The sequence below is a fragment of the Pseudoalteromonas sp. SWXJZ94C genome (assembly GCF_015864385.1).
In the GTDB taxonomy this organism is placed as follows: Bacteria; Pseudomonadota; Gammaproteobacteria; order Enterobacterales; family Alteromonadaceae; genus Pseudoalteromonas.
This window is the reverse complement of the sequence record NZ_JADYXF010000033.1, coordinates 1-57671: the sequence shown is the minus strand read 5'-3', so window position 1 is coordinate 57671 and position 57671 is coordinate 1. Positions and strand designations below refer to the sequence as shown.

Here is a 57671-nt window from a genome sequence, read left to right as displayed (position 1 = left end):
TTTTCCGCCTCGTTTAGCAAAGCGTTTTTTAGGTGAGGTTTTTGGTAGCTTAGCAAATGCATCACTATCGCAGTTTGCTGCTAGTTGTACAAAACCATTTAGGTCGGCAAGTAAAGGTTGTAAAAATTGCTGGTAACTCATTGCTTGCTGCGCAATATCACCTAGGCTCGATTCCCACTTTGCGGTTAAATCAGGACTCGCTAAACCTTGCGGTAATACGCTAATGAGTGCAAGCCCCGTTTCGGTTGCTCTAATTGACTTACCTTCACGCTTTAAAAAAAGTCGCTTAAATAGTAATTCAATTATACCTGCACGCGTTGCCTCAGTGCCTAAACCATCTGTGTCTTTTAATATTTTTTTTATTTGTGGATCTTTAACATAACGGCTAATGCCCGTCATCGCAGCAAGTAGTGTAGCATCAGTAAAATAAGCTGGGGGTGATGTATGCTTTTCGACTACTTCGCCTTTATCGCAAAAAAGAGACATACCTTTTGTTAAGGGAGGTAGCGTAGCTTCGTCTTTTAATTCAGACTTACCCATTAACACCTTAAAGCCCAAACTTACATCTTGCTTTGCATTTGCTTTAAATAAACCGCCAGCAATAGTTACCTCAGCTTTAGTTTCGTTATAAATATAGTCGGGATAAAACTGAATTAGGTAATGACGGCTTATTAATTGATATACCTTTGCTTCATCGCCGCTCAAACTCGCTGATTTTAACTGTTTCGCTGTTGGTACAATTGCATGATGCGCAGCTACTTTTGAATCGTTAAAACATTTGCTACGCTTTTTAGTATCAGCCCCGTTTACTAATTCAGAGCTTTGCCCACTATTAGCACTTATTGCTTTAAAAATAGCAGATGCATCTTGATGGTGATCTTTAGGTAAATAGCGGTTGTCTGAACGCGGATACGTTATTAATTTATGACGCTCGTAAAGTATTTGGCAAATATCTAACACCTTTTGAGCAGGCATACCAAATGCTTTAGCTGCATCTATTTGTAGTGCAGATAAGTTATATGGCAATGGTGCACTCTGCTTTTTTTGTTTTTGCTCAAGTGCCGTAAGCTCAGCACTTTGCTTTGTAATGCGTGAAGCAACATTTTCTGCTAATGCACTATTAAGTATCCGACCTTCTTCATCTTGATGTGGCTCACATGCTTTACTTGGCACCCATTTAGCTGTGAATGGTTGATTATCAGGAGTAAGTAAATGTGCCAGTACATCGTAAAAAGGCTTAGATACAAAGTTCGTAATTTCGTTATCTCTATTAACTACAAGACCTAAAATAGGGGTCTGTACTCGCCCTACCGAAAGTACATTACCAAACCCAGCTTTTTGCCCAGCTAGGGTATATGCACGCGTTAAATTTATACCAAATAACCAATCAGCACGAGAGCGCGCTAAAGCAGATACACTTAACGGAATAAAATCTCGATTAGAGCGCATAGCACTCAATGATTTTTTTACTGCCGATAGGTTTAAATCGCTAATGAGTAAACGTTGCGTACTCTGCTTTTTAGTCTGACTTATTTTAGCTTCTTCTATTACTTGATCGACAAGCAGCTGGCCTTCACGGTCTGGATCGCCAGCATGAACAAGTTGCGAAGCTTGTTTAATTAATTTTTTTAAAACAGTGAGCTGTTTACGTGTTTTAGTTTTGGCTTTTAACTTCCACTGTTCTGGTATTATGGGTAAGTGTTCAAACTGCCATTTTTTAAAACGCTCATCATAGTCATCGGGCTCGGCTTGCTCTAACAAGTGCCCAATACACCAAGAGACACAATCACCATTAGCGACTTCTATATAACCATCATGCTTTTTATGTGGTTTTGGTAGCGCATCAGCAATAGCGCGTCCAAGTGAAGGTTTTTCTGCAATGTAGAGTTTCATAGCTTGCTCACCACTGTTCATATAAACAGTAGTTTAGCACAGCTATTTTAAAGGAGGGACTTTTTTATAATTATTACTAGTTACTGCATTATTATTTTTAATTACTATATAAATTAGCGGAAGATAACACACCACTACGGTGGCCGTATTAATTAAAGGTAAAAGCGTTTTATACATTAGCGTGCTATAAGATAAATCCCAAAGGTGGCGATCAACAACGCGAAAAAGTTGTAAAATTGGTGCCATTATAACAACCAACTGACCTAACACACATTGCCATAAATAAACTTTGTCTTTTATCCCAAGGTAGGCAATTAAAGCCATCCAAGCAATGTCATTAAACGCCCAGACAAGATATCTATATATATAAATATCTTTATCAAACTCTCTTAAAGAATCGTATATAAGTGCACCAAATAAGAAAAATGCACCTGTGACACATACAAACCATAATGCTAAAAAATCTTTACGCAAATAGAAAATAAAAATAGCTGGGATTAAAAATAAAACCCAGCTAAGTTCAAGAAGTCCAATTACCTTATCAACCCATAAAGGCATTATTATTCTTTCGTCTTATCGTCATCTCCGCCAGTTCCGTTGCCTGGCATATCGCTATACTTATATTTTTTCTTCATGGGTATTCCATTACATTTGTTAATATTTATTATTTTATGTTAAAAAAACCGCTTTGCCAAGGTGTACTATCTTACATCAATTGGGGCTGACTCTTTTGCTTTACCTTGCAAAATAGAAATCTCGACACGACGATTTCTTCGACGATCTTCATCTGTATCATTTGGTACAAGTGGTCTTGTTTCAGCTCGACCAACAACCATCATGCGAGTTTTATCAAAGCCTTTCACTTTTTGTAGTTCACTTGCAACGGCTACTGCACGTTTTGATGATAAGTCCCAATTATTAATATATAGCTCGTTAGATACCTGAAAATCATCAGTATGCCCAGATACAGTTATTTCACCGGGTACATCTTTTAATAAAACGCCAATATCTTGAATAATTGGTTTAAACTTGGGTTGTAAAAACGCACTTCCTGAAGGAAACGAACCGTTTTCTCTAATACGGATAATTATTTGCTGCCCTAGCGATTCAAGTTCTATAGCACCATCAATAATTTGCTTTTCAAGCTGTTGTGCTATTTTTTTAACAAGCTCATTTGTTTGCTCTTGATCAGCAGATGCCGTTGCTTGTTCAGATGATTGCTCTTGAGATGTACTACGAGATTCACCACCACGTTTGTCACCACGCTGTTCTTGTCTTCCTCCGGCAGAGCTTTCATCACCGGCTTGAAATTCTAGCATTTGCTGAGTCATTTCTACTGTTTGCTGTTGAATAGTTTCTATTGGGGTGGGTTCTGGTTTCCCTGGTGTAAATTCCATTGCAATAACAGAGGTACCTTTAGGGATGTCTTTTACTTCTATTTTATTTTGTACACCAAAAGCAAACTTCATTGAGCCTGCTATTTGTTTAAATTTAAGTACATCCATCTCAGAAAACGCAAGCAAGAGTACAAAAAAGCACATTAGTAGCGACATCAAATCAGCAAACGTCCCCATCCACGCAGGTAGCCCTGGAGGTGGACATTTACACTCTTGCTCAGACATGGTTACTCCTCGGTATCTACTTTACGTTTTGATTCAGCTAGGTAGTTTTTCAAAATACCTTCAATTACTTTTGGATTTTGACCATCTTGAATACCTAGCACTGCATCTAAAATCAAACGCTGATTCATTGCCTCTTCATCTTTACGAAGCTCTAATTTAACTTGAATAGGGATAGCAACTACGTTTGCTAAAAATGCACCATATAAAGTTGTTAATAATGCTACTGCCATTGAAGGCCCTATTGATTTTGGATCGTCCATGTTTGATAACATAGCAACCAAACCTATCAAGGTACCAATCATTCCCATTGCAGGTGCAATATCGGCCATCGCTTTAAATAAGCCGGCACCCATTTCGTGACGGGTGGAAGTTAAAGTAATATCTTTTTGTAAAGTAGCTCTCACTACATCGGCATCGTGACCATCAACTAACATGTCGACACCTTTTCGCATAAACTGATTTGGTATTTCAGCTTCTTCAAGGGCTAAAAAACCGCCTTTTCGTGCAGAATCTGCAAGCTCAATTGCTTTATCAATTAGCTCTTCAGGTGATTCTATTTTAAACATGAAAGCTTTAGCGGCTACTTTACCTATCCCAAAAAACTGTCCCATGGTGTAATTTGATAAAACTATGAATATAGATCCACCAAATACAATTACCACCGAAGGGGTATTGTAAAACATAGCCATTTCGCCACTACTACTCATAAACATCGACATGACAATTAAGCCAATTGCGCCAAGGATCCCTATAATGGTTGCTAAATCCACATTTCCTCCAAAGGTTTCATGCTGTAAGGCCTTATCATAAACTTTTATTATTAACTACTTATCGGCAACATATTGAATTGCTTAAGCCATTTGTGTAAAGAAACATAAAAAGAGCATTAAAGTATTAGTTTAATTAAAGGTACATTATTAATTACTTTAACTACAGCAATAGACCGCTATTAAGTCTTTATTAATGCACATAAAGGTAACATTTAATGCTAATAGACGAAAAAAACATATCATCCTTTGACCTAGTTTAGCATTCCCCCTAAAATTGGCTTCTAAATTTATCATGTAAGCTGAAATAATATGGCGACTAAAAAACCTGAAAACTTAAGTTTCGAACAAGCACTAGAAGAATTATCAACAATTGTTAGTGACATGGAACAAGGTGATTTATCGCTTGATCAGTCGTTAAAGCAATTTGAACGCGGAATTGCTTTGGCTAATGCTTCATCAGGTAAATTACAGCAAGCAGAACAAAAAGTATCAATTTTAATGGGAAGCGGCGAAAAGTCAGCACTTGCAAACTTTGACAACGATGTGGAATAAACGGTGAGCATTAAAGAACAAATAGAACATGCTCAAACTGATGTAGCTAATACGCTCAATCTTTATTTTGAACAACCGCTCGATAGTGAAAAAAAAATAAAAGAAGCTACACATTATAGCTTGTTCAATGGTGGGAAAAGACTGCGTCCATTTTTGGTTTACGCTACAGGTAAAATGCTCGGTGCAGAGAAAAGTGATTTAGATGTACTTGCCGCAGCAATTGAATGTATTCATAGCTACTCTTTAGTACATGATGATTTACCAGCTATGGATGATGATGATTTACGCCGAGGTAGACCAACATGTCATATAGTTTATGGCGAAGCTGAAGCTATTTTAGCTGGAGATGCGCTGCAAACATTAGCGTTTGAGCTAATCTCAAATCATAATTTTAAATGTAGCTCAAAAACACAAGTAAAAATGATAGCAAAACTTGCACATGCCTCTGGTTTAGAGGGTATGGTTGCCGGTCAAGGTTTAGATATTGCTGCAACCGACAAAGTGATTACAGTACAGCAACTTGAGCGTATTCATAAACTAAAAACGGGTGCATTAATTAATTGTGCAATTACCTTAGGTGCAATGTGTTCTCCAAATGTTAGCGAACAAACTTTAGATAACTTATCTGTTTTTGGGTATGCTATAGGGCTGGCCTTTCAAGTCCACGACGATATTTTGGATGTTGAGGGCGATACTGTTACTTTAGGTAAGCCGCAAGGGTCAGATATTGCAGCCAATAAAGCGACATACCCCGCTTTATTGGGTATGCTTGGCGCTAAAGAAAAGGCGCAAAATTTAATACAACAAGCCCATGAAGCGTTAGCAAATATTGATGCTGACACAACACTTCTGGCGTCACTAGCAAATTACTTAATTGAGCGTGATCATTAAGCACCGCTTAAAAAGTATTGCACTTAGCACTGACATAATTACTGAACATTAATTGAATTTATACCGTATTTGTATAAGTTAATTGATGTTAGCGAAGGATATATAAAAAACCATGACACTTGATAGTAGCAAGTATCCATTACTTAATTTGGTTGACGAACCAGCCCAGTTACGCGATATAGCGCAAGATAAACTCCCAGAGTTTAGCAATGAGTTACGTGACTATTTACTCAACTCAGTATCGCAAAGTAGCGGTCATTTAGCGTCTGGTTTAGGTACGGTTGAACTTACCGTTGCCCTACATTATGTGTATAACACGCCCGATGACAGGTTAGTATGGGATGTGGGTCATCAAGCTTACCCGCATAAAATACTGACTGGTCGACGCGATTTAATGCACACGATTCGTCAAAAAGATGGCTTACACCCATTTCCATTTCGTGAAGAAAGTAAATACGACACGTTTAGCGTAGGTCATTCAAGTACGTCTATTTCAGCAGCGCTGGGAATGTCTATTGCCGCGCAAAAAGAGGGTAAAGGACGAAAAACCGTTGCAATTATAGGCGACGGTGCCATTACTGCTGGTATGGCATTTGAGGCAATGAACCACTCTGGTGATGTAAAATCAGACATGCTTATTATTTTAAATGATAACGAAATGTCGATTTCTGAAAATGTGGGTGCATTAACAAATCATTTTGCACGTATTTTATCAGGTAGCTTTTATACTAACATTCGTGAAGGCAGTAAAAAGCTACTCTCTGGTGTACCTCCTGTAAAACAACTTGCTAGTAAAATGGAAGAACATATAAAAGGAATGATGATTCCAGGGACATTTTTTGAAGAACTTGGTCTAAATTATATTGGCCCTATTGATGGTCACGATGTAAACATGTTGGTAGATACATTGCGCAATATGCGTAATTTAAAAGGACCACAGTTACTACATATAAAAACCCAAAAAGGTAAAGGATACAAACCCGCAGAAGCCGATCCTATTGGTTATCATGGCGTGCCAAAGTTTGATCCAAATATTTCGAGTCTTCCTAAATCAAAACCAAGTGCAGCTACCTTCTCTAAGGTATTTGGCGATTGGTTATGTGATATGGCTGAACAAGATAATAAATTAATGGCGATAACACCTGCGATGCGTGAAGGTTCTGGCATGGTGCGCTTTTCTAAAGAGTTTCCAGAGCAATATTTTGATGTGGCAATAGCAGAGCAGCATGCTGTTACTTTAGCCGCAGGTTTTGCCTGTGAAGGTTTAAAGCCTGTTGTAGCTATTTACTCAAGCTTTTTACAACGCGCATACGATCAACTAATTCATGATGTAGCACTACAAAACTTACCTGTATTATTTGCAATTGACCGTGCAGGTATTGTTGGGGCCGATGGTGAGACTCATCAAGGTGCTTATGATTTAAGTTTTATGCGCTGTATTCCAAACATGGTAATTATGGCACCAAGCGACACAAATGAATGCCGTCATATGCTTTATACTGGTTATCAAGCAAATTGCCCTGTTGCAGTACGCTACCCTCGAGGAAGTGCTGGTACAGAAGATATTCAAGCTAATATGCAATTACTCGAAATTGGTAAAGCGAATGTAATAAAGCAAGGTAGTAAAATTGCAATTTTATCATTTGGTACTTTACTTGAAAATGCCCAACTTGCAGCAAATGAGTTAGATGCAACTCTTGTTAATATGCGTTTTATTAAACCACTTGATACTGCACTTTTAAACGAATTAGCGACTAGTCATGATGTAATAGTTACACTTGAAGATAATGCAATTGCTGGCGGTGCAGGCTCTGCGGTTAACGAATACTTAGCAACGCAAAAAGCCAGTATTAATATACTTAATTTAGGTATTCCTGATGAGTTTATTAAGCACGGCACACAAGATGAAATGCATGATGAAATGGGATTAGGCGAACAAGGCATACTGCTTGCTATTCAACGTTTTTTAAAATAACCCTTCCTCTAAAATATTCATTAAAATAAAAGGAGCTTTATAGCTCCTTTTTTAATTCCTTTTTTTTGCATCCAATTTTTAATTTCAATCGTTATTAGATTGAGGTTAACGCATGAACACAAAGAAATACTAATTTTTACATTGGTATCAGGCTTAGCTATTTATTTTTAAGTCATCAACTTTACTGTTCATTTTAAATGGAATATTAAAAGGTAAAAATAATGAATAAAACTAATCAAAATATTACTGATCAAACAAACAAAAAACTTAGCTTTTCGGCTCTAACGCTCGCAGTGCTTATCGGCATTACAGGATGTAGCAGTGACGATGGTGAAATCACTAATACAGACTCTGATGACACAAATGGAACCCCTAATTTTTCAGAGGCTCAATTTGTGCTTGCAAATAATGGTTCTGATAATGCTGGTACAGCCGATCTAATTGACCAAAATTCAGTAAAATTAAAAACCTTTAACACAACAGCTAACGAAGGCGTTGCTTTCGATGCATTAGGTAACTTAATACAAGCAAGTGATATTTCAAGCGGTAGTATAAAAACAGTTTGCCAACTTGCTAACCGCGTAGATGAAGATAGCTTTAATAGTAACCGAGACCGTGAAATAACAGGTTCATCCACTACATTAGCAAACCCAAAAGGGATTGCGGTTTCTGACAAACTTGGTCTTATTTTTATTGCCGACTTTGGTGCTATGCAGGTCACTGTTTTCGGTGCAACTTCAGCGGGAAATTCAGCCCCTCTTGCCAATACAATAACAAATGCAGCTCCTTGGGATGTTGATTACGATGAGGTAAACGATAGACTTTACGTTGCACTAACTAACGGCGATGTTGCGGTATACGACAACTATGTTAATGGTGGCTTTGTGGCCATGCCAAATAGAACAATTACACCTAGCGATAATAACGGTGCGCAAGTTTCAGTAAATATTCACGGTATTGTTTTTGACTCAAATACTAACAAGCTTATTTTATCTGATGTAGGCAGTGCAACAGATGCTACTGATGGCTCTTTGTTTGTAATAGACAATGCTTCATCGGCTGATGGAGCAGTAAGCGTTGCACGCTCTATTGCAGGTCCAACAACTATGTTAGGAAACCCAGTAGACATTAGTTTAGAGGGTACTGATTTAAGAGTGGCCGAAAAATCGAATGATGCAATCCTCATTTTCAGTAATATTTTTGCAGGTGAAAGCGGCGATATTACTCCCGACTTAGTGACCTCCACTATAAAGCCTGAATCGATTACTAAAGTAGGTATGCAAAATGAAATGGCTGATATTTCAGATAGCGATACCCTAAACATGTCACTACTGGGTGTTGCTGTAAGTAGTAACCCAGCAACTAATAGCGAAACAACGGGTCAAATTAGCCGCTTAAGCCCAGAACTAACAACAACACTAGGCAGCTACAATGCGAGCCAAACAATTGAGAGTGTTACGTTTGATAAAGCAGGTAATAGCTATACAACATTTGATAACAGCACAACATCTACCGGCGGGATTATTATTTCAAATAAGGTAGCAATAAATAGAGATGGGCAAACATATAGCGCTAGCCAAGATAGTATTATTAGCGGTGCAAATACAGGTCTTATATCACCTAAAGGACTTGATGTTGCATCTGATAGTGGCATGGTTTTAGTTGCTGAAAACAATGCAGACACGCCTAGCATCTCAATATTCTCTACCTGTACTACTGGTGATGCAAACCCATTAATGACGCTTACTTTTGCAAACAATGCCCGCCCTTGGGATGTAGATTATGATGCAACAACTGATCGTGCCTTTGTTGCTTTAACAAACGGAACTGTGGCTGTATTTGATGAAGTTAAAAGTAAACTAATGGCTGGTACGACTAATATTGCCATAGAAGACAGATTAATCACTCCTGCAAATACAGGTACCGCAGTAGAGGCTCCAAGTAATATACACGGCATTGACTACGATTCAGTAAGTGGGTCACTAATACTCTCAGATGTTGGCAGCGCCACTGTTGCAGACGACGGTAAAATATACGTGCTAAACAATGTAGCGACAGCATCTGGGTTAGTGAATATAAGCACGACTATTAGCGGTCCAAATACACTTTTAGGTAACCCTGTTGATATTATGTATAGCGGAACAGATTTATACGTAGCTGAAAAGTCGAATAATGTGGTTATGCGTTTTAATAATATATTAAGCAGTGCAGGCGGCAATATTAGTGCCGATGAAAGCGCTGCATTTGCAGCACCAGAGTCGGTTGCAATTTTACCAGATTGGCTTAATAAATAAAGTTAGCCTTACCACGCCTGACCAATAAAATTGGTTGGGCATTATCGCATCCATACCTTAATATCAGCTAAGCCATTGCTTTGTAAAATACCTAATTGTTGGTCAACATTAGAATTTTGTTCAAACTCAAATGCATCTAATTGATCGTCAAAAGTAATATTTGCAACACCATCACCACCACGTTTTTTAACTTGATGTAGCGCTATATCAGCTAAGTTAATAGATGTTTCCCAGCTTATAACTTGCCCACCAAGTAATGGTAACGGATAAAAAGACCAACCAATAGAAGTGGTTATATTGGTGCTTTTTCCATTTGGTAATTGGAACGAATATTCAGCAACAGCTTTGCATAACTCAGATGAATAACTATCAATTTTGTTACACTTAAAGTCTCGTAGTAATAATAAAAATTCATCACCACTCCAGCGTGCTACATAATCAGACCCTTGTGTACGAGAGTTAAGTAAGGCGGCCATTTGCTGTAAACAACTATCTCCAGCTATAGGACCGAATGCATCATTAATTCGACTAAAGTTATCTAAATTGATAATTAATAAAACAAGTGATTTGCCCTGAGCTTGTAATGATTGCGAGTTACGTTGAAAATGTTCAATATCTTTTGGAAGTTGATCAAACAAAAATCGACGGCTACGCAGCCCTGTAAGTTCATCTGAGTGACTTACTAGCTTAAGCTGTGAGTTAACTTGATTAAGCTTATCATTTGCTTGGCGTAGTTCTAATGTACGATCAGTGATCAGCCCTTCAAGCACTTCTTGCTTTCTGCGCTCTTGTGCTCTAAACACCCAAAATACTAAGTAAAAGAGTAAAATAAAGCCGCTAGTAATTAGTAATCTAAAATAAATAGTCTCATCAAAACGCTCAGGTACAATAAAGCCATATTCAGCTTCTTGTGCTCGGCTCCAATCCTCACCTTGTCGTTTAGCTTCCAGCTGAAACAAAAACGAGCCTGCAGGTAAGTTAGTATAAATAGCTTCTCTGCGTGTATTTGCATAACGCCAATCACTATCCAAACCACTTAGTTTATATCTAAACTCAATACTACTTGGCGCGTAGTAATCTATAGCGGTATAAGTTAACGTTACGTCGCGTTCATCTGTATTTAATGACGGCTTTTTACCAAGTGCTGCAGTGGTTAAATTACGTAATGGAGTGGTAATTGTTTCTACTTTTGGTTTTAATGCACCAACACCAAATAATTCTACGTTTTTAGGTATTTCAACAACACCTTGTAAACTTGGATACCAAATTGAATTACCCGTGTTAGCTACTGCATCATGTCCAAGCCCGCTACAACATTGATTTGCTTTACCGTCGAGTTGACGGTCGAATGAAGAAATAACTTCCTCTACTTTTAAGCTTTTTATCTCTGTTTTAAACTGCTCTACGGGCATTCTATAAACACCTTTCATGGTGCTTACCCATACATGTTTTAAATTTTCATCGTACTCTAAACTGAAAATAGATCCGTACGGTAAACCATTAGCCGCATCTAGTTGGCGCCACTGCCCCTGCGTGCTTCGATAAAACAAACCGTCGTTAAGAGAGCCAATTAAAATACCAACGCCATCTATATGCAAAACACTCGTTACGTAAGCGCTTTCTAAGGTAGTTTGATCGCCAATTTTTTCTATTCCACGATCAGTAAAATAATAAGCGCCTTTGCTAGTACCAATAACCCCAAAATTTGTTTTATCTAATACGTAGGTAATAAATTTACTGCCTAAAAACGCATTATATGCAAATGGCGTCAATCCGGAATAACTTAATCGGTATAACCCTCGACCAGTCCCTATCCAAAAACCGCCCTTACTTGAGCGACTAATTGCAAACACTGGATTATCACGAAGTGCTCTGCCCGGTACCGTATAAAGTGTATTTTTTTCAAAAACAAACAAACCTCTGCCAGTCGCTATATATAGCCTACCGCCATCAAATTCTAGGTCATGCACTGACGCTCGTCCGTACTTAGTACTTGGAATTAAATTAATAAAACTTTTATTTAAATCAAAGTAACCAATGCCACTTTTATTTGCGACCCATAACTTACCATCTGGCGCTTGGGTAATTGCCATAACTGCTTCTGTCATTTCAGATAACGCAGAGTGCCTTTCTACACGCCCTTCATGAGCAAGCCATAAGCCTTCACTAAAACTGGCTAGCCATACGTTATTTTGGTCATCACGAAAAATGTCAGCAAACCAAATGCTTTGATCAAGCTGACTTGGCTCTACCCATTCCCACTCGCCCGACTTACCTCTGAACAGTAAACGTCCGTAAGTTGATACCCAAAGACCACCATCGCTATCACTCATAAACTTGTATACAGCAGAGTTGTTTGTATTTGGTAAAGGGAAAGGTCTTAATTCATCATCTAGATCGAGAAAGTAAGCACCTAGTTCAGATGCTAAATACAAGTTACCGTTTAAAAAAGATAAATCATGAACAATCGTTTGCGCTAAGCGCTCCGGTAACGAAATTTTTGCGGTGAGTTCTAAACGTAATTTAGAAAAATCAGAAGAGCTTTTTGTTAACCTTAGTAAATGACGATCGTTAACTAACCAAATACCTTCAGGGGAAAGCGCCATTTGGGTAACCGAGCCCACAATTTGAGTAATAACGGTCGCATTAACAATTGGAAGAGGAGCACTAGCTTTAGTTTGTAAATCAACTTGGCTTCTATCAACGTAATAAAGCCCATTAGCTGCAATCCAAATGCTCCCTTTTGCATCTTGCAGTATATCTCTAACTGGTCCTTTAATATTAAATTCTTGTGCGGCAAATGTAGTGGGATTAATAACAACGAGCCCACTTTTAGTGCCAATCCATAGCAATCCGTTCGAATCGACTAAAAGTTTATTAATACCATTACTTGGCAGAAAAGGACTATTTTGAGTATTGTAGTTAGTAAACGTGTTGCCATCAAAGCGACTTAAGCCAAACTGAGTGCCAAGCCACATATAGCCTTGTTTATCTTGTACAACACTTTTAAGTGATTGCGATGGTAAACCATCTTTTATATTCCATTGTTTAACTACATAATCAGTAATTGAGGCCCAACTTGGCGTCGCGCACAACATCAGTACACAAACCAGTAAAAATCGCATCATAGTACTGCCACCTAGTTAAACAATTCAAATATAAAAATTAAAAGGGTATATAACCCGCTTTTATTAACGCCTGCAAACAAATAAGCGAAAATACACCTGCAAGTATATCGTCTGCCATAATACCAAAACCACCCTTTACATGCTTATCTAGCATACGGATTGGACCAGGTTTTGCTATATCAAAAAATCGAAACAACAAAAAGCCTACTAACAAGCTCTGCCAACTAAGCGCGGCACCGATCATGGTAATGTAATACCCAGCAACTTCGTCCCACACAATAGCGGGATGGTCATGTACACCTAAGTCATCTGCAGTTTTACCACATACCCATATACCAAATATACTGATAACGACAGCAAATACAATTTGAAGCCATAATGGATAGTACATGGTCATAAAAATAAATGGTAAAGCAGCAAAAGTGCCAAATGTACCAGGCGCTTTAGGCGCAAGACCTGTACCAAAACCTAAACCAAAAAATTGGTGAGGGCGCTTTAAATTAAATAATCGGTTATTACTCAAACCGACTCCTTGGCAAAATGCTCAAAGCCTTGTTGCTCAAAATCAAAGTTTTCACCATTATATAAAAGCTCAATATTTCCATCACCACTTTTAACTTGCCCAATAAGGGTAGCATCTACACCATACTGACGCAGCTTTAAATCTAACATCCCTTTACTACTATCCGGGACTGTAAATAATAATTCATAGTCATCACCGTAACTAAGAATAAATGGTAACTGCTGCTTAAAATCAAGACTAGATTTCATCGCATCCGATGTAGGAATATCTTCTATATTTATAACCGCACTCGCTTGAGACATATCAAGAATATGACCCAAATCAGCAAGTAACCCATCTGACACATCTATCGCTGAAGATGCAAGCCCGCGCAATACCTGACCAGCAGCAACACGAGGTGTTGGATAATCAAAACGCTTGTTTACATACTTTAAGTGCTCAGGCTCTATTTTTAAACCTTGTTTACGCGACTCAATTGCTAGTCCCGCATCTCCTAATGGACCTGTAACATAAATCCAATCACCTACTTTAGCACCGCTTCTACATAAAGCTTTACCTTCAGGTACGGTTCCTTTAGCGCAAATAGTAATAGTTAACGGACCTTGGGTCGTATCTCCACCAATTATTTGGACATTAAAGTATTCAGCAATTTCGTGCATACCTTCAGTAAATTCTTCTATCCACTGTGGGTCTATACTTGGCAATGTTAGTGCAACTGAAACCCATGTTGGTTCAGCACCCATTGCTGCTAAGTCACTTAAATTTACAGCAAGTGCTCTATGACCTAATGCTCGAGGAGAAATATCATCAAAAAAGTGCACGCCAGAAACAAGTGTATCTGTTGTGATTGCAAGTTGGCAGTTCTGTGGAACGGTGACTAAAGCGCAATCATCCCCTATACCTAGGTTAACATCACGACGAGTTATACCGCGACCTTTAAAGTAACGGTTTATTAATTCAAATTCCTTCATACACAAAAAAGCCGACCTATGCCGGCTCTCCTTTTTAACGGTTGTTAAAACCAATCAATCTGAAAATTTCAGAAGTGATTAATATTACTTGCGTAAATGCTTAACAGCTTTATCAAGTACACCGTTTACAAATTTATGGCTATCTTCAGCACCAAAAATTTTGGCAAGTTCAATACCTTCGTTGATAGCAACTTTATAAGGTACATCTTCACGGAATTTAAGTTCGTAGCTGCTTAAACGTAAAATTGCTCGCTCAACCATATCTAAATCGTTAAATGGACGTGTTAAATGTGGCGATACAGCTTCGTCTAATTGCTTATAATTTACAGCAACACCCGTCGCTAAATCTTTAAAGTATTCAACGTCAATTTTAGTAACGTCTGTTTCGATCAACATTTGTTGCTCGATATCGGCAATCAGATTGCCACTTATTTGCCAAGAATATACGGCTTGGAGTGCTAAAGTACGTGCTTTACGTCTTGCTGCTGGTTTCACAAAAATTCCTTAAACTTAAATTTTATCTAACACATTAACCATTTCAAGCGCACCTAAAGCAGCTTCGCCGCCTTTGTTACCCATTTTGGTACCAGCACGCTCAATTGCTTGTTCAATGCTTTCTGTGGTTAATACGCCAAATGCAACCGGGATATCATACTCAAGTGATACTTGCGCAAGACCCTTGTTTGATTCGCCAGCAACTAGGTCAAAGTGTGGTGTACCACCTCTGATCACTACGCCTAATGCGATGATTGCATCATACTCTTTTTTTGCCGCAACGCGTTTAGCTGCTAAAGGTAACTCTACCGCACCAGGTACATAAATAACGGTAATATCGTCATCTGAAACACCACCAGTACGCTTTAATTCATCAACAGCGCCTGCTAATAGACTGCTACCAATAAAGTCATTAAAACGAGAAATAACAATGGCAAATTTTTTGCCTGGAGCGTACTTATTACCTTCAATAATTTTCATTCGATAACCTTAAAAATAAGTTTGAGCGGTTGCGATTGCGCAAAAATTGCTGCGCATCATACCATAAAAATAAAATAATAGACTAGTTAAAAGCAGAGCGCTTATTGCGGCTCAACGTAATCAACAACTTCTAAATGAAAGCCCGAAAGCGCATGGTACTTTTTAGGGCGACTCATTAATCGCATTTGTTTAATTCCAAGATCTGCAAGTATTTGCGAACCAACACCAACCGTACGAGAGGTACCTTTGAATTTACGTGGCGTAACATCTTCGCCAGCATCTGCGGCTGCAAATGCTTTTACAGTAGCTTCTAATTCTTCAGTGCTTTCTTGCTTACCTAAAATAACTAAAGCACCTTCATTTTTAGCAATATAAGCCATTGCCTCAGAAAGCCCCCAACTACGGTCAGCACTTCTGTCTGAAAGCAAAATATCGTTAAAAGTACTCTGCAAATGTACGCGTACATTGGTCGGTTCTTGCTCTTTAACTTCGCCTTTAAGCAGTACGTAATGTAATTGGCCGTCAATTGTGTCTTTGTAAGTAACTAAATCAAATTCACCATGAACAGTAGGCAACTTACATTTTGCAACTTGCTCAATAGTTGTTTCGTTGAGATTTCGGTATTCGATTAAATCAGCGATGGTACCAATTTTAATATCGTGCTGTTTTGCAAAAACTTCTAAATCAGGACGGCGTGCCATAGTGCCATCGGCATTAAGTATTTCAACAATAACAGATGATGCTTCAAGCCCAGCTAAACGAGCCAAATCACAGCCGGCTTCAGTATGCCCAGCGCGAGTTAATACTCCGCCTGGTTGCGCCATGATAGGAAAAATATGACCAGGCTGAACAATATCACTTGGTATTGCACCTTTAGCTATAGCAGCTTGCACTGTACGCGCTCTATCTGCGGCAGAAATACCGGTTGTAACACCTTTAGATGCTTCAATCGACATTGTAAAATTAGTTGAAAAAGCAGCACCATTATTTTTAACCATTAGCGGTAAATCAAGTTGCTCACAACGCTCTTGCGTCATGGTTAAACAAATTAAACCACGACCATGAGTAGCCATAAAGTTAATCGCTTGTGCACTAATATGCTCAGCTGCAATAATTAAATCGCCTTCATTTTCTCTATCTTCATCGTCCATTAAAATAACCATTTTACCGGCTTTAATATCATCGATGATTTCTTGTGCGCTGTGTAAATTCATAAATTTGCTCGTGTAAGTTATCAGTTTCGTTATTTAATAAAACCCGCTTTAGCGAGTAAGCTCATCGAAATATCAGAGCCAGTAGGTTGCTCTGCACCTTTTATAAGGCGCTCTAAATAACGTGCAATTTGATCGACTTCTAAATTAACCTGAGTACCTACTTTAAAATGAGCAATCGTAGTTTGCTCACTAGTGTGTGGGACAATTGTTAATTTGAATTTATTACCTTCTACAGCATTTACTGTCAGGCTTATACCATCAATACATACCGAACCTTTGTACGGAATGTATTTCATTAAATTTTCGTCGGTTGTAAGCCAATATTCTGTAGCTCGCGCATTAGGAGTAATAGCTGTAATAGTTGCTATGCCATCAACATGACCAGATACAAGATGACCGCCCAAACGCGAAACCGGTTGCATGGCTTTTTCAAGATTAACCGTTTGCCCTAAAGCGTAGTGAGAAAAACCCGTTAAACCAATCGTCTCATTTGATAAATCAGCACTAAAGCCATCTATGTGTTTATCAACAACCGTTAAGCAAACACCATTGGTTGCAATACTGTCGCCTAGCTTTACGTCTTTCATATCAAGGTCAGTACTTTGAATACGAATGGCTAAGTCGCCTTGTTTTTTTTGTAATAAAGCAATTTTACCTGTGGCTTCTATTATTCCAGTAAACATAGCACTACTCTTTTTTATTAAGTGGTTTTAATGAGTTTTTTTACCGCTGTAATACGCAAATCATCGCCAATACGCGCACACTCATTAAATGTTAAATCGATTGTATTTTGCATACTCATCAATTCAGGAAAATTTACTAAACCTTTTGCATCATGACCCATGAGTTTAGGCGCTAAATAAAAAACAAACTCATCTATTAAATCAAGCTCTGTCATTTTACCAGCAAGTGTTGCGCCAGCCTCAAGCCACACATTATTAAACTGTAGCTGACCAAGTTTTTGTAAAACAGCCAACAAGTCAACCTTACCGTTACTTTCACTCACTTGTATATGCTTTACAAAGTGCGGCCACTGTAGTGATTTATCAAGCTTAGTTGTAAATATTATTACATCGCTTTGAATTTTAAATAAAGCTAGGTTAGGCGTTAAACGGTTACGAGAGTCAATTATAACACGCACGGGCTGGCGAAGCGGTAAATCAGTGGGAAGTGCATTCGGTAATTCGCTTAATCGTACATTGAGTTTAGCATCGTCTACTAATACGGTATCAGCTCCGGTTAAAATAGCGCAGCTTTGCGCTCGATATAATTGTACGTCTTGGCGAGCAGCGGGACCGGTTATCCATTTACTTTGCCCATTTTTAAGCGCTGTTTTACCGTCAATACTTGCTGCCATTTTGCAGGTCACATAAGGTAAACCTTGCTCCATTCGCTTAAAAAAGCCAACGTTAAGTGCGCGAGCTTGTGATTCTAGTAACCCGTGAGCAACCTCAATACCAGCATCAGCTAATATTTTAAGACCCTTGCCTGCAACTTGTGGGTTTGTATCAACCATAGCGGCAATTACTTTTACCACGCCCGCCTTTTTTAAACCTTCAGCGCACGGCGGCGTACGCCCATAATGACTACAAGGCTCAAGCGTTACATAGGCAGTTGCGCCTTTTGCATTATTGCCAGCTATTGCCAGTGCATTTACTTCAGCATGACCTTGGCCAGCTAATTGATGAAAACCCTCACCAATTATTTGATTGTTTTTAACTAATACACAGCCAACATTAGGATTAGGCGTTGTAGTAAATCGACCTTTTTTGGCAAGCTCTATGGCGCGTGCCATATACATTTCGTCATGTTCGGTAAAAGTAGTTTGGCTTTGCATTGTTACTCCCCTAAGCGGGCAATTTCTTCGCCAAATTCACGTATGTCTTCAAACGAGCGATAAACAGAGGCAAATCTTACGTACGCTACTTTATCAAGCTTTTTGAGCGCTTCCATAATGCATTCACCAACCAAATGGCTTGAAATTTCTCGCTCACCCGTTGCGCGTAGTTGCGATTTTATTATATTCACTACTTCGTCTACTTGCTCGGTGCTCACTGGGCGTTTTTCGAGCGCACGGTTTAATCCATTTAAAAGTTTATCTTCGTTAAATGGTTCGCGGCTGCCGTCTTGTTTAATAACACGAGGCATAACCAATTCAGCGCCTTCAAATGTAGTAAAGCGCTCGTGGCAGTCGTTACACTCACGACGCCTGCGAACTTGATGGCCTCCGCCAACAAGGCGTGAGTCAATAACTTTAGTATCTTTTGCGGTACAAAATGGACAATGCATAACTCGGTACTTCCGTTTTAAAACAAAAAAGACCGCTAAATAGCGGTCTTTTATCTTAGCAAAAAAATAGGGCCTGTTGACCTTTCAGGATTAAATTTGTTCTATCTAGGGGCGATTTAATCGCGGCGCGAGGTTTGTAACCTAGTGGGCTAAGTAAAAACCGAGCAACAAAGAGTAAATCGCCCCTAGGACGAACCCGAGGGCAGTGCATGTTTGTCATTTATGCTGCGTTATCGCCTATTTGTGTGGAGTAACCACACTACATAGACTCTGCCTTGCCTAAAAACCAAACATACTACTGCAAATTAAACCTCGAAAGATAAACAGACCCTAGCTTATGTGATCTAAATTACTGCTGCTTATGTAATTAAGCGTAAACAGGTAATTTTGCACAAATTGCTTTTACTTTTTCTTTAACTTGCGCCTGTACAGATTCATCTGAGATGTTATCTAGTACGTCACAAATCCAGCCAGCAAGCTCTTTTGATTCTACTTCTGTAAAACCACGACGAGTTATTGCAGGTGAACCAATACGCAAACCAGATGTAACAAACGGTGAGCGAGGATCGTTAGGCACTGAGTTTTTATTAACGGTGATGTTAGCGTTGCCTAGGGCAGCGTCTGCATCTTTACCGGTGATATCTTTATCGATTAAATCAAGTAAAAATAAGTGGTTTTCAGTTTTATCAGATACGATTTTGTAGCCACGTTCTTGCATAACTGCAACCATTGCTTTTGCGTTTTTAACAACTTGTGTTTGGTATACTTTAAACTCTGGTTGAAGCGCTTCTTTAAATGCCACTGCCTTTGCTGCAATAACATGACATAAAGGACCACCTTGACCACCAGGGAACACAGCACTGTTAAGCTTTTTATAAATAGCTTCGTCGCCACATGCAGAAATAATTAAACCACCACGAGGACCAGCAAGTGTTTTATGCGTAGTTGTAGTAACAACATGAGCATGAGGTACTGGGCTTGGGTAAACGCCTGCCGCAATTAAACCAGCAACGTGAGCCATATCAACAAACAGGTAAGCACCGATTTTGTCAGCAATTTCACGGAACTTAGCCCAATCAACAATACCTGAGTACGCTGAAAAACCACCAATGATCATTTTTGGTTTATGCTCAAGTGCTAATGCTTCAACTTGTGCGTAATCAATTTCACCCGTTGCTTCATCTAGTCCGTATTGGATTGCATTGTAAAGCTTGCCAGAGAAACTTACGTGAGAACCGTGAGTTAAATGACCGCCATGAGCTAAGCTCATACCTAGTACAGTATCGCCAGCATCTAATAATGCTAGAAAAACAGCAGCATTTGCTTGCGAACCAGCGTGTGGTTGTACGTTAGCGTAGTCAGAACCAAATAATTCGTTAGCACGGTCAATTGCTAATTGCTCAACAACATCTACATGCTCACAACCGCCATAGTAACGCTTACCTGGGTAACCTTCTGCGTATTTGTTAGTAAGCTGTGAGCCCTGTGCTTCTAGTACACGTGGGCTACAGTAGTTTTCAGATGCAATTAGTTCAATGTGCTCTTCTTGGCGAGCAGTTTCTTTAGTGATTGCGTCAAATAACTCTGGATCAAAATCCGAAATATTCATGCTACGTTCTAACATTGGGGTCTCCTAGGGCAACGTGTATGGTGTTTTTTAGAGGCTTTATTGTACGCTTTAAACGACTCTTTGCCTACGCTCTTAAGTTGAGGATATTTAAACAGGGATTGAAACTATTTCACAGCTCTTTTAAGATGATATTTTTTAATAAATACATAATTATTTTAAATGCATTTTATTTTCTACATTTAATTAACTAATGAAAGCCTTTCTTTTTTATAATTAAAACTCATAAAAAAAGCGGCCTAAACCGCTTAACTTTCTATCTTGTATTAACCTAACTTAGCGAGCATTTCAGTGCGTAACGCGTCGTAATCGGCGTTTATATCACTTGCTAAGCATGGTTTTGCTAATGCATCGCTAAGTGGTTTTGGCATATCTAACTCAATGTTTAAAATACCTTCTACGCTCTCTTTAAACTTAGCAGGATGAGCTGTCGCTAAAAAGATACCAGCGGCACCAGGTGCTCGGTTTTCAACAAGACCTTGGTAAGCAATCGCGGTATGAGGTTCTGCCACATAGCCAGTTTGTTGAATTTTTTTCATCACTGCTTGCGTGTCTTGCTCGTTTACGCTGGTTGAATAAAAATTATCGTAGCTAAACCAGTTATTATCTAACATTGTTTGCACACGCGGCCAGTTGTTTGGCTTACTCACATCCATTGCATTTGAAAGCGATTCAAGCGTTGCGTTTGGCGTCCAGTTTTTATCAAGCATAAAGCGCGGCACAGTATCGTTTTGGTTTGTTGTTGCACTTAATTTGCCAACAGGTAAACCAATAACAGCACCAATCATTGCGGCGCACACATTACCAAAATTACCACTAGGTACTGATATATGTGCCGTTGCGCGCTTTTCTTTTGGTAGCTGTGCAATTGCCTCAAAGTAATAACAAACCTGAGCAACTAAACGGCTAATATTAATTGAGTTAGCTGAGTTAAGCCCAAGTGTTGATTTAACTTCTTCATCTAAAAAGGCATTTTTAACAAGCTCTTGGCAATCATCAAAGCTGCCCTCAACTGCATAACAATGAATATTATTACCTAGCGTAGTAAATAGCTTTTGCTGAGCAAGTGAAATCTTGCCTTTAGGATATAAAATTACTACGTCGATATTTGGTTTATTGTAAAAAGCATGCGCTACAGCTGCACCAGTATCGCCTGATGTTGCTGTTAAAATAGTTACTTTTTCATCTTTATTAAATTGCGTTAAACACTCAGCCATAAAGCGACCGCCAAAGTCTTTAAACGCAAGTGTAGGACCATGAAACAGCTCTAAACAATATGTGTTCTCTTCAACTTCCACCAGCTTAACTGGAAAGTTAAACGCGTTTTTAACCATTTGTGCCACGGTGTCACTTGGTAGCTCATTACCAATTAGGTGGGATAATATTTTGCCACTGCGCGTAACGAAGTCCATATCAAGCAATGCATCAACATCTGTTAATGGGGCTAGTGACTCTGGAAAAAACACACCTTGGTTACGACCCAAACCTGTTTTTACGGCTTCAACGAACGACACTTTTTGTGAGCTATCTTTTAAATTATGTAATTGCATGACTACCTATCCTATAAAACTGTTAATTGACGCGTGCCGTCGTTATCTAACTTACAAATGTGGCAAAAGCCTTGCTCGTTAATATAATTTGCTTCTAACCATTGTGCGCATTGCTGTGCAGCTTCAAGTGTTTTACACACAGTAAATAAGGTTGGTCCTGCGCCCGAAATACTCACTATTTCTGCGCCTAACGCTGGCAAGCTTGCTTTTGCTTCGCTAAAACCATTAATAAGTGGTGCACGGTAAGGTTCTGCTATTTCATCTTTCATTATGCTTAGCGCATCGTCAAAACGGCTAGTTAACAGTAAGCTGCTAAATGCTGATAAGCGCTGAGCAAATTCAACGCTTGCATGCATGCTCAATTCTTTAGGTAAAACAGAACGCGCTTTTGCTGTATTTAGCGAAAAACCAGGAAACGCAGCTACGTAATACCAGTTTTCATCAACCGGCAGTGCAATCGATTTATCAGGAATTAAATCACCTGTTAGCTGCAAACCACCTAAATAACATGGCGTGATGTTATCGTAATGACGACCGCCGCTTACTACAGCTTCAAAGTCAGCCATAAGCTCAATTAGCTCAACCTGGCTTAAATTAGTTTGTGCAAACTTATCAAGGGCAGCAAAAGTAGCCACGACCGAACATGCGCTAGATCCAAGCCCTGAGCCAATTGGTAAATTCTTTTTAAGCTCGAGCTTTACGCATGGCATGTTAGGCGCAACATGCGCTCTAAAATGTACTAAACACTGGTACGCTAAATTCTCATTAGGATCACTTGGTAACTTATGAGCGTATTCGCCTGTGCAAATAAATTCATCGCTTGATGCTGCGCTCACAACAGCTACATCGCCTAATAAACTGCCATCAATTGGCGCAAGCGCTGCGCCAAGGGCATCAAAACCCACTGCAAAATTACCAATAGACGCCGGAGCATATACTTCAATCATAGTCTGCTCCTAACGCGATAGCGTTTTTAAAATATCAGCAAACACACCCGCTGCTGTTACTTCAGAGCCAGCGCCATAACCACGAATTACAAACGGACGTGGTTGGTAATATTGGCTTAAAATAGCAAGTGCATTTTCACCATCGCGAATGACACTAAGCGCATGTTTTGCATCTACTGCTTCAATACCTACTTTACAATGACCTTCTTTAATTGTGCCTACATAGCGAAGTACTTTGCCTTCACTCGTAGCACTTTGAATAAGCTTGTTAAAATCAGCATCTAGGCTTGGTAGCTTTGCCATAAACTCATCAACGCTGTCTCCCTGTGCAAAACCTGGTGGTAATACAGACTCAACTTCAATATCGCTAAGCTCTAGTTGCATACCCGATTCACGGGCAATGATCAGTAACTTACGCGCTACATCGGTACCCGATAAGTCATCACGAGGGTCTGGCTCTGTAAAGCCGCTTTCTTTGGCTTTAATAGTTGCCTCAGAAAGTGATAAACCATCTTGTAATGCGCCAAACATGTACGAAAGAGAGCCTGATAAAATACCGCTAAACTCAAGCAACTCATCGCCAGCACCAAATAATGACTGCAAGTTATCGATTACTGGTAAGCCAGCACCTACGTTTGTCTCGTATAAAAACTTGCGGTTATTTCTTTGTGTTGCTGCAATTAAATCTTGGTAATAAGTATATGAGCTTGTTGTTGCCTTTTTATTGGCAGCCACAACATGAAAACCTGCATTTAAAAAATCTACATATTGCGCAGCTAGTGCATCTGACGATGTACAATCAACAAGTACGGGATTCACTAAATGATTTTGCTTAACAAACTGCTCTACTAATTTTAAATCAAATGCTTGCTCAGATGAGCCTAACTTTTGCTGCCAATCACTAAAAGCAATACCTTCACTATCTAGGTGTAATTGGCGAGAATTAGCAACGCCATACAAATTAAGTTTAATATTACGCTTTTCAAGCCAAGCTTGTTGACGCTCAAGCTGATTAATAAGCTCTTGACCAACTAAACCGCAACCTAGTAAAAACACATCAATTGATGGAACATGTGTGAAAAAGTTTTCGTGGCATACTTTTACCGCACCATTACACCTTTCACCATCAATTACAGCTGAAATAGCACTTTCGGTAGAGTCTTGTGCAATTGCGACAATGTTAACCTGTGCTTGTGCAAGGGATGCGAAAAACTTAGCAGCTAAACCTCTATGCGCACGCATATTGTCGCCAACTAAAGTAACAATAGCTAAATTACGTTGCACTTGTACCGGCTCAATTAATCCTGCCTTCGACTCAAGCTCAAACGCTGTTTGTAGTGCATCTAGCGCTAATGCTAAATCACTTTCATGTACACAAAAGCTGATGCTAAATTCACACGATGACTGCGTAATCAAAACAATAGAAACATTATCGTGCGCAAGTGCGTTAAATACCTTAGAAGCCATACCTACTTTGCCCTTCATGCCAGGGCCCGAAACTGTCAGCATAGCAAGGTCTTGTAAGCTCGAAAGGGCTTTTACAGGGTCGTTCGACGGGTAGTCATTACCAATTAACGAGCCTTGTGCATCTGGGTTATGTGTATTCTTAATTTCGCAAGGTACGCCCGCTTTAGCACACGGTAAAATTGTTTTAGGATGAAGTACTTTAGCGCCAAAGTAAGAAAGCTCCATTGCTTCTTTATAAGATAAAAAATCTACCTTTGTCGCTTTTTTAATATAACGGGGATCAGCGCTATATACGCCATCAACGTCTGTCCAAATTTGGCAAATTTCAGCTTCTAAACATGCAGCAGCAATTGCTGCCGAGTAATCAGAACCGTTACGACCAAGTGTTGTAAGCTCGCCCTTGTCATTACTAGCTGTAAAACCAGGCATAATATATATAGTGGCTGGATTTTCTTTTAACATAGCTTGAAAGCGCACTTTGCTTGCTACTAAGTCTGCTTCGGCATCAATATAACCACCTGTTGATGCAATACAGCTTGTTGCTTCTAAGTACTTAGCGTTATGTGAGCTTAATAAACGCTGCATAAGCGAGACACTTACACGCTCACCAAAACTAATTATAAAAGCACGAACCTGCTCTGGGCAGCACTTAATTAATGCAACACCATCAAGTTTATTTTTAAGTTCAGTAAAGTTTGGCCAGTTTTCAATAGTACCGTGATCTTTTTCTACAGCTGCTTTTAGTTCTTCGCATCTACTCACTAAAGCTTGCCATAACTCACTAAAGTCATGCCCTTGCTCAGCTTCACTTGCTAGAGCAACTAATGAATCGGTCATACCGCCTGGTGCTGAAAGTACTAATAGTACTTCGTCTTTTAATTGTGCTTTAACTAACTGAGCTACTTGTTGTAGGCATGTAAAGTCGGCAAGCGATGACCCACCAAATTTTAAAACGCGCATTGTTTATGTTCCTCATCCCATAAAACGAAAAAGGCCTGTGTTCTAAGTGAACACAGGCCTTTAAATTTGTTGCACCGACCTATGCCACTATCCAGTAAGAATGGTGGTTGTAATAATAATGGTCAGTACGCGATTAATTGTTTTCATAGGTTAAGACTGCCTCAACAAAGGCTATGCTGTCAACCCTAAATTAAAAGATAAAACAGCCTTTTTAAACATGAAAAAACCTAATGAATGCCAAATTTATGCAAAACATCACTTAAACTAGTTTTATCTATAGGTTTATTTATGAAGTCTATAGCACCTAATTGAGTAACTCTGTGTTTCATTTTATCTTGTATATCAGCAGAAATAACGAGTACAAAGCATTCAATTTTTTGCGCTTTTATATGTTCAAGTACCTCAACGCCATCTACTTCTGGCATAGTTAAATCTAGGCATAATAAATCAAAGTTATTAGTTTTAAATAGCTCAATAGCTTGGGCGCCATTTACAGCTTGCTGAATGTTCGCATCGACACATTGCTGCAAGCATCTAATTACTTGCTTACGCGCAACGGCAGAGTCGTCACACACTAAAATAGAAAAAGTCATAATGTTTACTACTAAATGAGCATAATTAAAGCTGTTAAGAAATAGCCATCCATAGCGACTTGTTCTATTCTACCACGGTACCTATATACGTAACAAAGCATCTAAGAATTTTCTGAGTAAAAAGAATTCTCTTAAATTCACAAGTTTGCCAAAGTACAAATTTAAACTCATTTGAGATTAAAATAACGCTTAAAATAAAATGTTTTTTATTTATTTTTAAGCATTTATTGACTAACTTTTATGTAACTAAGCAATCTTGTACTAAAACCAAAGGAACCATAAGCCACTTATGTTACAACAAAGCCTTTCTAAAAAGTTGCTGACCAGTGTTTTATCGGTCTATTTCTTGCTAACCTTTGTGGTCACTTGCGGGCAAGTCCTTGCTGAATATGTAAATACAAAAGACTATATTAGAGATGAATTAGCCACCTTACAAAAAACTTTTAGTCGTAGTTTAACCAGAGCCATTTGGGAGCTAAACACCAAGCAAACTATCACCACGGCAGAAGGTCTATTAGCTATCCCTATGATTGAAGGCATAATAGTGCGCGACGATAGCGGCGAAATAATCTCGCAGCTTGGGCGTTCTCTCGACATACATAAGTTGTACAGCCAACAATTAGTACAAGAAGAAGTTATTTTAGAAGATTCTAAGTCAGGTTTATTTGGATATACCTTTCCGCTTATATTCGAATTTTCGGGTAGAGCAACACAAGTTGGCGACGTTACTTTATTTTCTAGTCGAGAAGTCGTATTTAGTCGCATTATGGTTTCAATCTATTTTTTGATTGGTAATGCGATGATAAAAACAACATTTTTGATTATTTTGTTTTTAATGGCGTTCAGAAAATTACTTACCGATCCCCTATCTCAATTTATAGAACAAATAGAAAATCTTGAATTAGACGAACTTGAAGGTCAGCACATAGAAATAGAAACAGAAGAGCATAACGAGCTCAAAGTAATGGAGGAGTCATTTAACAATCTGATAGATAAAGTTGTTCAATACCGCCTAGAGCTTGAGCATGCGCAAAAGCAGCTAATAATAAGTAACGAAAAACTAGATCAACATAATGTTCAATTAGAGCAAGACGTAGCTCGTAAAACATCAAATTTAAGCCAAGCAATGATGGATTTACAACAACAAAAATATGAATTAGAAAAACAAAAAATTGTATTAACTGATGAAGTCGATCTTCGTCGCAGTACCGAGCAAGAGCTACTAACAAAACAAACCGAGTTACAACGTTACGTAGATGAATTAAGCCTTGCACAAGAGCGCCTACTCGGCACTGAAAAAATGGCCGCATTAGGTGGGCTAGTTGCAGGAATAACTCACGATATAAATACACCAATAGGTATTGGCGTTACCGCAATCTCATTTTTACAAGAGCGTTTAAATCAACTTGAAGCTGCCTATAAAGAAAAAACCCTGTCGCCTAAAGCCCTCGAAAATTTTATTAATGATGCTCAACAAAGTACTAGTTTACTAACAACAAACCTTGATAGAGCCTCAGAGTTAATTGCCAGTTTTAAGCAAATAGCAGTTGATCAAGCAAGCGAAGCCATAAGAACCATTAATTTTAAAGATTATGTAAACGAGGTTATTCGCTCACTTCATCCACAACTAAAAAAAACAGCCCATACTATTAAATTAGAATGCCCTGATGATCTTGTTTTAAATTTGCCTGCGGGTGCAATAAGCCAAATTTTTACTAACTTAATTATGAACTCACTTATTCATGGTTTTGAAGGCAAAAATAACGGCATTATGGATATTAAAATAACCAGTGACGAAACAAACCTAACCATTGATTACAAAGATAATGGTAATGGAGTGACAAATGAGCAGCTTAAAAAGTTGTTTGATCCGTTTTTTACTACCAAACGAGATCAAGGCGGAAGCGGACTTGGCACACACATAATGCTCAATTTAGTTAAACAAACTTTAAGCGGATCTATAGATGCAAGTAGCGAAGCTGGTAAGGGTTTACGTTACTATATTAAATTTCCAAAAAACATGCCTAAACCACTGCCTATTTTTAATCAAAATTAAACAGCCAGTAACAAATCAGTCATTTCGAGATACTGATTTTATTGTTATGATTGGATAAATTTTCAAATGGATCAATCCCCATGTGGTTTAGTAACCTTATTTGTTACCGCTTTAAGCAAGACGTTTCGTATACTCAAGAAGATTTCGATAAAGCATTAGAGCAAGACTTGTTTCGTCCATGTACAGGTCAAGAATTATCGACATTTGGCTGGACAAAAGCATTTGGAAAACACGGCGACACATTATCGCACTTTTCACAAAAAAGTATTTTAGTGTGTGCTAAGCGTGAAGAAAAAGTATTACCTGCTTCTGTTATTAATGAACTTGTTGCTGAAAAAGTTGATTTAATTGAAGCAGAAGAAAATCGTCCAGTTAAGAAAAAAGAAAAAGACGAATTAAAAGAAAACATTCTTCATGCTCTACTTCCACAAGCGTTTAAAAAATCTAGTTTACAGTTTGCGTTTATCGACCAAGAAAACGGTTGGGTTGTAGTAAACAGTGGCAGCTTTAATAAAGCAGAAGAGTTACTTGCCCTACTTCGTAAATCACTGGGTACATTACCTGTAGTACCTGCATTTGCAAATTACGACCTTGATGTATTTTTAACAGATTGGTTAACTAACTTCAGCACACCTGAAGGTTTTGCAATAGGCTCAGATGCTGAACTTGAAGAAGCAGACGACAGTGGCGCACAAGTTAAACTTAAAGGTCATGACTTATCATGTGACGAAGTGAAATCGCATCTTGAAAGCGGTAAACGCGTAACTAAACTTGCACTTGATTGGCAAGAGCGCGTTAAGTTCATGCTGCAAAATGATGGCTCTATTAAACGTTTAAGTTATTCAGAAACGTTAAAAGAAGAAAATGCTGATATCCCAAAAGAAGATATGGCAGTAAAACTAGATGCAGACTTTATTCTCTCTTCAGAAGAAATTAAACAATTACTTGAAGAGTTAACGTCTGGCTTAGGTGATGCAGACGATTTAGTAAAACCTTAAAGTTAAAACTATTTTAAGTATAAAAAAAGCACGATTCATTCGTGCTTTTTTTATGCTTAAAATTTAAGAGAACTTAACTAAACATATCTTTCACATCAACTAACATATCGTTGTACTCATCACTAGAGAACAACTGCATAGACGGAATAACACCTTTATCTATGTATACCTGTAATGCAGCTGATTTATCAGATACCTGTAATGTCCCCTCTAAAATAGCGCCAATGCGGATAAAGTCTACATAGCCAATTTGAGCTGGTTTATAACTCGGATCCGCCCAACTAAGTGCCACATCAGAAAACTCGTCAGGAAACTCCCATGCACGCATAATAGAAAAACCTATTTTACCGCTAAGCTTTTGAATTGCATGGGCTAGAAAGCTAGGATTAGCAAACACCTCAGGGTGACGTTCAGCTTCAGTCAAAATAGGTAATACACCAATATTATAAACAAGTGCAGCGAGGGTAATAGCATCGCGATTTAACGACGTATGCTTGTTATTTTTTAAATAAAATTCCATCAACGATATAGAATGACTCGCAACGGTCAGCGTTTTTTGCCACGCTTTGCCCATATACCCTTTAATGAGCTCATTATTTGAAACAAACAATTGCTCCATAGCCATAGCCGTTGCAATATTTTTAATTTGGCGCAAGCCAATACGTGTAACCGCCTGATGTAAATTAGATACTTTTACAGAGCGTCCCATTATTGCGCTATTAGCTACTTTGATCATACGAGCTGATAAAGCGGGATCTTGTGAGATAACGTCCGACATTTGCATTAAATTCACATCAGGGTTATCAGCAGCATAACGTACCTTAATAGCAACCTCAGGTAACGTTGGTAAAACCAGTGTATCGTTATTTATTCTATCGACTAAAATCGTTAAAAGTGCATTTTCTGTAGACATAAAGCTGTCATCCTTTTGTTCTTAGGTTGCAATGCAAATGCAAACCACGACAATTAATTTTTGATATTAGTAATACAATTAGTATTGTCTAACTTACCGCTAAAGTTAAGGAAATTATAGAGATTTATTTTTTATTCACGCTATTTTATCCCGACCATTTGCCTTACAACGCCTAACACTTGCTATTTACCATTCAGTTTTGGTTTAATGCAGTCACAATAAGGAAGCGTTTGTGCATTTTTAGCTACTTTGTTAGCACGTACAAAATATTAAACTTACTTTTTTAACAGGCAAAATAATGATCTTAAATAAAATTAGCCAAGCAATTATGCTCTCTGGTGTCGTTTTTCTTAGTGCATGCTCAGAGCAAGCTCCCTCTTCTACCGACAACACAACAGCAAAAACAGAGCAATCTTCAAAAGCAGAAAATAAGCAAATGGGTCCACAACTCATAAATGCTGACCAGCAACGTTTAGATATTTATACCGACTTTAGTTTACAAAGTGATTTGTCGCATTTAAGTGATAATCAAAAAGCCATGATTGTTAAACTTATTGATGCTTCAAAAGTAATGGATGAGTTATTTTGGAAACAATCATTTGGTAAAAGTAAAAGTGCATTTTTAGCAAAGTTAAACGATGAAAAAGTTCGTACATTTGCCGATATTAACTATGGTCCATGGGATCGTTTAAATGGTGATGAAGCTTTTTTATCTGGTTATAAAGAAAAACCACTTGGTGCGCAGTTTTACCCTGCAGACATCACTAAAGAAGAATTAAACAATGCCGACGTTGAAGACAAAACAGGTCTTTACTCTGTTATTAAACGTGATGAGCAAGGCAAACTTTACAGCGTACCTTACTCTAAAGAATACGCTACTGAACTTGCAAAAGCAGCCGACTTGCTACGCGAAGCAAGTAAGCTTGCTGACGACAAAGAATTTGCAAGCTATCTAAACCTTCGTGCTGATGCACTGCAAAAAGATGATTTTCAAGTATCTGATTTTGCATGGATGGATATGAAGAATAACCCTATTGATGTGGTTATTGGTCCTATTGAGACTTACGAAGACCAGTTGTTTGGTTACCGTGCTGCTTATGAGTCTTATGTATTAATTAAAGATCTAAAATGGAGCGAACGCCTAGCTAAATTTGCAGCATTTTTACCTGAGCTTCAAAAAGATTTACCTGTTGATGCTAAGTATAAACAGGAAGTACCAGGCTCTGACGCCGACTTAAACGCTTATGATGTTGTTTATTACGCAGGTCACTCTAACGCTGGTAGTAAAACAATAGCGATTAACTTGCCAAACGATGAGCAAGTACAATTAGAAAAAGGTACTCGCCGCCTACAACTTAAAAATGCAATGCGTGCTAAGTTTGACAAAATTTTAGTACCAATTGCTGATCAGCTGATTGTACCTGAACAACGTAAGCATATTACTTTCAATGCATTTTTTGCTAACACCATGTTTCACGAAGTGGCTCACGGTCTAGGTATTAAAAATACCATTACAGGTAAAGGTACCGTTCGCCAATCTCTACAAGAACACGCAAGTGCACTTGAGGAAGGTAAAGCCGATATACTTGGTTTATATATGGTTGAGCAGTTGCTTAAAAAAGGCGAGATTACTGAAGGTACACTTGAAGATTACTACACAACCTTTATGGCTGGTATTTTCCGCTCAGTACGTTTTGGTGCATCAAGTGCACATGGTCAAGCAAACATGATCCGCTTTAACTTTTTTGCACAAGAAGGCGCATTTTCTAAAAATGAAGCTGGTTTATATCGCGTTAATATGGAAAAAATGAGCATTGCAATGGCTAAGCTTTCTCGCTTAATTTTAACCTTACAAGGTGATGGCGATTACGAAAAAGTAGACCAGCTAATTGCAACTCATGGCGACATTAAAGAAGAACTTGCTAAAGACTTAGAAAAACTAAGCAAAGCAAATATTCCTGTAGATGTAACGTTTAAGCAAGGTAAAGAAGTACTAGGGCTTAAATAAGCTTAGTTAAACTTAGCTAAACCCTAAAAAAGCGTTGCAGTTTAAAACTGTAGCGCTTTTTTTAACTCTGTAATTTGTAACTCTGTATACGGAACTGCTGGATACTTACCCCAAATTGGCGCAGGCCAGGCAGCATCAGTCGTAAAACGTGCTATATGATGAATATGTAATTGCGGCACCATGTTCCCCAAAGCAGCAATGTTTAACTTATCAGGCTTAAATACATTCATAATCAACTTGCTTAGCTTTGCAGACTCTTTTAAATACACAATTTGATCACCCTCAGATAAATCAATAATCTCTTTTAAGGCAGGTTGCCTTGGTACTAATACAAACCATGGATACTGACTATCGTTCAACAAAAGTACTTTACACAGCGGCCAATCGGCAAGAGCTATACAGTCGCGTTTAAGCTCTGGGGCTAATTCGAATTCAGGGTTAGTCATTATAATGTCCTGCTTAGTCTTTAATAATTGACACTTTATAGCATTTAGTTGCAGTTGCACACGCTTGGCTTTACCATTCAAAGTAATATTTATAAAAGCGAAGGCAATCTTGTGCTAAAAAAAATAAAACACCTTTCACTTGCCCTGCCATTAATAGTTGGCGCTATTAGTGTTCAAGCAAAACCTTTATCGCTGGAGCGTATTTTTGACGATCCTAGCCTGTCGGGTAAGTCGCCGGTACAACTTAAATTTTCGCCGGATGGCAGCCGAGTAACTTATTTACAAGGTAAAAATGATGACTACAACCGCTACGATTTATGGGAATACAATTTAAAAGATAAAAAAAATCGTATTCTGGTTGATTCAGCTAAATTATTTTCAGGCCCAGAAAATCTATCTGATGAAGAAAAAGCACGCCGTGAACGCCAACGTATTTTTGGTAAAGGCATACTTGAATACAAATGGTCTAAAGATGGTAAAGCGCTTTTATTTCCACTTAACGGCGACCTTTATTATTACGAACTAGCATCAGGTAAAAGTAAAAAACTAACCGACACTGAAACATTTGAAACCGATGCACGTTTTTCACCTAAAGGTAACTATGTATCGTTTATTCGAGAGCAAAACCTTTATGCTTTAGAACTTGAATCAGGTAAAGAAATTCAGCTTAGCAAAGACGGTGGCGGCGTTATTAAAAACGGCATGGCCGAGTTTGTTGCTCAAGAAGAAATGAGCCGCATGACTGGCTATTGGTGGTCAGGTGACGAATCTAAAATTGCTTACACTCGTGTTGACGAAACCCCAGTAAAAGAAGCCATACGTAACGAAATTTACGCTGATGAAGTAAAACTATTTAATCAACGTTACCCATTTACAGGTACCGATAATGTCAAAATTCAACTTGGCGTAGTAAAACTAAACGATCAACAAGTAGATTGGATTGATTTAGGTAAAGACGAAGATATTTATATTGCCCGCGCTAAGTGGTTAAAAGATAGCGATACACTGTCGTACCAGTGGCAAAACCGCTCGCAACATAAACTAGAACTTCGTTTTTATAACAGTGAGTCAAAAACGCAAAAGGTAGCACTTACCGAAAACAGCGATACGTGGATCAACCTACATTTTGATCTTGAGTTTTTAAAAGACAAAAAACACTTTGTATGGGCATCTGAACGCGACGGTTTTAAACACTTATACCTATATCGCACAAATGGTCAGCTTGTTCGCCAAATTACAGCTGGTGATTGGACTGTTGATAGCTTAAAAGGCATTGATGAGAAAAAAGGCGTTGTGTACTTTGCTGGTCGAAAAGATACCCCTCTTGAAAGCCACCTGTACAGCGCTCCTTTATTCAAAAAGGGCGAAACAAAACGTATTACCGAAAAAGGTCAGTACCATAATGTTGTAATAGCAAAAGACAGCAAAACCTTTATCGATAATAGCTCGTCTGACAATAAACCAAATTCAGCAGCACTTCGCAAAATAAATGGCGAATTTATTACGTGGCTTGAAGAAAACAAGCTAGACAGTAATCACCCGCTTACACCTTATTTAAGTGACTTAACAAAACCAGAGTACGGCACAATTAAAGCCGAAGATGGTCAAGTTATGCATTATCGCCTATTTAAACCAAGCAACGTAACTGATGGCAAAAAACACCCTGTTATTGTTAACGTATACGGTGGTCCGCATGCACAACGAGTAACGAATAGCTGGCGTAGTAAAAACTTGTATTTTCAGTACATGGCGCAACAAGGTTACGTGATTTTTCAACTCGACAACCGTGGTTCTTATAACCGTGGTAAAAAGTTTGAAGATGCTATTTACAAGCACTTAGGTGTGGTTGAAGTGGCAGATCAAATTAAAGGCGTAGAGTTTTTACGTACTCTTGATTTTGTAGACCCACAACGCATTGGTGTTTATGGTCATAGTTACGGCGGCTACATGGCACTTATGACCATGTTTAAAGCGGGTGATTACTTTCAAGCAGGCGTGTCAGGTGCACCTGTAACCGATTGGGCACTATACGATACACATTATACTGAGCGTTATTTAGGTCACCCTGATACAAATGCTAAGGGCTATGAAGACAGTGCTGTTTTTCCTTACGCAGATGGCTTAAAAGGTCCATTAATGATTTACCATGGCATGGCAGACGACAACGTGTTGTTTACTCATTCCACTAAATTATTTAAGCAGCTTCAAGATAATGAGAAACAGTTTGAAATGATGACCTACCCAGGCTCTAAACACAGCTTACGTGGTAAACAAGTACAAACGCACTTACATCAAACCATTACTAACTTCTTTAATCGTCATTTTGATGTTAAATAGTTAAACAAGTTTAAAAAGTAGACTAAAGGCTGATTGATAAATCAGCCTTTTTTTTGCCTTAATGGTTATTGAGCCTAGATTAAATATACTTTTTAGCTACGCTTATTCTATGCACCTATCAGTGCAAACTTATAAAGGATAAATGTATGCCCAACCTTCGTCGTTTTAGTATTTTTCAACGGTTTGCCATTTTGGTGGGGATTGTTATTTTTGGTTTGATTGTATTAAGTATTTCTAGCTTAAATCATCAATATGACGCACTCAAAAATGAACAATATATAAAAACACAAAATGTAGTAGAAACTGCCTACAGTATAATCACCCACTTTCATGAGCTTGAACAAAACCAAACTATTACCCAACAACAAGCGCAATCACAAGCAATGCAAGCTATTCGCGCACTCAGATACGACAATACTAATTACTTTTGGATTAATAACTACCAACCAGAAATGATAATGCACCCCATAAAACCGGCACTTGAAGGGAAAGATTTAACCAATAATAAAGACCTAGACGGTAAAGCATTGTTTGTTGATATGGTAAATATTGTCAAAAGTTCTGGTGAAGGTTTTATACCGTATAAATGGCCAAAACCCGGAAAAGACAAACCCGTTGATAAAATTGCGTTTGTTAAAGGATTTAACCAATGGCAATGGATTATTGGCTCTGGTGTTTACCTCGATTCGATTGATACCGCATTTGAAGAACAGCGAAATTTAATAATTATAAATGCTCTTATTATGATATTTGCCATTATTTTATTTAGTTACTTTATAGGCAAAAGTATTGTCGCTCCTACACGGCTTGCTGCCGATATGATGAAAGATATATCGCAAGGTGAAGGTGATTTAACACGTAGTTTAAATGAAGAAGGAAATGACGAAATTTCAGAGCTATCTCATTCATTTAACTCTTTTATATCAAAAATGCGTGAATCTTTAGTTCATGTATCGCAAAGTGCAACTGATGTGGGTGAACATGCATATACAGTTGATGAATCAAGTAAAACGAGTCACTCATACATTGAACTACAAAACGACAGTTCAACACAAGTAGCAGCCGCTATGGAACAAATGACCCATCAAATACATGACGTAAGCCGCAATGCAGAAGCCGCTGAGCAAGCAGCAAACGATGCAGCTAAAAATGCATCTACTGGCAAAAATGTAGTCGCTAAAACCATTACCGCAATAGAAACGCTCTCTAGCAATATAGAAACGGTGAGCCGTGTAACCGAAGACCTAGCAAACGAAAGTCACAATATTGGTTCAGTACTTGATGTTATTAGGAGTATTTCGGAACAAACCAATTTGCTCGCATTAAACGCAGCAATTGAAGCGGCACGTGCGGGCGAACATGGTCGTGGTTTTGCTGTAGTTGCCGATGAAGTCCGTACTTTAGCAAGCCGTACAGGGCAAAGTACTGATGAAATTCAAGCTATGATAACCAAACTTCAAGAAGGTGCGAAAGCGGCTGTAGAGGCTGTTAAATCAAGCCAAGCACTTTCTATTTCTACAGTAGATCAAGCCTCATTAGCTAATACCTCTCTTAATGAAATTGAAAGACTCGTATCAATAATCACAGAGATGAATAGCCAAATAGCTCGCGCTACAGAACAACAAACTCAAGCCGCCGATGAGGTTAATTTACGAATAAACGATTTGTCGCATTCAACCGAAAAGTCGCTAGATAATACCAAGCAGTTAACTGGTGCGAGCGATAAACTAAAACAAAGTAGTGTGCAGCTATCAAGTGTTGTTAATCGATTTAAACTAGATTAAGCGATAACTTATTGAGTATTCATTAAAAAGCCCCAAATTATGACTTATAATTTGGGGCTTTCATTTTAAAGCGATAACTTATTAAGTATTACAAACAATAACGTGCAAACAAGCTAGTTACAGACGCAGCAGTTGGCTTACCATGTTGCCAATCACCACCTTCAACACCGCTACCTGCAATATCCATATGAACATATGGTAAAGGTTGCGCAGAGTCGTTACCGTGCTTATCTAGCCCGCCTACAATAGCCATAAACGCCATTGGGAACTGATGCCCACGGGCTGTAACTGCAGATGCGGCATTATTACTAGAAAGTACATCGTCAGCTAACGTACGCGGTTTAATAAAATCATAATCTTCACGGCGTGAACGCGATACTTCTGCGCCATCTGCCCATAAATCGCCGCAATCGGCTATTTGACGTGAAACACCTGCACTACGAGCTGGACCATTTTCAACGTATGCACCGTAAGGACCCATTGCACGAGCAGCGTGCCCCGTTAATGTAGCAACAGTAAATAACGTTGGATTGATTTCGCCTTTAGCTAAATCTTTCATTTCGCTAAGTAAGTCGCCCATAGCTAAACGCCCTTCTGCATCAGTATTACCAATGCGTACACGTACACCCTCGCGGCTAGTGATTATTTCATCTGGTACAAAACAATCAGAACCAATAGAGTTACGAACAACGGCTAAGTACGATACTACTTTTACGCCTTTAGGCTGATAATCTGCAACGGCTTTCATAAACCCTGCAACAGATGCTGCGCCACCTTTATCGCGGCTCATACCTGCCATGTGTCCGCCAACTTTTAAATCTGCACCGCCGGTGTCATATACAAGACCCTTACCTACAAACATAAGCGTACGAGTAATTTCGCCCTCTGGTACATATTCAAGCTTAACAACACGTGGATGATGACGCTCAACTGCATAAGATGCACGAGCAACAGTACTTAACATTGGATAATTTTTATCAATAGCTGCAATATCGTCAATTACGTCAACCGCAATTTTTGAGCCTTTAAATAAATCAACGCAGTAATCTGCAAAGCGAGGCGGAGCCATACGCTCAGGCTCAGTACCACATAAGTCACGTGCAGCATATTGACCCGCAGCAATTGCATTAACGGCTTTAATTGTTTGATCACTAGCTCCAACTAAACCAATATTTATTACTGGTTCAATTCCTTCACCATGAAACTCGCGCGCTTCTAATGGTTGCCATAAAGCCTGACAAGCGCCTAAATAAGCAACTTCTAGAGCGTGTTGGTAACGGCTATCGCCATTAAGATTTGGTAAAAATATTGCAGGGTTAACACTGCCCGATGCTTTCGCTTCATTAATTGCTAGTTTAGCGGCATCAAAGTAACGACGTACGTCGTCGTAATCTCTGTTTAACGGACCTGTTGGAGCAAGTATTACACGCTTGTTTTCAATTACTAATAAAGTAACTTGCTTACCAATGCGAGAGTCTACTTTTGATAGTGCTAGAACAGCATCGCGTAATGGGTTATTTGGTAATTGAGAAAAATCATCACTGATAATGATCAATGCATCATGAGATGTGCATTCAAGGCTAGTACTTACTGGCTGAGCCAGCACAGCTTTTGGATATGCCATAAATAAAGGTCCTGTTAAAAAACATAAGCCTCTATTATCGTCGATTTAAATATTGAAGACCAGTAAGCTGCAACGACTTTGCCATTTAAGATATTGCTAACACCTTACTTTATTGGCAACTTAAAGTTACAACTTTACTTAACTAATCAAGAATACTGAGTTGTTGGTTTTGTTCTGGTTTATTTTTAATACCAACGCCAATCCCTAATAATCGTACTGGTTGCTGGAGCCCTCGCTGGTGGGCTTTTGTAAGCAATTGAGCAAAAATTTCAGTATTTAATTGATGATATGCCTGATCCGCAGAGGTCACTACAAAGTTTGCAAACTTTACCTTAACACTCAGTTTATTAATTCGGTTTTCTAATTGCTGCTTATTCAAACGTATTGTTAATTCGTCTAGTAATTTAGGAAGCTGATCAAGGCATTCTTGTAAGCTATTTTTATTATACTCATAGGTATGCTCAACACTTAGCGACTTTCTAATTCGGTTAGTAGACACCTGACCAACATACTCACCAGCACATTTTTGATAAAGCGACACACCAAAATTACCCACATGTTGCTGCATCCAGTTTACGCCTTTTTCGCGTATATCTTTACCGGTATATAACCCTTTTAAGTTGAGTTTTTCGAGCGTAACTTTACCCACTCCCGGAATTTTACCTAATGGTAACTGTGCTAAAAAGTCATCTACTTCATTGGGTAACACAACAAATTGACCATTGGGTTTATTTTCATCACTGGCTATTTTTGCAATAAACTTAATAGGCGCAATGCCTGCTGATGCAGTAAGCCCCGTTGCATTATAAATATCAGCACGAATTTGTTGAGCTATAAGTGTGGCACTGCCTTTACAAACGGTACTGTCTGTTACATCAAGATAGGCTTCGTCAAGAGAGAGAGGTTCAATTAAGTCTGTGTAACGGTTAAATACTTCACGTATTTGATTTGAGGCTTCTTTATAAACAGCCATACGCCCAGGTACAATAACTAAATCGGGGCACAGTTGTTTGGCATGATAATTCGACATAGCCGATCGCACACCATATTCTCTTGCAATATAGTTCGCCGTGGAAAGAACCCCACGACGACTATTCCCCCCAATTGCCAGTGGAACACTTGCAAGCTTAGGGTTATCGCGCATTTCTACGGCTGCATAAAAGCAATCCATATCTATGTGAATAAACTTTTTCATCACCACAATAACAACTGTTTATTTATACAGCCATTATTATGTAATCACTTTTAATTAGCAAGTATCTGCGCAATGAACTAATTATTTAATCACTTGTGTTTTATTAGAACAGTGCATCCAAAAGGCAAACTCTGTTAAAAAACCTATCACAAGTAACGTAACTGCGCCCGGTGCATTACCCATCGCAAAGCAGGTAAAAGACGCAATAAAAATCAAAGAAGCCAAAGCCCAACTAATTATATTTTGCAATGTGTGTGTCCTATTGTGTACTACAGTGTGTAATTTAACTCTAGTCTCAAAATTAATTTCATTCAACTAAAATTATTAAAACGACGATTGATATCTTGAGGTAGTTACTTCATATTGATAATCTAAGTACTTTAAAACTAAGAGCTATAAGTGCATGCAAGCGTTTAAAGAACAGCACCCTATTCATACCGATATAACCGTAGCTTGGGCAGATATGGATGCCCTTCAACACGTAAATAATGTCGTTTATTTACGTTATTTTGAAATAGCCCGAATCGACTTTTTAAATAAAATAAACTTATTTGATACCATTAGCCCAAATAGTACTGGTCCTGTTATAAGCGAAAATAACATTCGTTATAAGCGCCCAGTTACTTTTCCAGATACGCTTACTGTAGGCGTTACAATTACAGATATTAAAACCGATCGCTTTGTGATGAATTACACCGTATTTAGTCACGCACAAAATGCAGTAACTACAACCGGCAACTCAAAAGTAGTTATGTTTGATTTTACAACAGGGAAAAAAGCCCCTATTTCAGAGCCTCTTTTATCAGCTTTAATTAGCTATGCTCAAGACGACTAATAAGGAACTTTCATGCAATACAGTCCACTAGGTAGCAGTGGTATTAATGTTTCTCGAGTATGTTTAGGCAGCATGACATGGGGTAAGCAAAATACACAAAGCGATGCTGATGAACAAATAACTTATGCTCTTGCGCAAGGCGTAAATTTTATTGATACAGCCGAAATGTATGCTGTGCCACCGTCTCCTGAAACTTATGGTAAAACAGAGCTAATTATTGGCGATTGGTTATCACGAAATAAGCAAAAACGTAGTGAGATCGTACTCGCGACTAAAATTGCTGGTAACGGTTTATCGTGGGTTCGTGATGGCGGCAATATTACTCGCCAAACAGTTATTGAAGCAGTCGATAGTTCCCTAAAGCGTCTACAAACTGATTATATTGATTTATACCAATTACATTGGCCAAACCGCTCTACTCCACACTTTGGTAGGCAATGGCCCGGTACGCTCAAATTTACTGATGTAAATACACAAGAGCAACAAGCCAGCATGCTTGATATTTTAGAAGGTTTAAATGACTGCGTAAAAGCAGGAAAAATTAAGCATTGTGGTTTGTCTGACGATACACCATGGGGTATAAGCCAGTTTTTAAGCTTAGCCAAAGAGCACGATTTGCCGCGCATGGTGTCTATTCAAAACGAATTTAGCTTAGCCCACGCTAAAGATTGGCCATATTTAATTGAGCAATGTGTTCATGAGGATATAGCTTATTTACCGTGGTCACCTTTAGCTGCTGGTTTATTGACGGGTAAATATTTAAACGGTGCCCGACCAGAAGGCTCTCGCTGGACCTTTATGCAGCGTAACGGTATTTTTAGAGATACACCAAACGCAGAGCAAGCAACAAAGCAATATGTAGAGCTTGCTCGTGAAAATAATATTACCCCAGCACAGCTTGCACTAGCGTGGTGTAATCAGGTTGATGGGGTTACTTCTTCAATTATTGGGGCAACATCTATAGCTCAATTAAAGGAAGACATAGACGCATTTAGCATAACGTTGAGCGACAAAATTTTAGCCGATATAAATGCTATTTTTAGAAACTTTCCGATGCCATATTAAATTCGTACTTCGTTAATAGGTAGTGCTATTATGGCTACTTATTAACAATAAACTTTTTGTAAAAATTTATTCGCTAAACGACTAACGCTATACTTTAATTAACTTTTGTTATGTTAAGAGTCATTGACTATGCCAAAAAACGGATACTTTGTACTTTCATTATTTATAACATATAACGTATGCGCTTCTGAGCAAGAAAAACAGCCTTTACAAGAAATCATTTGGCTACAAAGCCATACTGCCCCATTTCATATTGCTAAAAGTGAGCGCTCACCACAAGGTGGCTTATGCGACAACTTAACAGAGCAACTTATAAATAATATCCCTGGGGTAAAACATACTCGTTTAGCAGTTCCGCAAGCGCGAATTCATAAATATTTAGCTGAAGGTAAAAATATCTGCTTGCCGTGTACTCTTTATAAAAACCACTCTAATCAGATGTTTAAATACTCAAACCCAACAGCTGTGTACCCGCCGTTTTCTGTTATTACAACAAAAGCACTTAAGCCTATACTTACTAAAAAGTACGGTAACCCTATTCATTTAATTAGTTTATTAACTGATCAGAACTATATTTATGGTCAAGCTGCAACTAGAAGGTTTTCACCAAACATAAATACAATTATTAATAATAGAGTTCTGCATATTAACGCACCTTTAAATTTGAAAGATCAGAGCCAAGCATTAACAACACAGCTAAATTACGGTTTTTTAGATTATGTAATTGATTACCCATTTATGATTAACTATTTTAAACAACAAAATAAGTTTAATAACCTTGTAAGCATACCAATCGAAGAAAATTACAATACAGTTATTCAAGGTGCTGTGAGTTGCGCAGTTAATGCACCTAATAACTTTGCCGAACAAGCTATAAATAAAATTAACTTCGCATTAAAAAATAAAATATTACAATCTTATGAATATCAACATACTCAATATGACTGGCTAAACAACGGTACTAATAACTTTAGACAGCACTATAGTGACTATGTATTAAATTTTAATTCGCACACCACTGCTGCTCAAGCAAGCATTGTTCGTTAGTGTAAAGTGCTACTTTAAAAATACAATCAGCAGTCACCTCACCTACTCCCGCTGGCGTACCTGTCATAATAATATCGCCATCTTCTAAGCTCATAAATTCACTAATTTCTTGCAAAATTGATTCAGGCTTATAAAGCATAAAATGAGAATCGCCTTGCTGAATGACTTCATTATTAATTTTAAGTTCGAACTTAAAGTGCTGCATTTCATCAGTTAATTCTACAAAGTCACTTAAAATAACAGAGCCGTCAAACGCTTTAGCTCGCTCCCATGGCAGCCCTTTATTTTTTAATTTACTTTGTACGGTACGTTTAGTTAAATCTAAACCTAGCCCAACCCCAACAAGTTTTTTATTTTTAACGACAAAACATAACTCAGTTTCATAATGCAGCGTATCGCCGTTATGAGCTGCAAATAACGTATCCGTAATCGCGCTGTTTGGTTTGTTAAATAACACCATTTGGTCTGGCGTTTCGTTGTTTAGCTCTGTAATGTGTGCGGTATAGTTACGACCAACACACACTACTTTTGATGGTGTTAATTTTTCAGATACTAACTTTATTGAATGCATATAAATAACGTCTCAGTTAATAGGACCTGTTGACCTTTCAGGATTAAAATTTGTTCAATCTAGGGGTTATTTAATCGCGGCGCGATGTTTGTAACCTAGTGGGCTCGATAACTGCTCCTGCGTTATTCTACTGACTTACATCCATGTAAGAATAAGTAAAAACCGAGCAAAGCTTCCGCGTCCTGCTCACGCCCCTTACCGACATCTATGTAGGCAACAAAGAGTAAATAGTCCCTGGGCAGAACCCTTCTGGCAGCGCATGTCTTGCCTTTATGCTACGTTATTGCCTATTTATGGGGAATAACCACACTACACAGGCTCTGCCTTAACCTAAATACCAAACATACTGCTGCAAATTCAACCTCGAAAGATAAACAGGTCCTAGCTAATAAGCGTTTCAAGTAAGCTCAAATTAATAGGTTTAAGTAAAACTCGGTCAATATTTAAATCTTTTATTTGCCTAGGATCGGGTTCGGCACCACTTACGATCACCAAACGTAGATCTGGATAACGCTCATTGACTTTTTGCCCTAAGTCAATGCCGCTCCCATCGGGTAAATGCATATCTAGTAATACTTTATTAAATTGTTGGTCGTGATTGAGTATTTGCAAACACTGCGCGCAACTCGATGCTATCACCGTTTCAACACCTAAACTCTCTAAAAGTAACTGTGTAATTTGCGCTGCATCGTGATCGTCTTCTACGAGTAAAAAGCGCTGTTTTTTCTCAGTTAAACCCTTAGTACTGTTTATATCTTTGGCCTGTGGTGCATACTCTGGTGCGACTAAGTAATCTTGTAAACACTGATATAAAGCAGCACTATCTACAGGCTTTGGTATTACATCGTTAAAACCAAGTGCAGCTAGTTCCTCATGTATGCCTTTCATAGTAGCGGCAGTAAGCGCGATTATTGGACCTTTATAACCCATTTTCCTGAGCTCTATAGTCGCTTCTTTACCACCCATTACAGGCATATGAATATCGATAAAAATAATATCGTAAGGCGCTTTATATGCATCTGCAATTCGTACTTTTTCAAGTGCTTGTTGACCGTGCTCAGCGAAATCTACTCGCGCGCCACAGGTACTGATCATATGACCAACTAGCATGCGTAAATCACGTAAATCATCAACAACCAATACTCGCCCATGTACTTTGCAAGGAGCCGATTTATTTTGTAACTGCGGAACACTACTAAAATTAAGTACTTGTCGCTCTACTTCGCTAATATCACCTGGGTAAACCGAAATAGTAAACATAGAGCCTTTGCCTATTTCAGAATGTAAACTAATGTCACCGTGCATACGCGCTAATAATTCAGCACATATTGCCAAGCCAAGACCAGCTCCACCTACAGATCGAGATTCTACATCGGCTATTTGTTCAAATGGCTTAAATATAAGTTCTTGTTTTTCATGGGCAATTCCCATACCCGAATCTTTAATGCTAAAAAATAGCATTTCACGATCATCAACCCATTGCATCCACGCATTAACAACAATTTCGCCTTTATCGGTAAATTTAACCGCATTGTTTATTAGATTTATTAAAATTTGGCGAACTCTTGTTGCATCAAGTCGTGCAACCAAAGGCAATGGCTGATGAGATTCAAAGCGCAGCGTAAGGCCCTTATCAAGCACCGACACACGCATTAACGTGTATACGTCGGCTAGCATGCTATCAAGATTAACTTCACTTAAGGTCAGCTCTAGTTTATCGGCTGCTATTTTAGATAAATCGAGTACATCGTTTAACAAGCTCAATAAATGCTTACCATTTCGATAAATAACACCTAGCTCATTTTCTGCTTGCTGACTAAAGTCGCTCTGCATTAATAGCTCGGTATAACCTAAAATAGATGATAGAGGGGTTCTTAATTCGTGGCTCAAGTGAGCTAAAAAGCGATCTTTTGAGCGATTTTCAGCTTCGGCTTTTAAACGCTCTACTCGCTCACCTTCAACATCTTTACGAGCAAGTGCATAACGAATAGCGCGCGCAAAGCGGCTAGAGCTCATTTCTGTTTTTATTAAGTAATCTACTGCACCGGCATCAAGCGCTGCCGAGTCTAACTCGTCGTTTGACTGCCCGGTAAGCATAATAATTGGGCCGCTAAAGCCATTAGCAATGGCTTCCTTTAATACATCTAAACCATTAGATGCACCCAAGCGGTAATCGAGCAGGCAAATGTCATGCTCATTTTTACTAAGCGTTGCAATTGCCTGCTCTGGAGAGCTTATCCATTGAATGTTAAACGTGTGTGAATCCAATTGGTCCAAATAGTCGCAGGTGAGTATGTAATCATCTTCATCATCTTCTACAAGCAGCAACTGAGTCACTTTATCTAACATAAAATCTCCATTAATCGTTAAATGTTGTCGGTAGCTCTACAAACTCTACCCAATATTTTCCTAGGGTTTTCATCAAATCAACCAAACCGTCAAATGTTACTGGTTTGGTTATGTAAGATGCTGCACCTAAGTTATACCCTTTAACCATGTCTTCTTCTTGCTTAGACGTAGTTAAAATAACAACCGGAATACCCTTTAAGTTAGGGTTTGCTTTAATTGCTTCAAGCGCCTCTCGACCATCCATTCTTGGCATGTTTAAATCAAGCAATATCAAGCCTGGTCGTGGCGATACAGTTTTGTCTTCAAACTTACCTTTACGCTCTAAGTATTCAAGTAACTCGACGCCGTCTTCAACAAAATGAAGTTCGTTAAGTACACGGCTTTCGGCAAGGGCATCTTGTGTTAACAAACGATCATCTTCATCATCGTCTGCCATTAAAATAGTAATAGGTTTTACTTTTGAATAGGGCATTTAAGCCTCTCCTTGCAATGTGAAAAGCGCAGCTTCCACAGGTAGTTTTATAATGAAGGTTGCACCTTCACCGTCTGTACTTTTTGCTGTAATTGTTCCGCCATGACGCTCCACTATACGCCTACAAACAGAAAGACCAATACCAGTGCCTTTATATTGTGAACGACCGTGCAAACGTTGAAACGGTACAAATATTTTATCGGCGTAGTCTTGTGAAAAGCCAATGCCGTTATCTGTTATCGTAATAACTTGAAAACTTAAATGTGCATTATGATCAGCACTAAAAATATCTTCATCCTGATAACTAATTTTTATATGTGGGCTTATATCTGGGCGTCTAAATTTAACCGCATTAGACAACAAATTTAAAAACAGTTGCTGCATTTGGCTTTTATCAGCCTGAATAACCGGTAGGTCTTCTACGTCAATTTGTGCATCAGACTCTTTTATCGCTATTTCTAAATCACTTAATATATCGGCTACCACTTCGTTTAAATTTGTGTCATCAAAGTCTTTGCCGCGTGTTGTAATACGCGAAAACTCTAATAAATCATTTATTAAATTAGACATACGTTGCGCTGCATTTTTCATGCGCCCAATGTAATCAATCCCCTTTTCACCTAGCTCATCTTTAAACATGGTTTCGAGGCGATCACTAAATGCCTGAATTTTTCTAAGGGGTTCTTGTAAATCATGGCTCGCCACAAAAGCAAATTCTTCTAGCTCTCGGTTACTTCGGCTCAGCTCATCAGAGTACAACGTTAGCTCTTGCGTACGTTCAGACACTTTAATTGCTAACGTCTCGTTTTGTTTTTCAAGCTCAAAACGATACTGTGCAGCGTTTCTTAAATTAAGGCGCGTCATCACAAACATGCCAATAATAAGCAAAGCGCTTGTGATTGCAGTGATAGCAAACGTAATTTTAGCTTCGTTTTTTATATTAGCTAATTTAGAAAAATGACTTACTTTAAAGAGTAACTCACGGTCTTGAACTTCATTAACATGCTCAAGAATTTGCTTATAAAGCTCTCGTCCCTTGTGCGTATTGAGTACATAAAGTGCTCGTCGCTCTTTATCATCTAAAGCAAGATTAACCGTTTGTTTTAGCTCTTTAATTTTACTCTCTACAAGCACTAACAGCTCGGCAATACGCTCTGCTTGACCGTCGATTTCAGAATGAAGCGACTTAACATGATTTGTTTGAGCCTCAATTTGCCCAATAGCATCATAATAAGGCGTTAAATAATCAGTCTCTTCTGTTAATAAGTAACCGCGCTGACCCGACTCAGCCTGCACTATTGATAAATGCAGTTGCTCAATTGCTGTAGTCAGCATATTAGTGTTGTCTAAACTCTTTTGGGTTTGCGTTAAACCTTGAATGGTGTTCAATGCTAAAAATGCGTTCCCCACAATAATACTCAACACAACAACTATAAAAGCTGCCCAAGTAATATTCGCTTTACTTTGCTGTTTTTGCTTGCTCATTTAGCTTCCCGAATTAAAGTTTATACAACACTTACTATTTATTGAGAGTCTGATATTTTTTGTAAACTTGCACTGCACTGTTGACAATTATTGATAATTTTATCAAGCGCATCTAACGCTTTTTCTTTTGGCATATCGTTTTCAAGTACCAATTTAATAAGCTCTGCATTCATCGATATACGATTAAGCGGCGCTCTTGCATCGTGTACTAATTTATTTAGTTGCTCTGTTTGGTTTTCAGATGTCATACCCTTCCTTAGATCTATTTATATTCGCCAATACCGCCGTATGCATTAAGGCGGTTATAAAGTGTTTTAGTACTAATACCCAACATTTGCGCAGCGAGTGTTTTGTTACCTTGAACTTTATCAAGCGTTGCATGAATAAGTTCTTTTTCAACTTCTTCAATAGTTTGCCCTGCCGATACAGGCTTATCTGCAGCTTGATTATTAACACGCGAAAAAGGCGATTCTAAATTCTCAGGCAAAATAATATCGCTGGTTTGTGGATCGCTCATAATAAATGCTCGGTGTATTGCATGGCGAATTTCGCGCACATTACCTGGCCACTCATAGCTTTGTAGCTCTTTAAGCTGTGCTGGAGTCCAGCTAAAGGCAGTGCCATTTTCGTCATTAAGTTGATCTAAAAATGCTTTTGCCAATAAAGGGATATCTTCTTTTCTGTCGCGAAGCGGCGGTATATCAATAGGAAAAACAGCCAGCCTAAAATAAATATCTTCACGAATAATATTATTTTGCGCTAAATCGGTAAGCGAGCGGTTAGTAGCGGAAATAACACGACAATTAGTGGGTATTTCTCTATTCCCACCTACGCGTGTTACTTTTTTAGTTTCAAGCACTCGCAGTAGATTTGGTTGCATATCTATTGGCATTTCGGTTACTTCATCTAAAAACAAAGTACCGTTATTTGATTGCTCAAACACCCCTTCTTTACGGGCTATAGCGCCTGTAAAGGCGCCTTTTTCATGGCCAAATAATTCACTACCAATTAACTCTTTTGAAAGCGCACCACAGTTACTCGCCACTAACGGGCCTTCACACTGGCTGGCGTTATGGATAGCTTGAGCTACAACTTCTTTACCTGCACCACTTTCACCCATTAACATCACGTTCGCGTTTGTTTTAGCAACGCGTTCAATCATATTGTAAAGCTTGTGCATTACCTCTGATTCGCCAATTAAGCCACCAAAGTGACGCGTTATACCGCTCGACTTTGCTTTTTTAACTGCCTTTTTAGGGCCATTTAAAACCAGTTCTAAATCTTCGCGTTGTAATGGCTTTAATAAATGCCCTACATTTGGCTCACACATTTCAGCTAAAATACCTTTAACTGAAGGGTGGCCCGAAATAAGTGTAATTTTTGGAGATTGCCCAATCATTTTTAAATGATCAAGTAAGTGCAAACCGCTGCCGTCTGGTAACATAAAATCTAACAGCACATGATCAAAGGTATTATTTTCAAACCATTGATGTGCTTCTTTTAAACTGGTTGCGGTGTTTATATTGTGGCCGAGGAATTCGACTATGTGGCATACAACGTCACTAAACTCGACGTCATCATCTACTAAAAGTATGTTTAACATGATAAATCCCTATGCTTTTTTGTTATTCTACGCATCATAAATACTAATTTAAAGGCACACTCAGAATCTAATTATTTAAATTAACTGAAGTGGCTAAATACCTCTTATATTACCAACCTTATATTTACGTATGCTTAAAAAAATCGATCATAAAAAATAAAAAATAATTGAAATCGTTTCTATTTACAGAATGGTAGCAACTGCTATTATTAAAAACTCAATAAAGGAGACTAAATGAAGCAATTAAAAACCTTAGTTCATTCAGGTATTAATATTGATCAAGGTAGTCAATTTACACGCTTAACAGCTCGCGCCATTGTAATTAAAAATAACAAAATATTATTAATGTACACAAACCGTTATGAAGACTACAGCTTGCCTGGTGGTGGAGTAGATGAAGGTGAAAGCATTGAACAAGGTTTAATACGTGAACTCAATGAGGAAACCGGCGCACAACAAATAAATGTAGTTAAAGCCTTTGGGCTCTATGAAGAATATCGCCCTTGGTATAAAGACGATTTTGACATTATTCACATCAAATCATATTGCTATATATGCAATATTGCTGACGAGTTTGGCAAAGCACAATTAGAGCATTACGAGCAACAAAATGGCATGACCGCTAAATGGGTTAATATTAACGATGCAATTGCACATAACGAACGCACGCTGGCAAACAGCGAAAAACAAGGGCTCTCTATTTTACGAGAAACCTACTTACTAAAGCGCATTGCCGACGAGCTAATATAAAACTAACTATTGCTGTACCTTGCGGGTGTTGTAAATTTTGCAACACTCAGAAAATTTTACTACATTAAACACTTCATGCCTTATATTAAAAAAGTAACCCACCAGCAAAAAACACAAAATTAACTAACAAAATCAATGTAATAAAAACAAAAAACAGTAATTTAAAAAACTGGCTTTAGCCTTGCACCCTTTCAAACTACTAAATTTGTAAGGAGATAGAAATGAGTAACACAGTTAAAACGATTAATCCGGCAACTGAGAAAACCATTGAAACCTATACACTACTTTCTCAAAAAGAAGCTGAGCAGGTAATTGAAAAATCTCACGAAACATATTTAAAATGGCGCTTAACGTCATTTACCGAACGTGCAAAATACCTTAATAAATTAGCTTCACTTTTTGAAGAACAAAAAGAAGCTATCGCAAAACTCATGACCGAAGAAATGGGTAAAGTGTACAAACAAGGTTTTCAAGAAGTTGAGTTGTGCGCTAACATTTGTCGTTATACTGCTGAAAACGGTCCACAAGTACTTGCTGACGAAGAACGCGATATGGATGGTGGGCGAGCAATCATTAGCTACCAACCAACAGGCGTACTATTAGGCATTCAGCCGTGGAACTTCCCGCTTTATCAAGTAATTCGCTACAGTGCAGCCAACATCATGGCTGGTAACACTACCGTATTAAAGCATGCTGGTAACGTATTTGGCATGGCTGAAAAAATTGAAGAGCTATTTAAACAAGCCGGTTTCCCAGAGTACTGTTTTAACAATTTACTTATCGACGGTAAAACAGCTAGTTCATTAATTTCGCATAAAGCTATTAGCGGCGTAACCTTTACGGGTAGTGATGCTACAGGTAAAAAAGTAGCTGAAGAAGCCGGTAAACACGTCAAAAAAACAGTACTCGAACTTGGTAGTAATGACGCCTACTTAGTACTTGATGACGCCGACTTAGAGCTTGCAGTTAAAACCTGTGTAACAGGGCGTATGATTAATAACGGTGAAACGTGTGTTTCAGCCAAACGTTATGTAGTGGTTGAGTCTCTTTATGATGACTTTAAAGCACAAATAAAAGAGCAGTTTGAAGCCATGAAAATGGGCGACCCAATGGCAGACGATACTGACTTAGGTCCAATGGCACGTGAAGATTTACGCGACGGCATTCATGACCAAGTTATGGAGTCTGTTAAAGCAGGTGCAAACATAGTAACGGGTGGCGAAATTCCATCGCAAACAGGTTACTACTACCCGCCTACGCTACTCGATAACTTATCGCCAGGTATGCCAGCCTACGACGACGAATTATTTGGTCCAGTTGCTTCACTTATTAAAGCAAAAGACAACGACGATGCAATGCGTATCGCCAACGACTCTCGCTACGGTTTAGGCGGTGGTATTTTCTCAAAAGATGAGAAAAAAGCCATTGAGCTTGCTAAAAAGTACTTCGACACCGGCATGATCAACATTAACGGCTACGGTTTAGCACAACCTAACCTACCGTTTGGTGGTGTTAAAGGCAGTGGCTACGGCCGAGAACACGGCGGCTTTGGTATGCGTGAGTTCGTAAATGTTAAAAGCATTATGATCGCCAGCTAATTTAGCTGCATAAATGAAATAAGTGTTTTAAATAGATGTTTTTAATACGTGTTTAAAATACAAAATTACTAAGCCTAAAAGTGGGTAACCGCTTTTAGGCTTTTTTATTACTTTTAGAAAGTAATTTTCAGGAGGCAGTACTTAGTTTTTAGTAAGAGATAGTACCGAGTTTTGGATATATTCGTAGGTGCGATTTTACATCGCGCTTTTAAGAATTAAATATCCTTCAAAATAAAAAGTTACAAACTAACCAATGCTACTTCATTAAATTTTAATAATTTAAAACTCAATTCACAATTTAGCTTATTTAATAAAAATGTAAGCACGCTACTTTTATCGCTATTTTAAATTGCGATTACAAACCTGTTAAGACGTGTATTTAAAGACATAAATAGAGTGAGCACTATTACAGAAAACATCACAAATATGATGCTTAAACAGAGCGAGACCAAGTACGATTAAACCCAGAGCTAACTATTAATATGTAGAAGCTAATACCTGAAACCTGACAGACAAAAATGAGCGATAAGCAGACGGTCGGGTAAACTCGTTTTTGGACATTTCCGTGTTACCAAGCTTTGAAAACTCTGAGCTTTCGAATAACTTTTTCTATTCCAAACCACCAGAGTTACCATACCAATTACGCATTCCACTTCAACCACTCTATCTGTATGATGTTGCCCAATAAATATTGGCTTTTATCTAGGTGTGTTATTTATGTCTATAGCCTTAACTGGTCCAGTTAAATATGACTTTCAAGACCTTGTGTGTATCCACTACATCCTAAAATTTTACGATAAGGATGGTACGACATTTTTAGTTGAACCTGACGGAGGAGAAGATGCTGAGTTATCTTTCCTCAATGATACAGGTCAATTACTCCAATTTGAAATTCAGGTAAAAGGCTCTGAAGAACCTGTAACTTATGACAAAGTGGCTGAATGCCTTGGGCATTTTCCAGCTTACGGTACTAGTGATTTTTTACTTGAACGCCTTCTTTCAAATAAAAATGCTCGCGCTGTATTAGTAATGTCTGGTAGAGCAAACGATTTATTGCAAAAGTATCTTCCTAAAGGCGAATGGGATGGAAACATACATAAAGCAAAATTGTTCAATCAAAAAGATGCTAAACTAATTTTAAATGCTGTTAAAGCTTATGTGCACTCATTACCTGAGACTGCTATAAATATTACTCGTAGAATTCATATTGATCAGTTCATTGAATCCGTAAGCCCCCAAGATGTAAAAGAATCACTTACCCGATTGATTATTCTAGATAACACAAGCAATAATTATCTTACTGATAGCTGCCGTAGAATATTGAGGAAAAATTTTTATATTCCAGATGATATGTTTCCCCATACCATCGATGGGCTAGCTACCATTATAAAGAATGGTAAAACATCTCAAAAAGACACAATTGCTCCTTTCTTACAATATATCAATGAGAGTCCTGTACTATCTAATCGTCCAAAAAATTATATTATTAGAAATCATGAAGTTGCTTGGATTGAGCAGCTAAAAAGAGATGGGAGCCTACTGCTATCAGGAAGGCCTAGGGTTGGAAAAAGTAACACCGCTAAATGGATCGCTTCAGAATTTCAAGGTGAAGGTTATTCCGTATTATTGACTCAGTACGTTGACGAGGCAGAACGTTTTCTACTTGACTCAGTGCATACTCCTAGACTAGTTGTTCTTGATGATCCATTAGGCGGAATACATCCTGTGAATAAGCCAAATGAAAGTCTTGGACTATTAAAGAGACTCATCACTAACTTACGCCCAAATAGGAAATTAATTGTTGCTCAAGGACAAGAACGATTATTAGAGATTACTGAGACCGAAATACTTGCGGACGCTAGTATTGTAGGGAAAGATTGGATAGACCTTTCTGATGTAACAGTTGATCTCCTTCTTAATCATTGGGATTCTTTGAGAAGAGAGTTTTCTATTTCAAATAATATTTTCAACATGGTGCACAACTCGTTAAAAAAAGAAAAGATAAATATTGAACTAGGATGTTTAACTTATTTGGCTGCTGAGCATGGAAAGATTAAAGACAGTTCAAATATCGATCAAGTTTTGGGCTTTGCTCGAAAAAATGCTGTTGATTTGGGCAAGGCCCTTAGTGAAGAAGGGTGTAAAAATATATTAATGGGTCTAGCAATAACTAGCAGTAATCTAGAGCCTGTCAATGAAAAGGATCTTGCTTATTCGTTAACAAATAGTGAGCCAAACTTTCATGGTTACTCGCATATATCTTCAACTTACTCCTCTTTTGGTAAAACAAAGGATAGTGAAACTCACGTTTTCCCCAAATACCAGCATAACCCAGAACTTTCACAAGATGATTCAGATAGTCTTGATTTATTAGAGCTACGTTGCATGGTTGAATTTAATGATTATGACCAAGCTACTTTTTCTCATCCGTTCTATCGCTCTGCTGCTGAGTCACTATTCAATATTAGTACTCGAAGGGCATTCCCTAGGATAGAGCAGATTTTAAAAAACGGCATTTTTTGTCTATCTCCATCAACAGCTAGGGCAAGCGCCAGAAACCTCAACTGGATTTACGAACGGGTAAAAAAAGACACCGATAAAGTTAAAATATTTGAACTTGCCAAACGTGGCCTAGACTCTAGTTATCCATCGGTGCGAGATATCTGTTTTGAGTTCTTGATTGATAATATGTTTAGCTTTCCAAATGAATGTGAGAATGAGCAAAGTAAATGGATTTATAAAGTTAATGGAAAAAATCTAGATATTTTGGAGTGGCTAGATGGACAGCCATGGTATCCAATGGGTGAAAGCGTTAGCCTAGAATCATCTTGGTTGAGTACTTGCAACAAAGATAAAGTTTTAAAAATACTGTCTGACATTCATAATGATGCTGCAATAGTTATTACTCCCAAAGATGCATATGATGTACTAACTTACTTAGAAGACAAACCCGAAAAGTTAACTCATAGCGCTATATCTCGAATATTAAGTATTAACGAAGGTTTGATTCGTGCACTTGCTGTAAAAACCTGGCTTAAAATAAACCGAGAAAATGATTGTCAAATACTTGCCCGTATTTTTAGAGATAGACATCCCGCAGTAGCTGAATCAATATTCAAATCTACAATGCGATCTTGGAACCAATTTAACTTTGAGCGACAGAAGTACTTATGTACTGAGTTAGTAAAATTAGCAGACCAACCTGTGTTAGCAAATGCGATTATCGATGATCTTGTAGTGTTCGAACGTCCCCATAAGATGGGAGAAAATCCTCCATGGGAAGTGTTTGCTCAACTTTTACCAATCGCATTATCATCCCTTCCACCTAAAGTTAAGTTAAATTTTGGACGTCTAGATTGTGTAGTAAATGAAGCTATCAGAATATTAGACTTAGAGTATACCATTCCTATTATTGATAGCTGGATAACGCTACTTGAAAAGCTTTCGGTCAAATCGCTCCCAGACGATTATGCTCTTGCAGTTACAGATACACTGATAAAGATAACTAAATCGAACGATGAAGCTAGAGGAGGACTCATCAGCCGATTATTATCCTTAAATGGGACCGGATGTATTGTACGCGTTATTTCTGATCTAATGTATGATTGGGCTGTTTTAACAAATGAAGAAAAAGAACTTGTTATCGAAAGTCTATGCACGGAAAGCGAAGACAAGTATTGGCGACAAGCGGCCGTTTTAACTTCATATAGAGCCCCTTATGAGCTTTTAAAATTAATCATTCCTAATTGGCGTTGTCAAACTTCAGACATGTTGCAAGCTGAGGATATTTTAGATTTACCTCATAAACTTCTATCATCAGCGGTCCAAATGTACATTGGAGAGCCGCAACCATTGTGGGGGATTGGAACCCATCACAGAGAAAAGGACGTTTGGCCGAAGGTCATCGAGTTGATTGCACAAGAGCCTTCACACCCACTTTTTAAACAGGCTTTTAATCAATTGCTGTGTAATGGGACTTCTATACAACTTTGCTCAATTATTACTAAGTGGGGAGCGACTTACTCAGATGTATTATTTGAATTAATGTTTCAATATAAGCTTGATACAAGTGGAAATTTTAAACCCGAAGTATGGGAAGCTCTATTCCAAACCGCTCCAAATAAAGCATGCTCAACATGGATAGAGCAAATGGCATCATATTCATTGACTATTTTGAATTCATTAGATGAAGCTAAAGGATGGGTGCCGAAAAACTTCTTAAATGAGTTTTATTCTTACTTTATAAATGACGAATTGATAATGAAAACTCTCCTTCAATTTTCTCGGATAAAAGATGAAGCATCGGAATGCTTTACTAAAGAAAATCTACATTTAATTACGACTATTATAACGGAATTATTCGTCAAAAATCCGCCATTACACTATGACACATGTGACTTTGCAAAAAGAATATTTGATAAGCTGGGATGTTCACCTCAGGAGGCTCAGTTTATTCAGAAAAGGCGTGATGAGTTAATGGAAGAGTTAAAAGCATACAGCATTGACAGTAAACCAGAAAAAATAACAGATTGGATTTTTTAAGTGATATTTCAATTTAAAACACTCCCCAGCACATAATCATTAGATAAAGTAAGGAAAAATAAGTGTTACGAATTGTTTAGGGCTATAGCCCTAAATTATTTTGGGGCAGAAACGAGTTACGACTGATAGCACTAAGCCGAACTTCGGCAAAGAGCGAAAAGCTGACGGTTGGGTAAACCTTGTCAGTGATTTTTCTAAATTAGCTTTTAAAGGATTATCAAGGGTATTGCGAATCTTTAACCTAGTAGGCAAATTCACTTATCCACTACATAACAAGCAAGCGTTTTTTATAGGCGTGAGGATTGTATAGGCACTACAATGCCATCATCTTTTGCTTCTTCACGTTTTCGCTCTTCAACGTGCATTGCTAAAGATAGATATATTAAAGCTTCACGAGATAACTTAATCATCTTTAAAGCTTTTTCGGTTAATTCATCGACAGTTATATATTTTAGATACTCGCTATCATCGGCTTGAGCTGGATAATCTTGAATCCCCAGATATCTATGTTCAGCCATTTTCCTGATGGTATGCAGTTCCTTAGCTTCTGGTTCTGCAACTTCAGTAAAGTTTGGAGCATACAAATCTTTAGATAGGTAATATAAACCTCGTAAAGGCCAGTTTTCACAACTTAGGAAACATGGGTAGATTTCTAGCATCTTTTTTTTCTTATTGAACGACCCCCAAATATTTCTGAAGTTGACAGAATCTATCTTTAGCCCAATATTCATATAGTCGTTTAAGAACAAAGCTATTTTATCAAAGATCGAATACGATATTCTTAAAGAGTTCTTTAGCAACTCATTTCGATACCCTAAATACACGCCATCTAGACTATTTTCTAGTAGAACGTTATTGTCAGCATAGTGCTCAATATCGGCTGTAGTAAAATCGTACAACATATGGCGAGCGACTATAAACTCCTGCTTCAGCAAATTAAAATACTTGGGAAATCTCGGCTCTTCTCCGACTGCATAAACATGACTCGGTAAGTGCAAGACATCATTAGCAGCAATTGTAGCGGTAAACACGTCATTCAAAGGATTCAAAAATAGCTTATGTTGCAAACACCACCGCCTGTAATCCTGCTCTTTTTGATGCTTGCCTAATGAGAAGCCATTGAAATTAAATTTACTATCGAACTCAATTCTTTCTAGAGCATCTTCCGTAAAGTCTTTGTAGAGAATAAAAGCCTCTAGTGCATCCTGTTGAACGCCAGAACCCCATATTAGTGGCTCATTACCAAAACGATTAAGCTCCTTGTTCGCATGGAAAAAGAAAACCCCACTATGTCCATAATCATATAGATGCTCTCCATAATGGACTTGACCAATTGCTTTATTACCTATTGCCATAGCAAAATTATCAATACGGGACAGTGCCTTGTCATAATAGCTAATTGACTCAATTGACCGCCCTAGCGAACTCATTCCGTTAGCTATATTTGTCAATATTTTACATTGCATTATCTTATGAAGCGTCTTGAAGCCTGACTCTGCAACGGCCTTTCGAAGGCTAAGTATCTCTGCAACTTGCCTTTCCTGAGACCAGCTCCAAGTATCGTCTACATCTATTCGTTCAATGATACGAAGTGCAGCATGACAATTAGCTATATAGAAGAAAAAGATTGAACGATTTTCACTTGTTTCATTTTCCATAAGAGAATCACAGCTAACTAACAAGAGACTATGGCGTCAATAGTTAATTTATAACTTTTGGCGCTTCCCATAAAACACCATCTCTTAGCATTGA

At 38.3% G+C, this 57671-nt stretch carries 45 protein-coding genes (1 of these 45 running past the window's edge); 15 read left to right on the top strand and 30 right to left on the bottom strand.

The window, feature by feature from the left end; all coding sequences use genetic code 11:
* The 4 genes from I6F65_RS14625 to pomA form a co-directional block, all read right to left on the bottom strand.
* Positions 1-1893: the 5' portion of a DNA topoisomerase III gene (locus I6F65_RS14625; RefSeq protein WP_197113566.1), read on the bottom strand. The gene continues 48 nt to the left of window position 1, outside the view; 1893 of the gene's 1941 nt are visible here — the first part of the coding sequence; its start codon is at positions 1891-1893; its stop codon lies beyond the left edge, outside the window.
* 42 nt (positions 1894-1935) lie between these two features.
* Positions 1936-2451: a hypothetical protein gene (locus I6F65_RS14620; protein ID WP_024612235.1), complete on the bottom strand. Its 516-nt coding sequence runs from the start codon at positions 2449-2451 to the stop codon at positions 1936-1938.
* 143 nt (positions 2452-2594) lie between these two features.
* Positions 2595-3515: a flagellar motor protein MotB gene (locus I6F65_RS14615; protein WP_166112177.1), complete on the bottom strand. Its 921-nt coding sequence runs from the start codon at positions 3513-3515 to the stop codon at positions 2595-2597.
* 2 nt (positions 3516-3517) lie between these two features.
* The gene (pomA, locus tag I6F65_RS14610) at positions 3518-4285 is read right to left on the bottom strand and encodes a flagellar motor protein PomA (protein WP_024612233.1); all 768 of its coding nucleotides are present in this window, start codon (positions 4283-4285) and stop codon (positions 3518-3520) included.
* A gap of 309 nt (positions 4286-4594) precedes the next feature.
* On the opposite strand from pomA, the gene I6F65_RS14605 reads away from it, so the two are divergent.
* The 4 genes from I6F65_RS14605 (at position 4595) to I6F65_RS14590 (ending at position 9997) form a co-directional block, all read left to right on the top strand.
* Complete coding sequence (locus tag I6F65_RS14605) at positions 4595-4837, top strand: exodeoxyribonuclease VII small subunit (RefSeq protein ID WP_024612232.1); 243 nt, start codon at positions 4595-4597, stop codon at positions 4835-4837.
* Positions 4838-4840: 3 nt separating this feature from the next.
* Complete coding sequence (gene ispA / locus I6F65_RS14600) at positions 4841-5728, top strand: (2E,6E)-farnesyl diphosphate synthase (protein ID WP_024612231.1); 888 nt, start codon at positions 4841-4843, stop codon at positions 5726-5728.
* 112 nt (positions 5729-5840) lie between these two features.
* Positions 5841-7703: a 1-deoxy-D-xylulose-5-phosphate synthase gene (gene dxs / locus I6F65_RS14595; protein ID WP_166112171.1), complete on the top strand. Its 1863-nt coding sequence runs from the start codon at positions 5841-5843 to the stop codon at positions 7701-7703.
* 221 nt (positions 7704-7924) lie between these two features.
* Positions 7925-9997, top strand: a complete 2073-nt coding sequence (locus I6F65_RS14590; RefSeq protein ID WP_197113563.1) for a YncE family protein — start codon at positions 7925-7927, stop codon at positions 9995-9997.
* A gap of 41 nt (positions 9998-10038) precedes the next feature.
* Here I6F65_RS14590 and I6F65_RS14585 read toward each other — a convergent pair whose 3' ends face one another.
* From I6F65_RS14585 to I6F65_RS14520, 14 genes are all read right to left on the bottom strand, one after another.
* A complete protein-coding gene (locus I6F65_RS14585; RefSeq protein ID WP_024612229.1) occupies positions 10039-13125 on the bottom strand; it encodes a ligand-binding sensor domain-containing diguanylate cyclase in 3087 nt (1028 codons plus the stop codon).
* Positions 13126-13162: 37 nt separating this feature from the next.
* A complete protein-coding gene (locus I6F65_RS14580) occupies positions 13163-13648 on the bottom strand; it encodes a phosphatidylglycerophosphatase A (RefSeq protein ID WP_024612228.1) in 486 nt (161 codons plus the stop codon).
* Positions 13645-14619, bottom strand: coding sequence for a thiamine-phosphate kinase (gene thiL / locus I6F65_RS14575; protein ID WP_197113560.1), 975 nt, complete (start codon positions 14617-14619; stop codon positions 13645-13647). Before thiL ends, I6F65_RS14580 begins: the two co-directional genes overlap by 4 nt.
* Before the next feature lie 84 nt (positions 14620-14703).
* Positions 14704-15114 carry a transcription antitermination factor NusB gene (gene nusB / locus I6F65_RS14570; protein ID WP_024612226.1) on the bottom strand — a complete coding sequence of 137 codons (411 nt, stop codon included), beginning with the start codon at positions 15112-15114 and terminating at the stop codon, positions 14704-14706.
* 15 nt (positions 15115-15129) lie between these two features.
* Entirely contained in the window at positions 15130-15594 is a 465-nt protein-coding gene (ribE, locus tag I6F65_RS14565) for a 6,7-dimethyl-8-ribityllumazine synthase (RefSeq protein WP_002961753.1), read from the bottom strand.
* A gap of 101 nt (positions 15595-15695) precedes the next feature.
* On the bottom strand, positions 15696-16808 hold the full coding sequence (gene ribBA / locus I6F65_RS14560) for a bifunctional 3,4-dihydroxy-2-butanone-4-phosphate synthase/GTP cyclohydrolase II (protein WP_197113557.1): 1113 nt from the start codon (positions 16806-16808) through the stop codon (positions 15696-15698).
* Positions 16809-16837: 29 nt separating this feature from the next.
* Positions 16838-17491, bottom strand: coding sequence for a riboflavin synthase (locus tag I6F65_RS14555; protein WP_024612224.1), 654 nt, complete (start codon positions 17489-17491; stop codon positions 16838-16840).
* 17 nt (positions 17492-17508) lie between these two features.
* Complete coding sequence (ribD, locus tag I6F65_RS14550) at positions 17509-18645, bottom strand: bifunctional diaminohydroxyphosphoribosylaminopyrimidine deaminase/5-amino-6-(5-phosphoribosylamino)uracil reductase RibD (protein ID WP_166112161.1); 1137 nt, start codon at positions 18643-18645, stop codon at positions 17509-17511.
* A 2-nt stretch (positions 18646-18647) separates the two neighbouring features.
* Positions 18648-19097: a transcriptional regulator NrdR gene (nrdR, locus tag I6F65_RS14545; protein WP_002961761.1), complete on the bottom strand. Its 450-nt coding sequence runs from the start codon at positions 19095-19097 to the stop codon at positions 18648-18650.
* Positions 19098-19464: 367 nt separating this feature from the next.
* Positions 19465-20721 (bottom strand): serine hydroxymethyltransferase, encoded by a 1257-nt coding sequence (gene glyA / locus I6F65_RS14540; protein WP_024612222.1) that lies wholly within the window; start codon positions 20719-20721, stop codon positions 19465-19467.
* A 269-nt stretch (positions 20722-20990) separates the two neighbouring features.
* The gene (thrC, locus tag I6F65_RS14535; protein ID WP_166112158.1) at positions 20991-22274 is read right to left on the bottom strand and encodes a threonine synthase; all 1284 of its coding nucleotides are present in this window, start codon (positions 22272-22274) and stop codon (positions 20991-20993) included.
* A gap of 11 nt (positions 22275-22285) precedes the next feature.
* On the bottom strand, positions 22286-23221 hold the full coding sequence (gene thrB / locus I6F65_RS14530) for a homoserine kinase (RefSeq protein ID WP_166112155.1): 936 nt from the start codon (positions 23219-23221) through the stop codon (positions 22286-22288).
* Between the two features lie 9 nt (positions 23222-23230).
* Entirely contained in the window at positions 23231-25648 is a 2418-nt protein-coding gene (gene thrA, locus I6F65_RS14525) for a bifunctional aspartate kinase/homoserine dehydrogenase I (protein ID WP_166112152.1), read from the bottom strand.
* Positions 25649-25875: 227 nt separating this feature from the next.
* The gene (locus tag I6F65_RS14520; RefSeq protein ID WP_197113554.1) at positions 25876-26241 is read right to left on the bottom strand and encodes a response regulator; all 366 of its coding nucleotides are present in this window, start codon (positions 26239-26241) and stop codon (positions 25876-25878) included.
* Between the two features lie 289 nt (positions 26242-26530).
* On the opposite strand from I6F65_RS14520, the gene I6F65_RS14515 reads away from it, so the two are divergent.
* Both I6F65_RS14515 and rdgC read left to right on the top strand, forming a co-directional pair.
* Positions 26531-28297, top strand: a complete 1767-nt coding sequence (locus tag I6F65_RS14515) for a sensor histidine kinase (RefSeq protein ID WP_166112149.1) — start codon at positions 26531-26533, stop codon at positions 28295-28297.
* Between the two features lie 80 nt (positions 28298-28377).
* Positions 28378-29295: a recombination-associated protein RdgC gene (gene rdgC / locus I6F65_RS14510; protein WP_166112146.1), complete on the top strand. Its 918-nt coding sequence runs from the start codon at positions 28378-28380 to the stop codon at positions 29293-29295.
* Positions 29296-29368: 73 nt separating this feature from the next.
* Here the strand turns inward: rdgC and I6F65_RS14505 are convergent, their stop codons facing one another.
* On the bottom strand, positions 29369-30208 hold the full coding sequence (locus tag I6F65_RS14505; protein WP_166112143.1) for an HDOD domain-containing protein: 840 nt from the start codon (positions 30206-30208) through the stop codon (positions 29369-29371).
* A 298-nt stretch (positions 30209-30506) separates the two neighbouring features.
* Here I6F65_RS14505 and I6F65_RS14500 point away from each other — a divergent pair, with 298 nt between their 5' ends.
* Positions 30507-32216, top strand: a complete 1710-nt coding sequence (locus tag I6F65_RS14500; RefSeq protein WP_197113551.1) for a Zn-dependent hydrolase — start codon at positions 30507-30509, stop codon at positions 32214-32216.
* A 41-nt stretch (positions 32217-32257) separates the two neighbouring features.
* Here I6F65_RS14500 and I6F65_RS14495 read toward each other — a convergent pair whose 3' ends face one another.
* On the bottom strand, positions 32258-32662 hold the full coding sequence (locus I6F65_RS14495; protein WP_024612372.1) for an HIT domain-containing protein: 405 nt from the start codon (positions 32660-32662) through the stop codon (positions 32258-32260).
* Between the two features lie 111 nt (positions 32663-32773).
* Between I6F65_RS14495 and I6F65_RS14490 the strand changes: the two genes are divergently transcribed.
* A complete protein-coding gene (locus I6F65_RS14490; RefSeq protein WP_024612371.1) occupies positions 32774-34999 on the top strand; it encodes a S9 family peptidase in 2226 nt (741 codons plus the stop codon).
* 146 nt (positions 35000-35145) lie between these two features.
* A complete protein-coding gene (locus tag I6F65_RS14485) occupies positions 35146-36783 on the top strand; it encodes a methyl-accepting chemotaxis protein (RefSeq protein WP_197113548.1) in 1638 nt (545 codons plus the stop codon).
* A gap of 88 nt (positions 36784-36871) precedes the next feature.
* Here I6F65_RS14485 and I6F65_RS14480 read toward each other — a convergent pair whose 3' ends face one another.
* The 3 genes from I6F65_RS14480 to I6F65_RS14470 all read right to left on the bottom strand — a co-directional run bounded on the left by I6F65_RS14480 (position 36872) and on the right by I6F65_RS14470 (position 39851).
* Positions 36872-38407 carry a leucyl aminopeptidase family protein gene (locus I6F65_RS14480; protein ID WP_197113546.1) on the bottom strand — a complete coding sequence of 512 codons (1536 nt, stop codon included), beginning with the start codon at positions 38405-38407 and terminating at the stop codon, positions 36872-36874.
* 142 nt (positions 38408-38549) lie between these two features.
* Entirely contained in the window at positions 38550-39602 is a 1053-nt protein-coding gene (gene dinB / locus I6F65_RS14475; protein ID WP_033024493.1) for a DNA polymerase IV, read from the bottom strand.
* A gap of 81 nt (positions 39603-39683) precedes the next feature.
* Entirely contained in the window at positions 39684-39851 is a 168-nt protein-coding gene (locus I6F65_RS14470; RefSeq protein ID WP_173399995.1) for a hypothetical protein, read from the bottom strand.
* Between the two features lie 154 nt (positions 39852-40005).
* Between I6F65_RS14470 and I6F65_RS14465 the strand changes: the two genes are divergently transcribed.
* From I6F65_RS14465 to I6F65_RS14455, 3 genes are all read left to right on the top strand, one after another.
* The gene (locus tag I6F65_RS14465) at positions 40006-40437 is read left to right on the top strand and encodes a thioesterase family protein (protein WP_024612367.1); all 432 of its coding nucleotides are present in this window, start codon (positions 40006-40008) and stop codon (positions 40435-40437) included.
* A gap of 12 nt (positions 40438-40449) precedes the next feature.
* Positions 40450-41502, top strand: a complete 1053-nt coding sequence (locus I6F65_RS14460; RefSeq protein WP_197113544.1) for an aldo/keto reductase — start codon at positions 40450-40452, stop codon at positions 41500-41502.
* A gap of 129 nt (positions 41503-41631) precedes the next feature.
* Entirely contained in the window at positions 41632-42549 is a 918-nt protein-coding gene (locus I6F65_RS14455) for an ABC transporter substrate-binding protein (protein WP_197113542.1), read from the top strand.
* On the opposite strand, the gene I6F65_RS14450 is transcribed toward I6F65_RS14455, so the two are convergent.
* The 6 genes from I6F65_RS14450 to I6F65_RS14425 all read right to left on the bottom strand — a co-directional run bounded on the left by I6F65_RS14450 (position 42506) and on the right by I6F65_RS14425 (position 49029).
* Positions 42506-43120: a fumarylacetoacetate hydrolase family protein gene (locus tag I6F65_RS14450; protein ID WP_197113540.1), complete on the bottom strand. Its 615-nt coding sequence runs from the start codon at positions 43118-43120 to the stop codon at positions 42506-42508. The two genes, I6F65_RS14455 and I6F65_RS14450, sit on opposite strands and share 44 nt — an antisense overlap.
* A 381-nt stretch (positions 43121-43501) precedes the next feature.
* A complete protein-coding gene (locus I6F65_RS14445) occupies positions 43502-45469 on the bottom strand; it encodes a hybrid sensor histidine kinase/response regulator (protein ID WP_197113539.1) in 1968 nt (655 codons plus the stop codon).
* Positions 45470-45479: 10 nt separating this feature from the next.
* Positions 45480-45941: a response regulator gene (locus tag I6F65_RS14440; protein ID WP_007581526.1), complete on the bottom strand. Its 462-nt coding sequence runs from the start codon at positions 45939-45941 to the stop codon at positions 45480-45482.
* Complete coding sequence (locus I6F65_RS14435; RefSeq protein ID WP_024612361.1) at positions 45942-47426, bottom strand: ATP-binding protein; 1485 nt, start codon at positions 47424-47426, stop codon at positions 45942-45944. It lies immediately after the preceding gene.
* Between the two features lie 38 nt (positions 47427-47464).
* A complete protein-coding gene (locus I6F65_RS14430) occupies positions 47465-47674 on the bottom strand; it encodes a histidine kinase (protein ID WP_197113537.1) in 210 nt (69 codons plus the stop codon).
* Between the two features lie 14 nt (positions 47675-47688).
* Positions 47689-49029 (bottom strand): sigma-54 dependent transcriptional regulator, encoded by a 1341-nt coding sequence (locus I6F65_RS14425; protein WP_197113535.1) that lies wholly within the window; start codon positions 49027-49029, stop codon positions 47689-47691.
* A gap of 234 nt (positions 49030-49263) precedes the next feature.
* Here I6F65_RS14425 and I6F65_RS14420 point away from each other — a divergent pair, with 234 nt between their 5' ends.
* The 3 genes from I6F65_RS14420 to I6F65_RS14410 all read left to right on the top strand — a co-directional run bounded on the left by I6F65_RS14420 (position 49264) and on the right by I6F65_RS14410 (position 55919).
* Positions 49264-49779 (top strand): NUDIX hydrolase, encoded by a 516-nt coding sequence (locus I6F65_RS14420; RefSeq protein ID WP_024612358.1) that lies wholly within the window; start codon positions 49264-49266, stop codon positions 49777-49779.
* Between the two features lie 221 nt (positions 49780-50000).
* The gene (locus tag I6F65_RS14415) at positions 50001-51377 is read left to right on the top strand and encodes an NAD-dependent succinate-semialdehyde dehydrogenase (RefSeq protein WP_197113532.1); all 1377 of its coding nucleotides are present in this window, start codon (positions 50001-50003) and stop codon (positions 51375-51377) included.
* Positions 51378-52094: 717 nt separating this feature from the next.
* On the top strand, positions 52095-55919 hold the full coding sequence (locus tag I6F65_RS14410) for a hypothetical protein (protein WP_197113529.1): 3825 nt from the start codon (positions 52095-52097) through the stop codon (positions 55917-55919).
* A gap of 287 nt (positions 55920-56206) precedes the next feature.
* Here I6F65_RS14410 and I6F65_RS14405 read toward each other — a convergent pair whose 3' ends face one another.
* Complete coding sequence (locus I6F65_RS14405) at positions 56207-57577, bottom strand: LA2681 family HEPN domain-containing protein (protein ID WP_197113526.1); 1371 nt, start codon at positions 57575-57577, stop codon at positions 56207-56209.
* Between the last annotated feature and the right edge of the window lie 94 nt (positions 57578-57671).

What these genes read in the sequence shown, in the direction of transcription:
- I6F65_RS14405 (WP_197113526.1), bottom strand. Translation starts at nt 57,577, where the DNA reads ATGGAAAATGAAACAAGTGAAAATCGTTCAATCTTTTTCTTCTATATA.
- glyA (WP_024612222.1), bottom strand. Translation starts at nt 20,721, where the DNA reads ATGTTAGAACGTAGCATGAATATTTCGGATTTTGATCCAGAGTTATTT.
- I6F65_RS14435 (WP_024612361.1), bottom strand. Translation starts at nt 47,426, where the DNA reads ATGAGCAAGCAAAAACAGCAAAGTAAAGCGAATATTACTTGGGCAGCT.
- I6F65_RS14590 (WP_197113563.1), top strand. Translation starts at nt 7,925, where the DNA reads ATGAATAAAACTAATCAAAATATTACTGATCAAACAAACAAAAAACTT.
- I6F65_RS14455 (WP_197113542.1), top strand. Translation starts at nt 41,632, where the DNA reads ATGCCAAAAAACGGATACTTTGTACTTTCATTATTTATAACATATAAC.
- I6F65_RS14555 (WP_024612224.1), bottom strand. Translation starts at nt 17,491, where the DNA reads ATGTTTACTGGAATAATAGAAGCCACAGGTAAAATTGCTTTATTACAA.
- I6F65_RS14505 (WP_166112143.1), bottom strand. Translation starts at nt 30,208, where the DNA reads ATGTCTACAGAAAATGCACTTTTAACGATTTTAGTCGATAGAATAAAT.
- thrC (WP_166112158.1), bottom strand. Translation starts at nt 22,274, where the DNA reads ATGCAATTACATAATTTAAAAGATAGCTCACAAAAAGTGTCGTTCGTT.
- I6F65_RS14585 (WP_024612229.1), bottom strand. Translation starts at nt 13,125, where the DNA reads ATGATGCGATTTTTACTGGTTTGTGTACTGATGTTGTGCGCGACGCCA.
- I6F65_RS14495 (WP_024612372.1), bottom strand. Translation starts at nt 32,662, where the DNA reads ATGACTAACCCTGAATTCGAATTAGCCCCAGAGCTTAAACGCGACTGT.
- ribE (WP_002961753.1), bottom strand. Translation starts at nt 15,594, where the DNA reads ATGAAAATTATTGAAGGTAATAAGTACGCTCCAGGCAAAAAATTTGCC.
- ribD (WP_166112161.1), bottom strand. Translation starts at nt 18,645, where the DNA reads ATGCAAAGCCAAACTACTTTTACCGAACATGACGAAATGTATATGGCA.
- ribBA (WP_197113557.1), bottom strand. Translation starts at nt 16,808, where the DNA reads ATGAATTTACACAGCGCACAAGAAATCATCGATGATATTAAAGCCGGT.
- I6F65_RS14605 (WP_024612232.1), top strand. Translation starts at nt 4,595, where the DNA reads ATGGCGACTAAAAAACCTGAAAACTTAAGTTTCGAACAAGCACTAGAA.
- I6F65_RS14500 (WP_197113551.1), top strand. Translation starts at nt 30,507, where the DNA reads ATGATCTTAAATAAAATTAGCCAAGCAATTATGCTCTCTGGTGTCGTT.
- dinB (WP_033024493.1), bottom strand. Translation starts at nt 39,602, where the DNA reads ATGAAAAAGTTTATTCACATAGATATGGATTGCTTTTATGCAGCCGTA.
- I6F65_RS14415 (WP_197113532.1), top strand. Translation starts at nt 50,001, where the DNA reads ATGAGTAACACAGTTAAAACGATTAATCCGGCAACTGAGAAAACCATT.
- thiL (WP_197113560.1), bottom strand. Translation starts at nt 14,619, where the DNA reads ATGAAGGAATTTGAATTAATAAACCGTTACTTTAAAGGTCGCGGTATA.
- I6F65_RS14450 (WP_197113540.1), bottom strand. Translation starts at nt 43,120, where the DNA reads ATGCATTCAATAAAGTTAGTATCTGAAAAATTAACACCATCAAAAGTA.
- I6F65_RS14615 (WP_166112177.1), bottom strand. Translation starts at nt 3,515, where the DNA reads ATGTCTGAGCAAGAGTGTAAATGTCCACCTCCAGGGCTACCTGCGTGG.
- thrB (WP_166112155.1), bottom strand. Translation starts at nt 23,221, where the DNA reads ATGATTGAAGTATATGCTCCGGCGTCTATTGGTAATTTTGCAGTGGGT.
- I6F65_RS14420 (WP_024612358.1), top strand. Translation starts at nt 49,264, where the DNA reads ATGAAGCAATTAAAAACCTTAGTTCATTCAGGTATTAATATTGATCAA.
- I6F65_RS14620 (WP_024612235.1), bottom strand. Translation starts at nt 2,451, where the DNA reads ATGCCTTTATGGGTTGATAAGGTAATTGGACTTCTTGAACTTAGCTGG.
- dxs (WP_166112171.1), top strand. Translation starts at nt 5,841, where the DNA reads ATGACACTTGATAGTAGCAAGTATCCATTACTTAATTTGGTTGACGAA.
- I6F65_RS14445 (WP_197113539.1), bottom strand. Translation starts at nt 45,469, where the DNA reads ATGTTAGATAAAGTGACTCAGTTGCTGCTTGTAGAAGATGATGAAGAT.
- rdgC (WP_166112146.1), top strand. Translation starts at nt 28,378, where the DNA reads ATGTGGTTTAGTAACCTTATTTGTTACCGCTTTAAGCAAGACGTTTCG.
- I6F65_RS14520 (WP_197113554.1), bottom strand. Translation starts at nt 26,241, where the DNA reads ATGACTTTTTCTATTTTAGTGTGTGACGACTCTGCCGTTGCGCGTAAG.
- I6F65_RS14515 (WP_166112149.1), top strand. Translation starts at nt 26,531, where the DNA reads ATGTTACAACAAAGCCTTTCTAAAAAGTTGCTGACCAGTGTTTTATCG.
- nrdR (WP_002961761.1), bottom strand. Translation starts at nt 19,097, where the DNA reads ATGCATTGTCCATTTTGTACCGCAAAAGATACTAAAGTTATTGACTCA.
- I6F65_RS14480 (WP_197113546.1), bottom strand. Translation starts at nt 38,407, where the DNA reads ATGGCATATCCAAAAGCTGTGCTGGCTCAGCCAGTAAGTACTAGCCTT.
- I6F65_RS14430 (WP_197113537.1), bottom strand. Translation starts at nt 47,674, where the DNA reads ATGACATCTGAAAACCAAACAGAGCAACTAAATAAATTAGTACACGAT.
- I6F65_RS14440 (WP_007581526.1), bottom strand. Translation starts at nt 45,941, where the DNA reads ATGCCCTATTCAAAAGTAAAACCTATTACTATTTTAATGGCAGACGAT.
- I6F65_RS14465 (WP_024612367.1), top strand. Translation starts at nt 40,006, where the DNA reads ATGCAAGCGTTTAAAGAACAGCACCCTATTCATACCGATATAACCGTA.
- I6F65_RS14410 (WP_197113529.1), top strand. Translation starts at nt 52,095, where the DNA reads ATGTCTATAGCCTTAACTGGTCCAGTTAAATATGACTTTCAAGACCTT.
- I6F65_RS14425 (WP_197113535.1), bottom strand. Translation starts at nt 49,029, where the DNA reads ATGTTAAACATACTTTTAGTAGATGATGACGTCGAGTTTAGTGACGTT.
- thrA (WP_166112152.1), bottom strand. Translation starts at nt 25,648, where the DNA reads ATGCGCGTTTTAAAATTTGGTGGGTCATCGCTTGCCGACTTTACATGC.
- I6F65_RS14485 (WP_197113548.1), top strand. Translation starts at nt 35,146, where the DNA reads ATGCCCAACCTTCGTCGTTTTAGTATTTTTCAACGGTTTGCCATTTTG.
- I6F65_RS14460 (WP_197113544.1), top strand. Translation starts at nt 40,450, where the DNA reads ATGCAATACAGTCCACTAGGTAGCAGTGGTATTAATGTTTCTCGAGTA.